Origin of the sequence: Marseilla massiliensis, assembly GCF_016899955.1 — a bacterium.
Classification (GTDB): domain Bacteria; phylum Bacteroidota; class Bacteroidia; order Bacteroidales; family Bacteroidaceae; genus Prevotella; species Prevotella intestinigallinarum.
This window is the reverse complement of sequence record NZ_JACJJL010000002.1, coordinates 230,687-274,905: the sequence shown is the minus strand read 5'-3', so window position 1 is coordinate 274,905 and position 44,219 is coordinate 230,687. Positions and strand designations below refer to the sequence as shown.

The 44,219-nt window shown below is 56.4% G+C and carries 31 protein-coding genes and 2 pseudogenes (1 of these 33 cut by a window edge); 21 read left to right on the top strand and 12 right to left on the bottom strand.

Annotated elements, in window-relative coordinates:
- Nucleotides 1-14 precede the first annotated feature (14 nt).
- Nucleotides 15-89 (bottom strand): annotated as a pseudogene (locus tag H6B30_RS16260) (transposase); the annotation flags it as partial.
- A gap of 144 nt (nucleotides 90-233) precedes the next feature.
- Between H6B30_RS16260 and H6B30_RS02270 the strand changes: the two are divergent.
- From H6B30_RS02270 to H6B30_RS02250, 5 genes are all read left to right on the top strand, one after another.
- The gene (locus H6B30_RS02270) at nucleotides 234-1,574 is read left to right on the top strand and encodes a radical SAM/SPASM domain-containing protein (protein ID WP_205107463.1); all 1,341 of its coding nucleotides are present in this window, start codon (nucleotides 234-236) and stop codon (nucleotides 1,572-1,574) included.
- Nucleotides 1,575-1,921: 347 nt separating this feature from the next.
- Nucleotides 1,922-4,231, top strand: coding sequence for a peptidase associated domain and porin domain-containing protein (locus H6B30_RS02265; RefSeq protein WP_205107461.1), 2,310 nt, complete (start codon nucleotides 1,922-1,924; stop codon nucleotides 4,229-4,231).
- Between the two features lies 1 nt (nucleotide 4,232).
- Nucleotides 4,233-5,444, top strand: coding sequence for a zinc metalloprotease (locus H6B30_RS02260; RefSeq protein WP_239483443.1), 1,212 nt, complete (start codon nucleotides 4,233-4,235; stop codon nucleotides 5,442-5,444).
- A gap of 287 nt (nucleotides 5,445-5,731) precedes the next feature.
- Nucleotides 5,732-7,345 (top strand): O-antigen ligase family protein, encoded by a 1,614-nt coding sequence (locus H6B30_RS02255; protein ID WP_205107459.1) that lies wholly within the window; start codon nucleotides 5,732-5,734, stop codon nucleotides 7,343-7,345.
- A gap of 38 nt (nucleotides 7,346-7,383) precedes the next feature.
- The gene (locus H6B30_RS02250) at nucleotides 7,384-9,324 is read left to right on the top strand and encodes a transglutaminase-like domain-containing protein (RefSeq protein WP_205107457.1); all 1,941 of its coding nucleotides are present in this window, start codon (nucleotides 7,384-7,386) and stop codon (nucleotides 9,322-9,324) included.
- A gap of 443 nt (nucleotides 9,325-9,767) precedes the next feature.
- Here H6B30_RS02250 and H6B30_RS02245 read toward each other — a convergent pair whose 3' ends face one another.
- The 4 genes from H6B30_RS02245 to H6B30_RS02230 form a co-directional block, all read right to left on the bottom strand.
- Nucleotides 9,768-10,859 (bottom strand): linear amide C-N hydrolase, encoded by a 1,092-nt coding sequence (locus tag H6B30_RS02245; protein ID WP_205107455.1) that lies wholly within the window; start codon nucleotides 10,857-10,859, stop codon nucleotides 9,768-9,770.
- A gap of 279 nt (nucleotides 10,860-11,138) precedes the next feature.
- Nucleotides 11,139-11,924 carry an ABC transporter ATP-binding protein gene (locus H6B30_RS02240; RefSeq protein WP_205107453.1) on the bottom strand — a complete coding sequence of 262 codons (786 nt, stop codon included), beginning with the start codon at nucleotides 11,922-11,924 and terminating at the stop codon, nucleotides 11,139-11,141.
- A gap of 287 nt (nucleotides 11,925-12,211) precedes the next feature.
- The gene (locus H6B30_RS02235) at nucleotides 12,212-12,589 is read right to left on the bottom strand and encodes a four helix bundle protein (protein ID WP_205107451.1); all 378 of its coding nucleotides are present in this window, start codon (nucleotides 12,587-12,589) and stop codon (nucleotides 12,212-12,214) included.
- A 170-nt stretch (nucleotides 12,590-12,759) separates the two neighbouring features.
- Nucleotides 12,760-13,506 carry an MlaE family ABC transporter permease gene (locus H6B30_RS02230; protein ID WP_205107449.1) on the bottom strand — a complete coding sequence of 249 codons (747 nt, stop codon included), beginning with the start codon at nucleotides 13,504-13,506 and terminating at the stop codon, nucleotides 12,760-12,762.
- 229 nt (nucleotides 13,507-13,735) lie between these two features.
- Here H6B30_RS02230 and lptB point away from each other — a divergent pair, with 229 nt between their 5' ends.
- Nucleotides 13,736-14,572, top strand: coding sequence for an LPS export ABC transporter ATP-binding protein (gene lptB / locus H6B30_RS02225; RefSeq protein WP_394802300.1), 837 nt, complete (start codon nucleotides 13,736-13,738; stop codon nucleotides 14,570-14,572).
- 58 nt (nucleotides 14,573-14,630) lie between these two features.
- Here the strand turns inward: lptB and H6B30_RS02220 are convergent, their stop codons facing one another.
- From H6B30_RS02220 to cysQ, 6 genes are all read right to left on the bottom strand, one after another.
- Complete coding sequence (locus tag H6B30_RS02220; protein ID WP_205107447.1) at nucleotides 14,631-15,737, bottom strand: cholesterol-responsive sulfotransferase; 1,107 nt, start codon at nucleotides 15,735-15,737, stop codon at nucleotides 14,631-14,633.
- A gap of 4 nt (nucleotides 15,738-15,741) precedes the next feature.
- Nucleotides 15,742-17,484: a sulfate adenylyltransferase subunit CysN gene (gene cysN, locus H6B30_RS02215; protein WP_262896793.1), complete on the bottom strand. Its 1,743-nt coding sequence runs from the start codon at nucleotides 17,482-17,484 to the stop codon at nucleotides 15,742-15,744.
- A 341-nt stretch (nucleotides 17,485-17,825) separates the two neighbouring features.
- Nucleotides 17,826-18,737, bottom strand: coding sequence for a sulfate adenylyltransferase subunit CysD (cysD, locus tag H6B30_RS02210; protein ID WP_205107445.1), 912 nt, complete (start codon nucleotides 18,735-18,737; stop codon nucleotides 17,826-17,828).
- Nucleotides 18,738-18,743: 6 nt separating this feature from the next.
- Entirely contained in the window at nucleotides 18,744-19,343 is a 600-nt protein-coding gene (cysC, locus tag H6B30_RS02205) for an adenylyl-sulfate kinase (protein ID WP_205107443.1), read from the bottom strand.
- A gap of 15 nt (nucleotides 19,344-19,358) precedes the next feature.
- Nucleotides 19,359-20,930, bottom strand: coding sequence for an SLC13 family permease (locus H6B30_RS02200; RefSeq protein ID WP_205107441.1), 1,572 nt, complete (start codon nucleotides 20,928-20,930; stop codon nucleotides 19,359-19,361).
- Nucleotides 20,920-21,774 (bottom strand): 3'(2'),5'-bisphosphate nucleotidase CysQ, encoded by an 855-nt coding sequence (gene cysQ / locus H6B30_RS02195; RefSeq protein WP_439116950.1) that lies wholly within the window; start codon nucleotides 21,772-21,774, stop codon nucleotides 20,920-20,922. Before cysQ ends, H6B30_RS02200 begins: the two co-directional genes overlap by 11 nt.
- Before the next feature lie 673 nt (nucleotides 21,775-22,447).
- Here cysQ and H6B30_RS02190 point away from each other — a divergent pair.
- From H6B30_RS02190 to recQ, 7 genes are all read left to right on the top strand, one after another.
- Entirely contained in the window at nucleotides 22,448-23,632 is a 1,185-nt protein-coding gene (locus tag H6B30_RS02190; protein WP_205107436.1) for a carboxypeptidase-like regulatory domain-containing protein, read from the top strand.
- Between the two features lie 609 nt (nucleotides 23,633-24,241).
- Entirely contained in the window at nucleotides 24,242-24,727 is a 486-nt protein-coding gene (locus H6B30_RS02185) for a hypothetical protein (protein ID WP_205107434.1), read from the top strand.
- A gap of 864 nt (nucleotides 24,728-25,591) precedes the next feature.
- Complete coding sequence (locus tag H6B30_RS02180) at nucleotides 25,592-25,942, top strand: hypothetical protein (protein WP_205107432.1); 351 nt, start codon at nucleotides 25,592-25,594, stop codon at nucleotides 25,940-25,942.
- Nucleotides 25,943-26,064: 122 nt separating this feature from the next.
- Nucleotides 26,065-27,432, top strand: a complete 1,368-nt coding sequence (gene tig / locus H6B30_RS02175) for a trigger factor (RefSeq protein WP_205107430.1) — start codon at nucleotides 26,065-26,067, stop codon at nucleotides 27,430-27,432.
- A 147-nt stretch (nucleotides 27,433-27,579) separates the two neighbouring features.
- Entirely contained in the window at nucleotides 27,580-28,245 is a 666-nt protein-coding gene (clpP, locus tag H6B30_RS02170) for an ATP-dependent Clp endopeptidase proteolytic subunit ClpP (protein ID WP_205107428.1), read from the top strand.
- A 9-nt stretch (nucleotides 28,246-28,254) separates the two neighbouring features.
- Complete coding sequence (gene clpX / locus H6B30_RS02165) at nucleotides 28,255-29,481, top strand: ATP-dependent Clp protease ATP-binding subunit ClpX (protein ID WP_205107426.1); 1,227 nt, start codon at nucleotides 28,255-28,257, stop codon at nucleotides 29,479-29,481.
- A gap of 87 nt (nucleotides 29,482-29,568) precedes the next feature.
- Complete coding sequence (gene recQ / locus H6B30_RS02160; RefSeq protein ID WP_205107424.1) at nucleotides 29,569-31,755, top strand: DNA helicase RecQ; 2,187 nt, start codon at nucleotides 29,569-29,571, stop codon at nucleotides 31,753-31,755.
- Between the two features lie 130 nt (nucleotides 31,756-31,885).
- Here recQ and H6B30_RS02155 read toward each other — a convergent pair whose 3' ends face one another.
- Complete coding sequence (locus tag H6B30_RS02155; protein ID WP_205107422.1) at nucleotides 31,886-32,500, bottom strand: sugar O-acetyltransferase; 615 nt, start codon at nucleotides 32,498-32,500, stop codon at nucleotides 31,886-31,888.
- A gap of 1,640 nt (nucleotides 32,501-34,140) precedes the next feature.
- On the opposite strand from H6B30_RS02155, the gene H6B30_RS02150 reads away from it, so the two are divergent.
- The 8 genes and pseudogenes from H6B30_RS02150 to H6B30_RS02115 form a co-directional block, all read left to right on the top strand.
- Entirely contained in the window at nucleotides 34,141-34,413 is a 273-nt protein-coding gene (locus H6B30_RS02150) for a transcriptional regulator (RefSeq protein ID WP_205107420.1), read from the top strand.
- A 291-nt stretch (nucleotides 34,414-34,704) separates the two neighbouring features.
- Nucleotides 34,705-36,192, top strand: a complete 1,488-nt coding sequence (guaB, locus tag H6B30_RS02145) for an IMP dehydrogenase (RefSeq protein WP_205107418.1) — start codon at nucleotides 34,705-34,707, stop codon at nucleotides 36,190-36,192.
- A gap of 8 nt (nucleotides 36,193-36,200) precedes the next feature.
- Entirely contained in the window at nucleotides 36,201-37,628 is a 1,428-nt protein-coding gene (locus tag H6B30_RS02140) for a peptidylprolyl isomerase (protein ID WP_205107416.1), read from the top strand.
- Nucleotides 37,629-37,631: 3 nt separating this feature from the next.
- Nucleotides 37,632-39,020, top strand: coding sequence for a peptidylprolyl isomerase (locus tag H6B30_RS02135; RefSeq protein WP_205107414.1), 1,389 nt, complete (start codon nucleotides 37,632-37,634; stop codon nucleotides 39,018-39,020).
- Nucleotides 39,017-40,657 (top strand): annotated as a pseudogene (locus H6B30_RS02130) (OstA-like protein); the annotation flags it as partial. The gene H6B30_RS02135 and the pseudogene H6B30_RS02130, both read left to right, overlap by 4 nt.
- A gap of 329 nt (nucleotides 40,658-40,986) precedes the next feature.
- On the top strand, nucleotides 40,987-41,274 hold the full coding sequence (locus H6B30_RS02125; RefSeq protein WP_205107411.1) for a hypothetical protein: 288 nt from the start codon (nucleotides 40,987-40,989) through the stop codon (nucleotides 41,272-41,274).
- Between the two features lie 163 nt (nucleotides 41,275-41,437).
- Complete coding sequence (gene mutL / locus H6B30_RS02120; RefSeq protein ID WP_205107409.1) at nucleotides 41,438-43,279, top strand: DNA mismatch repair endonuclease MutL; 1,842 nt, start codon at nucleotides 41,438-41,440, stop codon at nucleotides 43,277-43,279.
- A gap of 708 nt (nucleotides 43,280-43,987) precedes the next feature.
- Nucleotides 43,988-44,219, top strand: the 5' end (the start) of a protein-coding gene (locus H6B30_RS02115) for an OmpA family protein (RefSeq protein WP_205107407.1). The gene runs 923 nt beyond the window's last position; only the first 232 of its 1,155 coding nucleotides appear in the window; the start codon lies at nucleotides 43,988-43,990; the stop codon falls past the right edge of the window.

Below are 44,219 nucleotides of genomic sequence, written 5' to 3'. Positions count from 1 at the left end.
AGCGTATATTATTCCATCATTGCATCAAAAAACTTGCAGAAGTCGTCCGCCATACAAAATAATTCTGTAACTTTGTCCTCGGTGATTATAGCGATTATTGTTTGTAATACTTTGTAATTGAACACTATAAAGTTACAACAATTTTCGCTAATCACCAAATTTACAAATAGTTATAATTCATCGAACTCACGTTATTTTACTATAAAAATGACAAACTAAAACGCAAATATACAATGGGAAGAGATTACAGACTATCATCTTACTGCATCTTGACTGACCTTGATAACGAGTCAGAGAATATATGCATGATTCATGGATATACAGGGGCAATAGATATTATTGACAAGTCCATAGCGATTTTCTTAAAAGCCAACGCCACTTTCGACAAAGGCGCCATCCCATGCAGCGCAGCCACAAAAGAAGCCCTAGAACGACGTGGATACATAACAGTGAAAAGCCGCGAGGAAGAAACAGAATACGTCAAGCGGCTCGCTAATGCTCTTTTCAAGAAAAGCATGCTGTTGCGTTCAGGCTTTACTGTAGTAGTGAGCTACGACTGCAATTTCCGCTGCCCATACTGCTTCGAGAACAGCATAAAGAGGGAAACTGCGACATTCAGCCACGAGATGGTCGACAAACTTTACGAGACAATAGAAAAACTTTCATCAAACAATCAGCGCATACGGACTGACAATATAACCCTTTATGGCGGCGAACCTCTAATGAAGCAAAACAAGGATGCTGTAACTTACCTCGTAAAACAAGGAATGGAACGCGGCTTCACGTTCTCCGCCATAACCAACGGTTACGATCTGGACTGTTTCGAGGCCTTGCTTTCGCCAAATGCCATCAAATTCGTACAAATAACCATTGACGGAATTCCAGAACGTCACAACAAACGAAGAATCCACGCCCAAGGGGTACCCACGTTCGATAAAATTGTCAACAATATCGGCATGGCATTACGCCATGGCGTGAAAGTGTCGGTAAGAGTGAATACAGACAGCGACAACATTGAAGACCTGAAAGCGTTGAACGGTATTTTTTCTAAACTTCACTACACAGAAAACGACTTGTTCTCCATGTATTCTGCCTTGTTGCGCGATTACTCAACCAACGGCAAAGAGACATACCGATATCTAAACCAAGCAGAATACATAAAGAAGCTACAAGCCATGAAAATGGAATCCGCTTGCAAGGATTACGGTCTTTCACGCAAAATCCAAAACGCAGTGAAAAACAACAAGCCCATTGACCTTACATCCATATACTGTCCGGCACAGACAAAGGGATTCGTATTAGACCCCATAGGGAAGATATATCCGTGCTGGGAAGTCGTAAACCAAAAGCAGCATTGCCTTGGCGACTACAACTCTGACGAAATAAGATGGAACCAAAATGTCATTGACAGTTGGAGGAAATGTCGTATGCTGGAAGACGACTGCATAAAATGTAAATATGCGCTGCTCTGTAGTGGTGGATGCCCCGCAAGTCGGCAAAAAAGTAATAAATGTGTGAAAATGGATGACATAATACAATTCTCTGTGAATAAGGCCATTATGGCTTGTAATTAACAATTTAAACTTTAACAAAATGAAAGAAACCAAAGAAATGCGTTCTTTGAACACCGAATTACCAACTTTCTACATGGAAGAACTGGAACAAAGACTGGAAACAGACCCAATTGCTGTCAATGGGCTGCTTGCACAAGCGTCCAATATTGACATTGACTCTGCTAGCAGAATCTCATGTGACCACTACTGCGATATACACTGCGGAGACGATTGTTCTGACTATTGCGGAGAGTATTGCCAACATTATTGTCAGAAGAATAGATAGTTAACTTCAAATGAAGTTGTGCACGGGCAATTCTGCTTATGCGCAACTTCATTCTGATTTTCCATACACTAAGCGCAAAACAATGAGAATCATCCTTTTCGCCATAATGGCATTTGCAACACTCAGGGCCACAGCCCAAACAACAATCACCGGGCATTTGATAGACAACGAAAAGAACAACCTGCAGAAGGCAACAATACGCTGCTACATTGACGACAGCGTGTATGCCGGTGGCACCACAACCGACGGCAAAGGCGAGTTCAAGCTAAAAATAGCGCAAGAAAACAGGGCTTTGAAGCTCAAGGCCGAATACATAGGCTTCAAGCCAACCACGATGGCCATCAGCCCTACAAAGGAGCTTGCAATCCGCTTGGGCGACATTGCCATGGACAAGTCGACCGCGAAAATAGCCGAAGTGGTGGTGCTGGGCAGCAACACGGTGCGCACAGAAGACAGAACCATGATTTACCCCACCAAGGAGCAAATGCGCCACGCCTACGACGGATACAGTGCGATAGACGTGATGAGGATTCTCGGGCTTGACGCCGACCCATTGGAAAACACCATTAGATACCACAACCAAAGCGTGGCACTTTGCATCGACGGCAGGGAGGCTACAAACGAAGAAGTGCAAAACCTCAACCCCAAAGACATAAAACGCATAGACCTATACACGCAAGGCAAGCCGGAATACCCTGATGCATACGCCGTGCTCGACTATGTGCTGAAAGAACGCGACTACGCAGGGACTGTGGCCATAAGCGCATTGCACAAGCTGACCACACCCGAAGGCAACGCCCGGGCAACGGCACAATATTTTGAGGGGAAGTCGGAATATGCCATATCGGCACACGGCAGCTACAACAACTTCAGCGGACAACCGCAAGACTGTAGGGCTACGACATACAGATTCCCCGAAGCCACAGTGACGCGCCGCACCGAATCACTGTCTGCCCTCAACCGGCAAGATGCCATGGGAGCTTACTTCACCTATCTCTACTCTGACACCAGGCAAAGCCTCTACGCCTCGGCACGCTTCAACAGGAGCCACAGCAATGACGAAAGCGGCAGCACCCTTGCATACAGCAACGACGCAGAGGCGTACACACGGCGTGAAAACGCCACCTCGCAGTCCATCAGCCCCGCCCTGAAGTTGCGCTACAGCCGCACGTTGCCCAAGCGGCAAAGCCTGCGCATGGAAGCATATTACAGCTACGGTAACAACCATTACGACCGACACTACGAGAACATAGCCGGCAGCGCATGCGACCGCTATGCCAACGGAACGCGCGAGGACAGCCACTACCTGTCGGCCACGGCCAACTACACTAAGGCATTCGGCCGCAAGTCGTCGCTCAACATCAACGCTGCCATGGGATTAACTGACATAAACGACATCACCATGCGCCAGGCCACGCGTGGCGACTTAAGGCTGCGCAAGCATACGGAAAGGCTGCACGTAACATATCTTTATAAGATAAAGAGGACTTTCAGCATACAGGCAAGCCTGGCGGGCAAAGCGGCCACTGTAAAGTCAAGCGGCAACGAGCAGACAAACCTATTTTTCACCCCGGGCATACGTATGTCTTACCTCAAGGGCAAGCATGCGTTGAGCCTGTCGCTGACGGCCATGAGCACGGAAGCAAGCAACGCCAACCGCACGGGTGACGAGTACCGCATAAACGAATACGAAGTCTTTGTAGGCAACCCAAAGCTCAAGGATTACATGAGCTACAACTCCACCGTCGACCACACGTTCGACATATCGCCAAGGCTGCAGTGGTTCAACTACGCCGCGCTGAAAGTATGCCCCGACTTCACCTACATGCAAATAAACCACGACGCCGGGCGCGGCGCGTTTGTACGCCAAAACGTAAACAACGGTACATACTGGAACGCGCACCTGGAAACGGGAGCCAAGTACTACATCATACCGAAACTGCTCGACATCATGGGAATAGCCATATTCAACCACTCAAAGTCGAGTGCATGGACCGACATCTGTGAAAACAGGATTTACTTCTCCATAAGCTCGCAGCTGCTGTACAAAGGCTGGCGGGCCTTGGTTTCATACATGACGCCAAGCAAAGGCGTAAACCCCACACTGGGCAATTACATAAAAAGCCCCCACAGGCTCAGGCTCACCATTGCCTACAGCATAAACGACTGGAACATCGAGGCGGAATACACAAACCCCTTCAGGGCTGCCACGCGGACGGAGTTCGACAACGGCGAGTACGCCACATGCAGCACATCGCGCACACCCCTCGTAACCGACAACTACGGACACATAAGAGTCAGCTACCGCTTCAACTTCGGCAAGAAGAAGCACAAGTTCAGCAACCCTGACACGCAAGACATCAACCAGACCTCAATATCCAAGGAAAATTGAAATGGAAAGCAAAAGGGAAATGAACCTTAAAGACATAACAATACAACCTTTCCCCACGAGTTCTCGCCATGAGACTTACCTCATGGAGGCTTCGGGGCGTTTCTTCGAGATAAGCAAGGACACTGCCGTGTTGCTGACATATCTCAAAGAGAACGGACTGACAGACGAAAGCATCTCAAGCTACGTGGCAAGCCAAGGCGGCAAGCCCTCGCGCGACGAAGTGACGGCGTTCATAGACGGTATGGCGCAAAAGATAAGAAACCAGGCACTTGTGGGCGACAAGCGTAAATCGTTCCTGTACAGCAAGGACTTCATCACCGCTGAAGCGGCCGGGAAAGTGTCTGCTGCGTTGGCCTGGCTGTTCCGCCCATGGGTCGCGATACCTGCCGTGGCGGCATTCGCGCTGGCTGACATGGTTTACTTTGCCATGCCCAGTGGCACGGGTAACCATGTCACCATCAGCATTTACCTGCTGGCTGGCATGTATGCCTTGATGATACTATCCTCGCTTGTGCATGAGTTCGGGCACGCGGCGGCATGCCGCCATTTCGGCGCCCCTCACGGCAACATCGGCCTGGGGCTCTACCTTAACTTACCAGTATTCTACACCGACGTGTCCCACGTATGGAAATTACCTAGGTGTGAGCGGTGTGTTGTGAACTTCGGCGGGATATACTTCCAGATGCTGCTGATGTTGCCTTTACTCGGCGCTGCTATTATTACCCGCAACAACCTACTCCACTACTTGATTGTGTTGATGAACCTCAACTTCCTCATAACCATGAATCCGTTCTTCAAGTTCGACGGATACTGGATGGTTACAGATTTGCTCGGAGTCGCCAACTTGCGGCAGAAAGGCATGGAGTGGGCGGCATACTCGGCCAAGAGACTGTTGGGCAGGGCCGCCGGACCTCGCCCATACCTGCACTCGCTCCCGCTGTGGGCGCGTCTGTCACTCATCGGCTACACCGTGGTGGTCACAGCGTTCTTCGTATTCTACTTCTGCTACGCCATCCCAATGTTCTTCGCCCGATTTTACAAGACGTTCCCCGACCGCTTCATGCAGTTGCTGTCAGAACTGTCACGTCGGCAGATGCCAGAGTGGAGCAACACCCAGCAGATAGTGTTGCAACTGATATTCCTGTTTTTCTTTACTTATATGCTCTACCGTATGGCACTGGCACTTGCAAGACGACTGAGATGGATAAAATGATGTACAACGCGGGATGTCTGCTCATAGCAGCAACCTGCATTATGAGACTCTTCTACGTGCCCGATCCTCTACTCATTGCACCGCTTGCCATGGGAGCGTGGCTGGTAGCATGGTGGTGGCATAGGCCGTTTCTTAGGCTTACGCCACTTGACCTATGTCTAACTGCCATATGGGCTTACATGGCGTTGACCCCCGGCGTCAACCAGCAAAGCAGCACCGAGGCAGCAATGGTTTTTGGTTGCAACCTATTGGCCTATTTTTTGGTGCGCTGCTTAACTGACAGCGACATGTCCCCCATTATCAACAAGGCTGCCACGCTATGTCATGGAATTTTCATTGTGCTGGCAATCGCCATGGCGCAATACGCAATATTCGTATCCAAGGTACACCAAGCAGGGTTCACGTCGGTCTACAATTTCCGCTTTCTCTACACCCCACTTGGTGTGCCTGTCAACGAATGGAACTCTCTGCTGTGGCTTTGGGGAGGACTGGCAGCAAGCACATTCTGCGTCAAAATGGGGCGGTGGACGCGCTTGGCCGCAGGAGCCTCGCTATGCTTGTCATTGGCCATGGCGGTGCTGTCGTTCTCGCGCGGCAACTACATAGCCATCGCGGTCTTCGCTGTGGCCGCATTTTTCTACCTGCGTCGGCGCTGTTTAATGCGCAATAAGCGCGTCACCGTCGCCATAGCACTGGCCATAATAGCGGTGGCAGGCGCGTCGTTCAGTTCTGAGACGAGCCAGACCTTGCGCATGAACGCCACCGCTTCGCAGCGGCAAAGCACTGCGGGACGGGCCGACGCCATAGGCCTCACAGCCCAGATAATGGCAGAGCACCCATGGGGAGTGGGAGCAGGCAACTACACCATGGCCAAAGACTACTACCAGAGTGGTGACGCCCGAAGCGACAACTACACGTCGTTTGCACCAAGCATAGTGACGCAAGTGCTTGTCGAGGCCGGCTGGGGTGGAGTGCTGCTACTACTGGCGGCACTCGCTACGTTCGTATGGATAGTCATAATCGGCAACAGCCCGTGGCACAGACTCATGTCCATATTCTTGATGGGATTCTGGATCAAAGAGCTTACTTTCCCTACTTTTTTCACCTCGCCGACAGTGCAGCTGTTTGCTCTTGCTTTCATGGGATATATCTGCCCACGGGCAAGTGGACAATACACCGCAAGGAACAAGCTCGGTGCCGTCATCCCCTCCTTGTTCATGGCTTGGCTTGCATGGGCTGGCTTGTACTACAAAGACCACGTGGGTTCGCAATCGCTCACGAAATACAGCATACTCGATAGCGAACGCCACTATCGCGATGCCGTGACTTACAGGGATACTGTAGCCCTAAAGAGACTGGCCGACAGCTATCCGGACAAGCTGCGGTACAGATGGACGCTTTGTCAATGGCTGTCGTCAAGCGGTAAATACGGCTTGGCCTCTGTTGAGTTTGCCACTGCCATACTGCGCCAGCCGCGCATACTCGAAACGGACACGTGGAAACAGATAGAAATGTCCAACCCACAGTTGGCAGCGATGGTAAAAAACAAGTTGCGCCAGGCTCTAGCCACAAGACCCGCAAGCACAATAAACCAAGCCAAACTCGGTAGCGTAGCTTTACATATAGGTGATATCGCAAGGGCCGAAAAGTACCTGTCGGAAGCTGCACGCCAGATGCCCGGACTGTCGCGAGTATGGTCAAACCTCGCCAATATAAGCGAATCAAAGGGCGACGCGCAGGGAGCTGCCTTGTACAGAAAGAGATACAACCTCACAGAAAATGGCATACTTGGCGGGAGAGACGCTATCTTGCCGGAACGCCAAGCTGATATCACGCCCCTGCTAGATGGGAAAATTCAGATGCTGCACACTATATGGTATAGAACGCAACCATTACACTGAACTAAGCAAATAAAGAAAGACAAACAATGCAAAAAATCATGAGAAAAGGTCTCACACTGCTGCTGCTCACGGCGGCGATCGCACTGGTATGCTGGGCTGTGTTCAGGCCGCGCACAGACTTACAAAAAGTAAGGCAACACTATGCCAACGACTCGCTGAAGCTGGCAGCAGCCAACTTCTTGCTTGATAACATGGACGACAAGTTCGCTTATGCTGGCAAAGAGATAGAGCGGTTTGACACCATCTTCGGTTTGTTCAACCGCTGCATAGTGAAAGAAGGAGACCTACAGCCAGACCCGCAGCCGGTAGTTGAACTATGGGACAGCCTAACCGCTGCCGGCGGCAACTTCAACATCAGGCGGCTCGACAAACTTTACGACGAGCGCCACTTGACAGCAGCATTCATCGAAGACAACATAGATGCCGCTTTCGACGCATGGCAGAGTATACCGGACTCTGTAATTACCAAAGACTTTAGGATGTTCTGCGAATACGTTCTGCCTTACCGCATCGGCAGGGAAATTCCAGAACAATCACGCCGAAGGCTGTTCAGCCAATACCGAGGCATGCGTGACACGATGATGACCGACATATCAAAGGCATGGAAAGTGATGGACAACTTGCTACGTAGGAAACTCGGTTACAAGAACAGCCAGCTCCTCTGGCGCTATCCCGTGTCCATGTCCGTCAGCCAATTTGAAAAAGCGCGTAGAGGCGCCTGCCTTCACGTATGCGAATATTACGTACATGTTCTCCGGGCGATGGGTATACCGGCGACCATAGACTTTGTGGACAGTTGGGGCAACCGGGGAGGCGGGCACTGCTGGGTGGTTGCGATGAAAGACAGCACCCGGCAGTTCGCAATTGACGCGCTGTCGGGCCGCTCATTCCGCTTTACATACAAACCCGCAAAGATATGGCGGCGCACGTTCAGTAAGCAAAACGTAGAGGAAACTGCCTACGGACATGTCCCGCCAGGCCTCCTCGATCCATACCGTATCGACGTAACAGACAAGTACAAGGACACTCACAACTTCACAATAAGCTGCGACGCGTCTTTGGCTGGCAAACTCAGCAATAAACCATACGCTGTGCTATGTGTGTTCGACCGCGACAGGCTCGTAGCAGTAGATTACGGGAAGGTCGCCGGCGTCGGGAGGTTCTGCTTCCATGGTGTGGCTGGCGGAAACGTTTACATAGCCGCAAGCTATGACGACGGCAAGCTATCGCCAATCTCTGCCCCTTTCCTGCTCGATAATGACGGGACAATAACCATGATTACTGCCTCCGGCACAGAAAGGCAGACCATGAAACTGAAAAGGAAATACCCAAGGTTCAAGCGTATGGAGACGTTTGCGAGAAGCATGCAGAGGTCAAGGGTGGAAGCGGCAGACAACGCTGCATTCAAAGGGGCTGTAACCCTCATGACTGTCAAAGCCATTCCACACGATGTGAACGACTCAACGATTAGCTGCACCAAGAAATACAGGTACATTAGGTGGAAGATGCTCGATGACCACTCTGGTAACATCGCCGAGGTGATGTTTTTCGGCAAACACACATCAGGCGGAAATGAATTGCCCCTGAAAGGCGCGGTAATAGGAAGTCCCGCATCCAGTGGCGGACAAACAGCACCGTTCCGCAACGCCATGGACGGAGATTATGCCACATACTTCAGCAAGCGTGTCGGTGAGGTTTCATTCGTAGGTCTGGACCTTGGGGCGGGCAACGAAGCATACCTGACAAGAGTAAAGTTCTACCCACGCAGCGACACAAATTTCATACTGCCCGGCGACAACTATGAATTGCTGATATGGGCAAACGGTAAATGGACAAGTGTGGGGCGGCAAGTGGCAAAAGGACATGAACTGACGTTCATGAATGTGCCCAAAGGGGCGCTCTACCTGCTGCGTGACCTCACGAAAGGTAACGAGGAACGGATTTTCACATATGAGAAAGGCAAGCAGGTTTGGAGATGAGGCATGGCGACACTTTATTTTGGGGGCCTTTTCCCGGCACCGACGAAGCATTTAAGCGGAAATTTTATGGAGAACAACCGACGCATTAGCAAAATAATGTGAATCTTTGCAGTGCCTGCCGCCGCTTAGTGACGCGATGGTCCGGGCGGGGAGCTGCTTCACCATTCCGTCGGTGATAAAATCATTACAAGCCGGTTGTGGCCCTGTCGTGGCGGGCATGCCGGCATGCCAAACGTGCCGCCCCACAGTGTGGAACGGCACGTCTGGCTTTGTAGTCCGGCCCGTTATGCCGGGCGTTTCCCGGCGTTTGGCAACATGCAGTGGCCAGGGGTGTTTCCGTGGCATGGCTTGTCCGGAAAAAGTATTACACCGATGGGCTGCGGGCCGTGGCCGTGGCTTGTGTCCTGTTGCCGTACAGTTGCGCGCGCGGTGTATGCCGTCGGTCACTTGTTTTTCACCTTTACCATCACTATTGGCTGTTCGTCCACATCGTCGAGCGGTGCCGTCTGGTATTTCACCTTGCCAAAGTCTATGGCCTTGAGGTCTATGCAGCGTATGGCGCTGTTGCGCATGGTGCGGTAGTATATGCGGCCGTTCATGATGTCGGTGGCCGACGTCCACTGCGTGGCACTGGGCAGGTCGGCGTGCTGTTCGCCCCTGGCCGTCTCAATGCCTATGGGTATGTCGAAGTTGTTCAGTATCTGGAAGCACTGGCGCACGGCCTCCGTAGCCGTGGCTGCGCGCGGTGTCGACGCCTGGTAGAAGGCTGCGCGGACAAAGCGCGATGGCGGTGTGACGTCGCCCGGCAGCCCGAGGAAGCCGCTGCCGGCGCCAAACGACATGAGCGACAGTTCGCCGAGCCGGTTTTGCGGAGCCGTGCCGGGCAGCAGGTTGACGTAGTTGTTGAGGTTGGTCAGTTGCCACTCGTAGCCCGGCGAGTTGGTCAGCACGCCGAGCTTCGACTCGAAGAAGTGGGCCTTGCCGTCGGTTATCTCCAATATGGCCTGGCGTCCCGATGCGTCGGTAAACCGCCAGTGGGCCGTGGACGCGCGCGGGTCGACGGCCACCACGTGGACGCTGCCCACGGCTTGCTTCACGTCGTCCACCGTCTTGCAGCTGCCCAGCACCCATGCCACGAGCTGCAGGTCGGCTATCGACGTGGTGCGGACGGCCTCGTCGAAAGCCTCGTACTTGCCGTATTGCGGAAAGTAGAACAGTCCGGCCGACAGTCCGGCCTCGTTGAGGCCCTCGGCCACAAACTCCTCCTGCTCTACGGCCAGGCCCACATAGCCGTACTTGGCCGTAAACGCCATGGCGCTCTTCTGCCCGCCGGGGGCGTACGACGTTTGGGCGTAGCCCCTGGGCACCACCACATACCGGCTCTTGAGGTCGCTGCCGCCCCATTCGATGGTGCGTGCCGGTATGCATGCCCCGTCGGCAGCTTTCAGGGTGATGCCTGTGCAGGCCTTGGCCTTGGTTGGTATTATGGCCAGTAGCATGGCTGCTGCCATGGTTGCGATTTTTGCTTTTCTCATGATTGTTGTTGTTTTTGTTGTTGATTATACTTGTTTACCGTAGACATTGCCTTGCGGTAATATTGTTGTTGGACGGCCCTTGCGGCTTGCCTGCCCGTAGTGCAGGCTAAAGTTACTTCAAACTTTTGACATGGCAATGCCCGTTGCAGTTAATTTTGTGTTGTTGGTTGTCTTTTGGCTCTTCCACGTATGTTGCAGAACAATTTGGGCCGCCTTGCATGTTGTTGCATGGCGGCCCGGATTGTGTATGCAGGTGTCTGTCGGTCAGCCGTTTGCCGACTATATGGCTGTGTTGCCTATGTTTCGTTTCTCCAGCACTGCTTTGCGCATGTTTTTCAGCAGGTCGCTGGCGAATATGAAGTCGGTAAGGTTTTCGTTGGGCGACTCCATTATCTCGCTGCTGTGGCCTTGCCATTCTTTGCGGCCCTCGTGTATGAAGATGATGTTCTCGCCGATGCCCATCACCGAGTTCATGTCGTGGGTGTTGATGATGGTGGTGATGTTGAATTCCTGTGTGATGCCGTGCAGCAGGTCGTCGATCACGAGCGACGTCTTGGGGTCGAGGCCCGAGTTGGGTTCGTCGCAAAACAGGTACTTGGGGTTCAGGGCGATGGCCCTGGCTATGGCCACGCGCTTCTGCATGCCTCCCGAAATCTCGCCGGGGTATTTGTTTTCGGCGTCCACCAGGTTGACGCGGTCGAGGCATGTGCGTGCCCTTCGCACGCGGTCGCGCGCCGTCTTGTCTGAAAACATGTCGAGGGGGAACATCACGTTCTGCAGCACCGTCATCGAGTCGAACAGCGCGGCGCTCTGAAACAGCATGCCCATCTCCCTGCGCAGCATTATCTTCTCCTTCTTTGTCATCGACCCGAAGTCGCGGCCGTCGTACAGAATCTCACCGCTCGTAGGCGTAAGCAAGCCCACGAGGTTGCGTATGAGCACAGTCTTGCCGGAGCCGCTCCGGCCTATTATCAGGTTTGTCTTGCCGTTCTCGAACACTGTGCTGATGTCTTTCAGCACCTCTTTGTCGCCAAACGACTTGCATAGGTGTCTTATTTCGATCATATTCTTTAGTAATCAGGAGGCAGGAGACTGGAGTACAGACAAATGTGAAATGAGGAGGAAGGAGGAAGGAGAAGGGAGTACGGACAAATGTTCTGCAAGGAGGCAGGAGTGCAGAATCATGTTCTGCATAGTACATTTGCCGGAAGCCATGAGATGCTGATCTGTCTTTTATGATGAGGCAGTGGCATTGATTCTTCATCGGAAGGCATCTCCCCGTAGGCATTGCTCCGTCTTGTCGACTTTTCCTTATGTCATTTACTGTATTCGTGTCTTGTTCCTGATGTTTTTTAATCTTTTAAAAAGTTATTATTTATTATGCCGTTGCAATATCCGTAGAGCAGTTTTGCGGTTTGCTCACTGGCATTGCAGAGTTGTTCATATTCGTTTATTTCGATGTATCCGAGGTCTCTCGACAATATTATGTAGTCGCGGCATTCTTCAAGGCTGCCTTGGGCGATGTTCATGAAGCGCAGCTTGTCGGCCTTGCCCAGTTTCTTGTAGCCCTCGGCAATGTTTGCCTCGATGGAGATGGCCGCCCGTCGGAACTGCGACGTGAGGCCAAAGCGCTCTTCGTCGGGAAAATGTTTGGTGGCCTCATAAACGTTAAGCACAAACTTATGGGCTTTCTGCCATGCAACGATGTTCTCAAAATTGAATGTCACCATGTTTGTGTTATGCTTGTTTCGTTTGACTACCGGAATGCTTTGTGGCGTAGACAGTGCCGATGCCTGTTTCTGATGATAAAATCCTGCGAATGTGGTTTGGCTTGGCGCACACAAAAACATTTGTCTGAACTCCTGCAACTCCTGAACTCCTGCAACTCCTAAAGATACCCTCAGCTCAACAACTGCGTCAGGAACACGTCGGAGCAGAGAATCAGCACGCTGCTGCTGACCACGGCGTCGGTGCTGGCCTTGCCCACGTTGACCGAGCCGCCCTCGACAGTATAGCCGAAGTACGACGGCACGCTCGATATGATGAAGGCAAAGAAGAGGCTCTTGATGATGCTCATCCATACGAACCATGGGTTGAAGGCGTGCTGCAGGCCGGCGGTCAGGTCTTCGGGCGAGAGCACGTGGCCTATGTATGCCGTGCCGTATGCGCCGAGTATTCCCGTGGCCGAAGAGAAGATGACCAGGAAGGGCATGATGGTGATCAGGCCGAGCACTTTGGGCAGGATGAGGTAGCAGGCCGAGTTGACGCCCATGATGTCGAGGGCGTCAATCTGCTGGGTGACGCGCATCGTGCCTATTTCGGAGGCTATGTTCGAGCCAACCTTGCCCGCAAGTATGAGGCACATGATTGACGACGAGAACTCCAGCAGCATTATCTCGCGCGTCACGTAGCCCGTGGTCCACCGCGGCATCCACGGGCTTTGAATGTTGAGCTTCATCTGTATGCATATCACCGCCCCGATGAAAAACGATATCAGCAGCACGATGCCAATGGAGTTGACACCGAGCTGGGCCATTTCCTTCAGGTATTCCTTGAAGAACATGCGCATGCGCTCGGGCCGCTGGAACGTGCGCCCCATCAGCTCGAGGTAGCGGCCGAGGCTGTTCAGCCATTTGTATATTACCATCCTTTGAGTCATTTGTCACTGCAAAGGTAGCTATTATCCAATAGAAACCGAAATGTTGCAGTGGGTTTTTTGCTTCGCGTTCGTTAAAAATGGTGTATGTGGCAGGTGCTGCCGTGTCGGGCCGTGTGCCGTGTCGGGCCATGGCTTTGCATTTGTTTATGTGATTTTAAGGGGCATTCGCTTCGCATACTCGAATTTTTGCTGTACCTTTGCACAGGTTATAAGCATTATGGACGAAAACATCAGCATCTCGGCAGGGCCTGCCGTAGACGAGAGAAAGCAGGGAGGAATGACGCTTCGCACCGAAGGGCTGGTAAAGCGCTACGGCAAGCGCACCGTGGTCAACGACGTTTCCATCGACGTCAAGCAGGGGGAGATTGTGGGTTTGCTCGGGCCCAACGGGGCCGGCAAGACCACGTCGTTCTACATGACCACAGGCCTTATCGTGCCCAACTCAGGCCACATCTACCTCGACGACCTCGACATATCCAAGTTTCCGGTGTACAAGCGTGCGCGGGCGGGCATAGGCTATCTTGCCCAGGAGAACAGTGTGTTCCGCAAGATGAGCGTAGAAGACAACATACTCTCCGTGCTCGAGATGACGGGCAAGCCACGTGAGTACCAGATGGAGAAGCTCGAGAGCCTGATAAAGGAGTTCCGGCTGCAGAAGGTGCGCAAGAACAAGGGCGACCAGCTGTCGGGAGGCGAGCGCCGCCGCACGGAGATTGCGCGCTGCCTGGCCATCGACCCTAAGTTCATAATGCTCGACGAGCCTTTCGCCGGTGTCGACCCCATTGCCGTTGAAGACATACAGCAGATTGTCTGGAAGCTGAAATACCGCAACATCGGCATCCTTATCACCGACCACAACGTGCAGGAGACGCTGTCGATAACCGACCGTGCATACCTGCTTTTCGAGGGGCGCATCCTCTTCCAGGGCAGTCCCGAAGAGCTTGCGTCGAACAAGATTGTCAGGGAAAAGTATCTCAGCAACAGCTTTGTGCTGCGCAAGAAAGACTTCCAGTTGATGGAAGAAGAGCGCAAGGCGCGAGAAAACGAAGTCTAAGTTTAAGTGTTAAGTATTAGTGATTAGTGATACTTAACACTTAAACTTAACACTCATGTCACATCGAGTATCCCCAGTCCTTTAGGGCGTATCCCCAGTTTTCTTCCACGAGCCTTACCGTGCGGTCGTCATACTTGTATGCGTTTTTCTTGTAGCCCTTCTTCTTGTCGGTGTAGGCCCTTATGGCCTCTTCGGCCTCTTTGAATCCGGGCAGCCCCAGGTCGGCATATATCTGGCGCGTCATGCCGAAGGCGTCGGTCTCATAGTCCTCAAACTTCACCTCGACAAGGTTGCCCTTGGGTATGAGCGCCTTGTCGGCCTGGTAGCGCTTGTACAGCTTTGTGTATATGTCGAGGATGTTGCGTTCCATCTCCTCGGGGCTGATGTCTTCGAGCTTCAGCGGCTTTATGGTGTTGTTGAAGAAGCTGCGCGTGCTCTCAAACACCGTGTAGGGGTTGCGCACAAGGTAAATGAACTTGGCGTCGGGAAACATCTTCACCAGTTCGCGCACGCGCCCGGTGTGCGGCGGGTTCTTCGACAGGAACTGCGTGCCGTGGGTGTTCCACAGGCTGATCTTTATCAGCTTGGTGAACACCTCCTCAAACACCCGCAGCTCCTCGGGCGTTATTCGCTCGAACGTGAGGTAGCGATCGCAGTATTCGTGCATGTATTTCGGGAAGAACCAGAAGTTGTAATACGTGTACGGCATCATGTTGGCCAGTGCAAACTCCTCCTCCTGCGGAAGGTCCACCGACAGCTCCATGTTGTCGGTGGGTCGCTTGTCGGGCATCAGCCACGCCATGTTTTTCTTGAAGAACGCCTGCCCGAACATCATTAGATGCGGGAAGACGGTCTGGTATGTGGTGTTGTAGCCGAAGTGTCTGTCGCACGAGAACACGTTGTGCATGAACGTTGTGCCGCTCCGCCAGTGGCCCAGTATGAACACGGGCGGGTGCTCCAGCGGCTTGTCGGCCAGCCGGCGGCGGTAGCGTGCGTCCTGTATTGGCGTGAGCAGGCTCAGCAGCCTGCACACGGCCTTGGTGAGCATGTACTTCTGTCTGTATCCCCTGTCGATGTCGCGCCCGTCGCACACGGCCCTGAACGTGGCCCAGTCGGCTCCCACGAGCGTGTTGATGGGCAGTTTGTTGAATTCGAGTAATCCCATGGTGCTATGCTTCGTTGATTATGTCTTCCACTGCCTGCTGCATCTTGTCGGGCGCTATGGCCGTGGCTCCGGGCTGCGCCTTCCCGTCGGCCGCTATGGCCAGGCATACGTCGCCGGGCTTCACTGCCACGGCTGCCGGCCTTGTGCAGCACGCCACGGCCACGCCGCCGTCGGCCAGCTTGCGGGCCATGGCCTCGGCGTCGGCACCGAGGCACTCGCCCGGCGTCAATGCCACGGCATACCGGCCTATGTCGAACAGGCGCCGCTCGAGCGTCAGCGCCAGCAGGCTTTGCTGCGCGTCGGTGCCGCCCTCAATCCAGTATACCCGTCCTTGCTGCCCTATGCGCTCGGTGCGCTCGTCGTCGGCCACTATCGACCGGCCGCCCTCCATGCGCAGCCTGTCGTCGTCGGAGATGGGCGTAAACAGGTCGGCGGTGTCGGCCTTGGCTGTTATCATGCCCACGGCCGAGGTGTTGTTGGTCACGGGGTCGATGATGATGAACGACCCGCAGCTCTTGTTCTTCATGTAAGGGTCGAAGAACAGCTCCTTGTTTGTGGTGATTACCACCTTGCCAATCTCGTTGAGCTTGAGCGCGTCGGCGTTCGACTGCTCCATCGTGTTCACGTCTACTCGGTAGCGTATGCCGTCGATGCGTGCCCTTGTGGTGTTGGTTGTCTGCTTGAGGTAGAACTGCTTGCTGCGGTCCATGGGCTCCTCGTCCATCCATACGAGCATGGCCTCGAAGCACCGCGCCGTGACGGGCTGGTTGTCGGGGTGCACGAGCATCTCGCCCCGCGACACGTCGATCTCGTCGTCGAGCGTCAGCGTGACACACTGCGGCGGGAATGCGCAGTCGAGGTCGCCGTCCTGGGTCACGATGGCCTTCACCCGGCTCTTCTTGCCCGACGGCAGGGCCATCACCTCGTCGCCCTTGCGCACCACGCCCGAGGCCACCTTGCCGCAGAACCCGCGGAAGTCGAGGTTGGGGCGCAGCACATACTGCACGGGGAAACGGAAGTCGGCCATGTTCTGGTCGTTGCCCACGCTGACGGTCTCGAGGAATCCGAGCAGCGTCGGCCCGTCGTACCACGGCGTGCGCTCCGACTTCTCCACCACGTTGTCGCCGTCGAGTGCCGATAGCGGTATGCACTGTATGTCGGGTATGCCGAGGGGCTTGACGAAGTCCATGTATTCGGCCACGATGCCGTCGAACGTCTGCTTGGCAAAGCCCACCAGGTCCATCTTGTTGACGGCCAGCACCACATGCTTTATGCCCAGCAGCGACACGAGGAACGTGTGGCGCCGCGTCTGCGTGATTACCCCGTTGCGCGCGTCTACCAGTATGACGGCCAGCGATGCCGTTGAGCCGCCTGTTATCATGTTGCGCGTATACTGCTCGTGCCCCGGGGTGTCGGCGATGATAAACTTGCGCTTGTTGGTCGAGAAGTAGCGGTAGGCCACGTCGATGGTGATGCCCTGCTCGCGCTCGGCCTTGAGCCCGTCGAGCAGCAGGGCGTAGTCAATGTGGTCGCCGGCGTTGCCCATGCGCTTGCTGTCGCGCTCGAGGGCGTCGAGCTGGTCTTCGTATATCTTCTTGCTGTCGAAAAGCAGCCGCCCTATCAGTGTCGACTTGCCGTCGTCCACCGAGCCGGCTGTGAGGAAGCGCAGCAAGTCCTTGCGCTCGTCGTTGTCGAGGAATTCCTCTATCGACATCCTCTTGCCGTTCTGGTTGTCTATGTCGTTCATAATCTTGTATGCTTTTTTGTTTGGGGGGATGATATTGCTGGTGAAGGGGGGGGGAGGCTGTTGTGGCTGTCTTCGCCCCGAGATTGCCTGCCGCAAGCCCTGGCCTATTGCCGCCCGGAGGAGTTCAGGAGTTTCAGGAGTTCAGGAATTTCAGGAGTACAGGAATTTCAGGAGTACAGGAGTACAGGAGTTGCAGGAGTTGCAGGAGTTCAGGAGTACAGACATTTGCATTTGACTATCACCTCGCAGCCCATCTTCAATCCTTCATCCTTAATCCTTCATCCTTAATTCTTCACCCTTCATCCTTCATCCTTAATTCATCACCCTTAATTCTCATTCCCTCAGAAATATCCCTCTCGTTTCTTTTGCTCCATGCTCGAGTCCTGGTCGAAGTCAATCACCCTGGTGGTGCGTTCCGACTTGGTGGTGGTCATCATCTCCTCCACAATCTTCTCTATCGTGTCGGCTTCCGACTCCACTGCACCCGTCAGCGGCCAGCATCCAAGGGTGCGGAACCTTATCTTCTTCGTCTCTATCTTGTCGCGGTACTTCTCGGGCAGCCTGTCGTCGTCGGGCATGATGAGGTTGCCGTCAATCTCCACGCAGGGCCGTTCCTTGGCGAAATAGAGCGGCACTATTGGTATCTTCTCTATCCTGATGTACTGCCAGATGTCGAGCTCCGTCCAGTTTGACAGCGGGAACACGCGTATGTTCTCGCCCTTGCGCACCCTCGTGTTGTATATGTCCCACAGCTCCGGCCTCTGGTTCTTGGGGTCCCACTGGTGGAACTTGTTGCGGAACGAGAAGATGCGCTCCTTGGCCCTCGACTTCTCCTCGTCGCGCCGTGCGCCCCCGAAGGCCGCGTCAAACCTGTATTTATCGAGCGCGTTGAGCAGCGCCTGCGTCTTCATCAGGTCTGTGTGCACCTTGCTGCCGTGGGTGAACGGGCCCACGCCCTCGCGGAAAGCCTTCATGTTTGACTCCACGATGAGCTTCCAGCCGTGGGTTCGGGCATACTCGTCGCGGAACTCAATCATCTCCTTGAACTTCCATTTCGAGTCGATGTGCATCAGCGGGAAGGGCGGCTTGCCCGGATAGAAGGCCTTCTCGGCCAGGTGGGCCATTACCGACGAGTCCTTGCCTATGCTGTACAGCATGACAGGGTTTTCAAACTCGGCAGCCACCTCGCGTATGATGTATATCGATTCGGCCTCGAGCTGCTTCAGATGGCTCAAATTGTAATCTTCTGCCATATATGTTCAGTTTTGTTTGTTTATCCTTGGTAAAATGCTGTTTAGTATCTCATTCACGCTGTCGGCGAGCGGCATGGCCGACGTGTCTACCGTCATGGCCGGCGCCGCGGGCGCCTCGAAGGGTGCCGATATGCCGGTGAACTCGCTAATCTCGCCGCGGCGCGCCTTGGCGTACAGGCCCTTCACGTCGCGCTGCTCGCACACGCTGAGCGGCGTGTTGACGTATATTTCAAAGAAGTCGGCCTCGCCCACAATGCCGGCGGCCATGCGTCGCAGCTCCTCGCTGGGGCTTATGAATGCCGCTATGGTCACTATGCCTGTGTCTACGAACAGGCGCGCCACCTCGGCTATGCGCCTGATGTTCTCGCGCCTGTCGGCGGGCGAGAAGCCAAGGTTGTTGTTGATGCCCGAGCGGATGTTGTCGCCGTCGAGTATGCGGCACAGTATGCCGCGCCGTTGCAGTTCGCGCTCCAGGGCTATGGCCAGCGTACTCTTGCCCGAGCCGCTAAGCCCCGTCATCCATATCATGATGCCGCGTTGGCCCAGCAGGGCCTCCTTGTCGGCCCGGGTGAGCATCTTGTCGAATATGGGGTATATATGTTCCATGTAGCTATGGTTTTGTCAGGCTGCCGGCACAAACGGCCATATCATCGGGATGAGGCTTACAGACACCACCATCACTATGAGGTCCATGGGCAGGCCTATCTTTATGAAGTCGGTGAAACGGTAGTTGCCCGCTCCCTGCACTATCAGGTTGGTCTGGTAGCCTATGGGGGTGGCGAAGCCGGCCGAGGCCGCTATGCAGATGGCTATGAAGAAAGGCATGGGGTCGACGCCAAACTTGGCGGCCGTCTCCAGTGCCAGCGGGAACGCCAGGGCGGCCGCGGCGTTGTTGGTTATCAGCTCCGTGATCACGAGCGTGACGAAGTAGAGCATGGCCAGGGCGCCCCAGGCGCCCATCTGTCCGGCCACGCTCTTTATCGAGTTGGCTATCAGCGCGGCCAGGCCCGACTCTTCCATGGCCGCGCTTATGGCAAAGGCGCAGGCTATGGTTATCAGTATGTCCCAGCTGATGTACTTGGTGTATTTCTTCGGTGGGAACAGCTTGAGCCACGCCATCACCACGGCTGTCACCGAGGCAAAGAAGAACATGTCCATCTTCACCCCCGGGAAGCGCTCCTTGACGGCAGGCAGCTCGCCTATGGTGGCGCCGGCTATCATTATGATGAGCAGCGCAAGGGCCGTCCACTTCTTCCACACGGGCATGGGCCGCGTGGGTATCTCGCGCCCGTTGGTCATCATCAGGAACACCGAAGAGTCGCCCCAGGTGCGCGTAAACGCGTCGTCGGCCAGCAGCACGAGCGTGTCGCCCTGCTGCAGGCGCACCTCGCCCAGGTTGTCGGTTATCACCTGGCCGCCCTGCCTTATCTCTTTCACCTCGGCACCGTAGCGCCGCTTGAAGTCGAAGTTCTTAAGCTTGCGCTTCAGCCCGGGGAAGCGCGAGGCCAGCACCACCTCTACCACGTGCATGCCGGCGGCCTCCTGCGTGTCGGCCTCTTCGTCCTCAAACGTGTCGGGGCGCTCTTCGGGCAGCAGCCTCCCCGAGGTGAGCACGATGAAGGCCAGGCCCACCAGCGTGATGGGTATGCCTATGTATGCCAGGTCGAACATCTTGAGCCCCTCCATGCCGCGGTCTATCATCATGCCGTGTATCACAAGGTTGGTCGAGGTGCCTATGAGCGTGCACAGCCCGCCGAGTATAGTGGCATACGACAGCGGTATGAGGAACTTGGTGCAGGGCAGGCCAACGCGCTTGGCCCAGTTTTTCAGTATCGGGGCGAATATCACCACCACCGGCGTGTTGTTGAGGAAGGCCGAGAAACCGCTCACTATCGGAAGTATGCGCAGCTGCGCCCGCGTCACCGTGGCCCCCTGTCCGGGCAGCAGTTTCTTTACCACCGTGGTCAGGGCGCCGCTCTGCCTGATGCCCTCGCTCACGAGGAAGAGCAGCCCCACGGTTATCATGCCCCTGTTGCTGAAGCCGGCCACCATCTGCTTGGGCGTTATTATGCCCGTGGCCATGAACACCACCACCACGCTGAGCAGCACTATGCCCGGGCGCATCTTGTCGCGGATGAGGGCCATCAGCATGGCCGCCAGGCACAGGATTACGAAGATTATCTCAAAGTTCATGGGCGTAGGGTGTTGTTGCGTGGCCGTCTTTGCGGCGCACTATGAACCAAGGGTTGTGCAGGTCGGGCTTGTTGTAGGCCAGCGGTGTGCCGTCGTCGGCCCTCACCACCTCGCATCCGGCGGCTGTGGCTATGGCGTGGCCGGCGGCCGTGTCCCATTCCATGGTGGGCGCAAAGCGCGGGTAGACGTCGGCAAGGCCCTCGGCCACCATGCACATCTTCAGCGAGCTGCCCCTCGACATCATGGCCATGGCCGGGTGGAATGTGCGCAAGGCGTCGATGAAGGCGCGCGTCTCGTCGCTCAGGTGGGAGCGCGATGCCACCACGGTGAACGGCCGTTGCTGCCCTGCCACGGGCAGCGGTGCCGACGCCGCGGCCAGTTCGCCGATGTCGGCAAAGCGCCTGTCGGAGCCCACTTTCGATGCCTTGCCGGCCCCGCGCCCGCGCAGTCCCCAATACAGTTCGCGCGTGGCGGGCACGTAGATGACCCCGGCCACGGGCGTGCCCCCTTCGGCCAGTGCTATGTTCACGGTGAAGTCGCCGTTTTTCTTGATGAATTCCTTGGTGCCGTCGAGCGGGTCGACAATCCACATGCGCTCCCAGTGGCGCCGCTCGCCGTAGGGCGCGTGGGCGCTTTCCTCGCTCAGTATGCTTATGCCTGTGGGCAGCAAGGCGGCCGCTATGGCGGCGTCGGCCCTTCGGTCGGCCTTGGTCAGCGGCGAGTTGTCGGCCTTCAGCTCTATGCCGAAGTCCTGGGCCGGGTCGTCGTATACGTTCATTATCTCGCCGCCGGCGCCGATGGCGGCGTTGACGGCTGTCGTAAGCAGTGTTTCAATCGTATCCATAATCATGGTCATTCGGGGGATTCCCCACGGGTATCCCTATGGTTAGGCTTGCAAAGGTAACATCTATTTCTCGCCTTACGCCATTTGCGGGCCGTCTTTTATTTGTAATTAACATATTATAAAGCGATGGCGGAATATTTTAACCCCGGCAGCCTGCCGGGCCGCCGCCGCCACGGTGGCCTGTCGGGGGTGGGCGCAAGCAGGACGTTTTTGTGTGTGGCCTTGAGTGCGGCATGGCCGTGTAAGCCCCTTCGGCTGCGCTTTTCAGCCACAGTGCTGCCACTCGGTAAGGTATGGTCGGTGAAGCAGGCCGTTTGGTGAAAGAGAAATGCAGGTGTGAAGGAAATCCGGCCATGGTGGGCATCGGCCGTATTTGCCCTGCGAATGGCCTGTGTCGCAATGCCAAACGGTATGTTTCGCATGGCTGTTCGCCCCGTTTCCCGCGGGCGCCCCTCGGGCGCGTGGCCGCCGTTGGCGCGTGGCTGCCCGGCGCCGTGAAAAAATGTTTGCCACAGCAGTTGCCCGTCCGGATTAATTTTGCTACCTTTGCATGGTAGCGCCGTGCCCGGCCGCCGCAGTTGAAGGCGGGTGCCGGTTGGCGGCTTGGGGCTCCGCGCCCCGGGTTAGGGCCGTGGGGGCAGGCCGGCGCAGGCTCAACATACATATTCAGACTATGGCAATCTTCACAAGGCATTTGGCGGCAAGGGCCGTGGCCGTGGTGTTTGCGGCATGGCAGGCCCTTGCGAGCAGCGGCGCGGCGTGGGAGGCGCGCGTGGTCGACGCCGCCACCGGCAAGCCGTTGCCGTCGGCCAGCGTCAAGACGTCGGCCGGCCGCAAGACCATAACCAACTCCGAGGGGTGGTTTGAGGTGGAGTGCGCCCCGTCCGAGAGCGTCACCGTGTCGTTCGTTGGCTACAGGCCGGTGACGGTGGCTGCCTCGCATGCCGCCTCGCGGGTGGCCTTGCAGCCCATGGCCGTGAGCCTGGAGGAGGTGGTGGTGATGCCCGTCGACAAGGTGGTGAAGGGCGTCATCGCCGAGGCCCGGCGCCAGATGAAGAAGCAGAGGCGGCGCAAGACCACGTTTTTCTACCGCCAGATATCGTTTGCCGACGGCGAGTGCATCGAGGTGCTCGAGGCTTTCTTCAAGGCCAAGCCGGTGGTGACCGTCAGCGACATGGCGCTGATGTACGGGCGCTACGCGGCGGTCGGGGCCGACAGCACGGAGGCCCCGTCGTTTTTCGGCAATTTCTTCACATACTCGCAGATGGAGCTCGTGGGCGGCGAGCGGCCCCTGGACACGCAAGACGTGATGCCGCTCGTAGACAATTACGCCACCTATTACGATGTGGGCCTGCGCGTGATAACCGACGGCAGGCGCCGGCTCATGGTGCTGCGGTTCAGGCCCAAGGCCGGGGTGGGGCGCCCCATACTCGATTGCGAGCTCTACGTAGACATGCGCAGCATGCACATACTGCGCTGCGTGGGCAAAGGTGTCAACATGCGCGTGCTCAACATGTTCAACAAGGTGAATGTGGTGTCAGAGGTAGACGACATGTCTTTCGACATCAACATGGCCGACGAGGGCGGCTATTCCGAGGTGGAGTCGATGGCAGTGAGCGTTTCTTTCGCCTGCGGGGGCACGCGCAGCCACATCCGCTCGCTCATGTTCAACGTGGGCAAGGGCAAGAGGCTGAGGCAGGGGCGCTATATGCTGTTCTTCGACAACCTGCAGCGCAAGATAGACCGACAGGGGTATGACGCCGGCTTTTGGCGCGACAACGAGGTGGTGAAGCGCACGCCGCTGGAAGAAAAGGCCGTGCGGATGTTTGAGCGCCGCAATCTTTTCGGGCAGTTCTGACGCCACGCCACATGTGCTGTGGGCGGCAGGTATAGATGCTTTTCTTTGAGCAGCTGCGGCGTGCTCCCCAGAATCTGGCTGTGCCGTGCTTGCATTCAATATAAGTAGCTGTTCAAAATTAACCGATACAATATACTTTGCAGGTGTCCTCTATATCTTTGCCACCATCTTGTGTGCTCTTTCGGGCCGCATATCAAAGTCTCATCGGTAGCGTAGCCCGCTACGCTCTCTCTTCGGACTTAGGCATGTGTCTCCGAAATAGCGCACAATTTGCTGGCAATTAATTTTGAACACCTACTTAATAAATTACGTTAAAACAAAACAAATAATCAGCTAAAATGAGTCGGTTAGTATAGAAAAGTGTTATATTAGCAGCTAAATCATGTAAAATGTCAAAAGTCTGCTTATGAAACACATAGTGCATTTGTTGCTATTGTTTTTTGTTTCCATTCCATTGCTTCCCCCTTAAGCAGAGGAACAAGATTATGGGAAATGCTACATATATACTTTAGGCGGCACCAAGGTTGGCAGAGTAGAGTCGTGTCACGGCACTTTGTCGGCTGGCATGTATGTGTTAAAGAACGGACATAATCATAGTGTTGGTAAAAAATGTGTCGTGCGATAGTCTTGTTTGCCACTCTCTGGGCATTGGCATATAATGTCATTGGCGCAGAAATTACTGATGACAGTATTGGAAACCTTCATTTGGTTGCTGTTATAGACGGTTGTTCTGTCCATGGCTCGGCAATTGCCGAGGACAATGACAGTTGCCTGTTCTTTCTTTCAGATGAAAAAGGAGAACCGGTTGATATTGGCAATTTGCATGTTTCATGGTTTGCGCAGTGCCACAGGGCTGGCCAGCCAGAGTTGAAGCATGAATACGGTCTTGGCAATGATGTTTCGTTTGCAGCGTTTAAGGTGAAACCGCGTATTTGGGGTGTGACGTTTGGCAAAGGGAGCTATTTGACGGCTTATGGTGTTCCGATGGCCGTTAGCGACACTGTTTCGATTGTCTGCCGGTTTTCGTCGGGTAGTGAAAGTGTGGACTATAGTGTCATGTTGAAATTGGATGTGTTGCCACCAACACCGACTTGAAGATAGTTTCGATGGTTTACGATGAGACTTGCGTTTGGGGAGACGACCCGTTTGACTGTTCATTGGTGACCATAGAGTATGGTGGGAGTGCATTTGATTTTGCGCTGTCGACCATTCGTGACAATGGGGCCACACCGCCAACATTTGTGAATTATGACATTTTTGATTCGCCAGACCAATTGCCTGATACTGTGAGCTATTATGTGTATTATGGTAGCAGCTTTCTCTTCGGTGTGTCAAATGGATATGGATGGAGCGGTACGGAATGGATAACGCCAGACTGGGAGGCGTCTGGCATATCAGAGGCCAAGGTTGAGGCTGGTGGTGTAGGCATGTCGATAGGCAACGGCTTTTGCAACATTTCGTCAGATTCACCATTGGGTAATGTCTCCGTCACAGGCTTAGGGGGGCAAGTCTTTCTTTTCGGGTGTTGTCCATGCGAACAGTGTCTGCATATCGCTTCCCAAAGGTTTCTACATATTGAGAATACTTCGAGAGAGAGAGGGAAAAGAATTTGTACGTAGGATATTGATTAAGTAATTATGAAACAGGTTGTTCCATTGGCATTGATGTGCTGCCTGTCAACTGCAATGTGCGCACAAGGAACAACAGCAGGTGTTTATTAAGTAGTTGTTCAAAATTAATTGCCATCAAATTGTGCGCTATTTCTGAGATGCATGCCAAAGTCCGAAGAGAGAGCGTAGCGGGCTACGCGACCGATGAGACTTTGGTATGCGGCCCGAAAGAGCACACAAGATGGTGGCAAAGATATAGAGGACACCTGCAAGGTCTATTGTATCGGTTAATTTTGAACAGCTACTTATGCCTTTCTGCCTACCCAAATGAGGGGCCATTGTCGCGTCAATGAACAGTCGGTATCCATCAACGTTCAGGCTTACATACTACAACGACAATGGTGAGGTAGTGGGAGAGCCGCTGACGATTGACTTGACCGATGAGGCCACATTGGCCTTCAGTTCATCGATACGCCTGTGGCTGGATGGGAAGCGTCTCCGTTTCAAGATAAACTCTTCGTCGCCTGACAGTATGCAAAGGCCTTTCTTGATACGGAACATGGCAAATGCTTTGTACGGTAAAAATGGTATGATAGGCGGCAGTGAAGGAAGCGTCGACGTGGCAGAATTGCCGTCGGGCGTCTATACATTTTCAACAACAATAGACGGCAAGCATTGCTCTGTCAAGTGGACGAAATGACAAGGGGCAACATGGCCGTGCGGCATTAGTTAAAAATCCGAAATTGTTAGGCTGTTACACCATTTATCTGTAATTTTGCAACTCATATTCAGAACATCAAAAAATTAATAAATAGCAGACAGATGAATATTTCATTCGAGAACCCCGACAAAATCAACGGCCAGCTCACGCTGACCATTGAGAAGGAGGATTATGAGAAAGATGTAGAGAAGCAGCTTAAGGATTACCGCAAGAAAGCCAACATGCCGGGCTTCCGTCCGGGCATGGTGCCCATGGGGCTCATCAAGCGCCAGTATGGCGAGGCCGTTAAGGTGGACGTCATCAACAAGCTCATAGGCGAGAAGCTCTATGGCTACGTCCGCGACAACAAGATACAGATGCTCGGCGAGCCGCTGCCCAACGAGGAGAAGCAGAAGCCCGTTGACTTCAAGGCCGACGGCCCGTTTGAGTTTGTGTTCGACATCGCCGTGGCCCCGGAGTTCAAGGCCGAGCTTGGCGAGGGAGACACTGTTGACTACTACGACATCGAGGTGGACGACGAGCTCGTGAACCGCCAGGTGGACATGTTCGCATCGCGCGCAGGCCACTACGACAAGGTGGAAGACTACGACCCCGCGAAGAACGACATGCTGAAGGGCGACCTGCGCGAGCTCGGCCCCGACGGCAACGCCAAGGAAGACGGCGTAGTGGTTGAGGGAGCCGTGCTCATGCCCGAATATATTAAGGTGGAAGAGCAGAAAAACCTGTTCGACGGCGCCAAGCTGGGCAGCGTCATCACGTTCAACCCGAAGAAGGCTTACCCGGAGAACGACGCCGAGATAACGTCGCTGCTCAAGATAGACAAGGAGAAGGCAGCCACGATGGAGTCTGACTTCACCTACCTCGTGACGGAAATATCGCGCTTCGTCAAGGCCGAGGTCAACCAGGAGCTGTTTGACAACGTGTTCGGCAAGGACGAGGTGAAGAGCGAGGAGGAGTTCCGCCAGAAGATAAGCGAGGGCATCAAGGCCCAGCTGGCCACCGACTCCGACTATAAGTTCCTGCTCGACGTGCGCAAGTACATGGAAGACAAGGTGGGCGAGCTCCAGTTCCCCGACGCCATGCTCAAGCGCGTGATGCTCAAGAACAACGAAGACCGCGGCCAGAAGTTCGTCGACGACAACTACGCCGCAAGCATCGTCGAGCTGAAGTGGCACCTGATAAAGGAGCAGCTGGTTGCCGACAACGGCATCAAGGTAGACGACAACGACGTGAAGAACGTTGCAAAGGAAACCGCGCGCATACAGTTTGCACAGTATGGCATGGCCAACGTGCCCGACGAATACATCGAGAAGTATGCCAGCGACATGCTCAAGGAGCGCAAGAACGTGGACAGCCTTGTAGACCGCGCCGTAGACGTGAAGCTCATCGAGGCACTCAAGGGCAAGGTGAAACTGAATAAGAAATCCATCTCGCTCGACGACTTCAACAAGATGATGCAGGAAAAATAAGGGGTTTTAAGAAAAAAAAGCCCCACAGAAAGAAGGTTATCGACTTTTTTTATTAACTTTGTTCCACGGAACAAGTAAATAAGGTCGGCAGCCTTCTTTTTTAGTGCCTTATTCCGATAACATTAAAAACAACATTTAAAGATAAATATGAACGACTTCAGAAAATATGCCACACGGCATTTGGGAATCAACGGGCAGGTGCTCGACGGCGTGATAAGCGCCCAGTCGCAGTATCTCAACCCCTACATTCTCGAGGAGCGCCAGCTTAACGTGACGCAGATGGACGTGTTCTCGCGCCTGATGATGGACCGCATCATCTTCCTCGGCACGCCCATCGACGACTATACGGCCAACACCCTGCAGGCCCAGCTGCTCTACCTCGACTCCGTTGACCCGGGCAAAGACATATCGATATACATCAACTCGCCCGGCGGCAGCGTCACCGCAGGGCTCGGCATCTACGACACCATGCAGTTCATCTCGAGCGACGTGGCCACAATATGCACCGGCATGGCCGCCTCGATGGCCGCCGTGCTGCTCGTGGCCGGCGCCGAAGGCAAGCGCTCGGCCCTCACCCACAGCCGCGTGATGATTCACCAGCCGCTGGGCGGAGTGCAGGGCCAGGCCTCAGACATCGAGATAGAGGCAAAGGAGATAATGAAGTTCAAGAAAGAGCTTTACACCATCATATCCGAGCATTCGCACACCCCGTACGACAAAGTGTGGAACGACTCCGACCGCAACTACTGGATGACGGCCGACGAGGCCCGCGAGTATGGGATGATAGACACGGTGCTGACAAAAAAGAAGTAAGCGGTGGCAATGAAGAAAGTGTGCAGCTTCTGCGGAAGGAGCGACAAGGACGTGAGGCTCCTGATAACGGGGCTTACAGGTTACATCTGTGAGGATTGCGCCACGCAGGCATACCATATAGTGCAGTCGGCGGGCCTCGGCGAGCCGGAAGCCAAGAAGAGCGACAGGTTCCAGATAAAGAAAGTGCCGAAGCCAACCGAAATCAAGGCATACCTCGACGAATACATCATAGGGCAGGACGAGGCCAAGCGCAACCTCTCGGTGGCCGTCTACAACCACTACAAGCGCTTGCAGCAGCCCGACGACCCCTCGGGCGTGGAGATAGAGAAGAGCAACATCATCATGGTGGGCAGCACCGGCACGGGCAAGACGCTGCTGGCGCGCACCATAGCCAAGCTGCTCGACGTGCCGTTCACCATCGTCGACGCCACGGTGTTCACCGAGGCGGGATACGTGGGCGAAGACGTGGAGAGCATACTCTCGCGGCTGCTCCAGGTGGCCGACTACGATGTGCCCGCCGCCGAGCGCGGCATAGTCTTCATTGACGAGATAGACAAGATAGCCCGCAAGAGCGACAACCCGTCGATAACGCGCGACGTCAGCGGCGAGGGCGTGCAGCAGAGCCTCTTGAAGCTGCTCGAGGGAACCGTCGTCAACGTGCCACCCAAGGGCGGGCGCAAGCACCCCGACCAAGACTACACCCAGGTGGACACGCGCAACATACTGTTCATCTGCGGCGGGGCCTTCGACGGCATAGAGCGCAAGATAGCCCAAAGGCTCAACACCCACACCGTGGGCTACAACTCGGTGCAGAACGTGAGGAAAATAGACAAGGAAGACCTCATGCAGTACATCCTGCCGCAAGACCTCAAGGCCTTTGGCCTCATACCCGAGATAATAGGCCGCCTGCCGGTGCTCACCTACCTCAAGCCGCTCGACCGCGACGCCCTTGCCCGCATCCTTACCGAGCCCAAGAACTCGATAGTGAAGCAATACGCCAAGCTGTTTGCCATGGACGGCATAGAGCTGACGTTCAGCGACGAGGCCCTGAACCTCATCGTCGACAAGGCCGTAGAGTACAAGCTCGGCGCCCGCGGGCTCCGCTCCATCGTCGAAAGCATAATGATGGACGCCATGTTCGAGGTGCCGTCCACCGATGCAAAGACCTTTGAGGTCACTCTCGATTATGCCCGGCAGCAGCTGGATAAGTCACATTTGCAGAAGCTCGCTTCCTGAGATGTGCCCCGGCCGGCCTTTAGGCCTGCAACATACGAATAACCCTGGCGGCCGGGATGACGCGGCTGCCCCCAACCAAACCACGATATGACAGACAAGGTTAATCTTACAGAAGCGCTTAAGAAATATTTCGGTTTCGACAAGTTCAAGGGCGACCAGGAAGCCATCATACGCAACGTGCTCGACGGGCACGACACTTTCGTGCTCATGCCCACGGGCGGTGGCAAGTCGCTGTGCTACCAACTGCCGTCGCTGCTCATGGATGGCACGGCCATAGTCATCTCCCCCCTCATAGCGCTGATGAAGAACCAGGTTGACGTGATCAGCAACCTCAGCGAGGTGCAGGGGGTGGCCCACTACCTCAACTCGTCGCAGAACAAGGCCGCCATCGACCAGGTGAAGGCCGACATCCGCGCCGGGCGCACCAAGCTACTGTATGTCGCCCCGGAGTCGCTGACCAAAGAAGACAACGTGGAGTTCCTCAAGACGGTCAAAATATCGTTCTATGCCATCGACGAGGCGCATTGCATATCGGAGTGGGGTCATGATTTCAGGCCGGAGTATCGCCGCATACGCCCGATAATCAACGAGATCGGACAGGCGCCGGTGATCGCGTTGACGGCCACGGCCACCGACAAGGTGCGGACGGACATAAAGAAGAGCCTCGGCATCGTCGACGCCAAAGAGTTCAAGAGCTCTTTCAACAGGCCCAACCTGTATTACGAGGTGCGCCCCAAGACGAAAGACGTAGACAAGGACATCATAAAGTTCATAAAGCAGCACCCGGGCAAGAGCGGCATCATATACTGCCTCTCACGCAAGAAGGTGGAAGAGCTGGCCGCCATACTGCGCGCCAACGACATAAAGGCTGCCGCATACCACGCCGGGCTCGACTCCGCCACGCGCTCAAAGACGCAAGACGGCTTCCTCATGGAGAAGATCGACGTCATCGTGGCCACAATAGCCTTCGGCATGGGCATAGACAAGCCCGACGTGCGCTTCGTGATACACTACGACATACCCAAGAGCCTCGAGGGATATTACCAGGAGACGGGCCGGGCCGGGCGCGACGGGGGCGAGGGCCTCTGCGTGGCATTCTACTCGCACAAGGACCTGCAGAAACTCGACAAGTTCATGGAAGGCAAGCCCGTGGCAGAGCAGGACATTGGCCGGCAACTGCTGCAGGAGACGGCGGCATACGCCGAGACTTCCGTATGCAGGCGCAAGATGCTGCTGCATTATTTCGGCGAGAATTACACTCGCGACAATTGCGGCAATTGCGACAATTGCCTGCATCCCAAGCGCAAGATTGAGGCCGGGGCGCAATTGCTCACAGCCCTCAAGGCCATTGCGGCAATAAAAGAGAACTTCCGCTCAGACTATGTGATAGACTTCATCATGGGGCGCGAGACCGACGAAATAGTGGCGCACAAGCACCACGAGCTCGAGGCCTTCGGCTCGGGTGAGGACGACAACGAGAAGATATGGAACCCGCTCATACGCCAGGCGCTCATAGCGGGATACCTGAAGAAAGACGTTGAGAACTACGGGCTGCTGAAGATAACGCCCGAAGGAAAGAAATTCATAAAAAAACCTGAATCATTCATGATTGTAGAAGACAACGAATTCAACGAGGACGACGAAGCATCACTGGACGGCGCGGCCGGCGGCACGAGCGCGTTGGACCCGACATTGAGCGCAATGCTCAAAGACTTGCGCAAGAAGGTGTCAAAGAAAATGGGCCGCCCGCCGTACGTCATATTCCAAGACGTGTCGATAGACCAGATGGCCACCGACTACCCTGTCACCCTCGAGGAGCTCAAGAACATACAGGGAGTGGGCGAGGGCAAGGTGAAGCAGCCCTACGCCAAGGAGTTTGTCGACCTCATCAAGCGCTATTGCGAAGAGAACGACATCGTGCGCCAGGCCGACCTGCGCGTGCGCACGGTGGCCAAGAAGTCGATGCTCAAGGTGAGCATCATCCAGAGCATCGACCGCCAGATAGCGCTTGACGACATCGCCAACGCCAAGGGCATCGACTTCGACGAGATGCTCGACGAGGTTGAGGCCATCGTTTACTCGGGAACGAAGATAAACATCGACTATTTCCTCGAAGAGGTGATGGACGAAGACCATGTGGACGACATCTACGAGTACTTCAAGGAGTCGGAGACCGACGACCTGGAGACGGCCATACGCGAGCTGGGCGAAGACTACTCGGAAGACGAGATACGCCTGGTGCGCATAAAGTTCATATCCGACATGGCCAACTGACGCGCCCCCGGGCCTCCCGGACGCAACACGCCGGGGCAGGGCATACCCACCGTATGCCTTGCCCCGGCGCTTTTTGTCTGTTGCCCCGGGCCTGCTCCCGGCGTCCGGCGCGCCCGGGTCGTGCCCCGGCTCACCCCTCGCCGTGCGGCAGCCTTGGCGGTTGCGTATACCGCTCCTTGTCGGCCTCGGTAATCGCCCTGATCACCCGGCAGGGGTTGCCGGCTGCCAGCACATTGGCCGGGATGCTCCTCGTTACCACGCTGCCCGCGCCAATCACCGTGTTGTCGCCTATGGTCACGCCGGGCAGCACGCACACCTGCGCCCCTATCCACACGTTGTTGCCCACGGTTATGGGGAAGGCATACTCCAGTCCGCTGTTGCGCCGCTGGCTGTCGAGCGGGTGGCCGGCGGTGTAGAACCCGCATCCGGGGGCAACAAACACGTTGTCGCCGAATGTCACCTTGGCCCCGTCGAGTATCACGCAGTTCATGTTCATGAAGAAATTGTCGCCAATGCTTATGTTGTAGCCATAGTTGCAGAAGAATGGCGAGAGAATGGTCAGCGCCTTGCCCGCCCTGCCCAGCAGCCGGCGCAGCAGGGCCTCGCGTTCGGCCGCCATCGACGGGCGCATCTGGTTCAGCTCGTGGGTCATGTCGGCACACTCGGCCCTTTCGCGCAGCAGCTGCCCGTCGTAGTTAGCGTCGTATAGCAGTCCTTCGCTTGCTTTTTCCTTTTCGCTTTTCATGTTGTCTGGTTTTGTCGTTACAATTGCTTGTGCCTGCACTGCCCTTGACGGCAACGCCGGGCCTCTGTGGTGGGTTGATGCCCGGTAGCGGCCGCCGTTGCTGTGGGGCGAAGCCCGGGGGCACGGCCATGCAGTCGCGGCCCGCTGGCGCGATGGCAGCGGGATAGGCCGCCAGGCATCTGCAAAGATAGCTTTTTTATTTCATTCGGCCAATCGCAGTTGGCTGTTTTCATTTTTTTGTAACTTTTAGGAGTTCAGGAGTTGGTTCTTTAGGAGTTCAGGAGTACAGGAGTACAGGAGTTCAGACAATAGTTTTTGTGGATAAGGGGGGTAGAGGGAGGTAGAGGGAGTTAGAAGGAGTTAGAGGACAATGGCATTGACTATCTTCATGCACCACTTTCACAATGCTCCCATAGATTCCATGTTTCCATAACTATTGTCTGTACTCCCGTCTCCCGTCTCCAGCCTCCCGCCTCCAGCCTCCCGCCTCCAAAATCCCCCCCCCTTGGCAGCACAGCTCCGCAAACCGCAGACATTCGCACGGCAGCCAAATCGTTGCCTCTGTTTCTCAAATACCCCGCTAAAGGTTTATTCCTCAATCGGGTGTGCCAGACTGATGAAAAACTAAAATAATTTCATGCCGCGGCAGGGCCTCGGCAGGCAAGTCGTCATTGCCGTATGATGGCTTGCCAGCCATGCCGGCCGTAGCGTGCCGTGCCGACGGCAGGCCCGCTATGCCCGCCCACCGGCGCCGGGCGGCCGTGGTGGCAATGCGCCGGTGGGGGCGGTGCCATGGGCGGCTCGACATCAGGCCATGCTGCCGTCCTTTGTGGCTCGTCCACAGGCAGTTGCGCCGCCGCATGGCGACTGTGCGCCCCGCTCACCCTCCGTGTGCCCGCTTGCCGTGAAACCCGCCGGCAGGCTCAATGTGTGGTGATGCTGAACAGTGTTTTGCCGTGGCTCCTGCATCCGATTTTGCCGTGCGTGCTGCTAAACAGATGCCGGCGGCAGTAGCAATGGCAGTTGTTGCATCCATGGGCAAAACTACTGGTGTTTGTCAAAAAAAACTCCGACAGGTAGGGCGATGGCCTCCGGCCGGAATGCCGTCGGGTGGACTGACGCCTTGACGCAGCTCGCCACCGCCCAGGCTCCTGCTGGCGGGCATGCCCATTCGCCGGCGGCCGGTGGCGCGGCGTGGCAGGGCATGACACTGCAGTGCGCTTTATGCCATTTGCAATCTATCACTACTCGGGGGTTAGTGCCAACTGCAATGTATATATAAAAATATACATTGCAGTTGGCACTATACACCCACATGTCGTCGTGCTTTTTTCCCTTTGCAGTTGGCACTAAGCCCGGCAAGCGCCATCCGCAGTGCCAATTGCAGTACCGTGGGCCCCCTCATGGGCGGGGCTTCTGGCCGTGGGCCGCCGTCGGCGCCGCCCGTTGGCCGTGGCCCTCGGTGGGCCAGGCTCTGTCCTGTCTTGGGCCATTGTTGGCGTAAGGGCGAAGAAACCATCCCGCGTGCTTGTTTTTTCCTTCCCCCTGTTGTACCTTTGTGGCCGTTGGGTGGCGTGCCGCATGCGGCCGGCAGTGGCCGGGCGGCTCGCCGCAAATGATAATCATCAAAGCGTGGATATATGGCAAGCAGCATTGATTTTGTGGATTTTGTGTGCAGGCAGATATCGCCTGCCGGCGACGTCAGTTGGCGGAAGATGTTCGGCGACACCTGTTACGCCAAAGACCTCCCGGCCGTGGCCCGGCTCCTGCCCGACGCCGAGCGCGGCTGCCCCTACGACGGGGCCCGCGGGCACATCATCGTCGACGTGGGCCACGGCGAGCTTGCCGTGCGGGTGGCCAGGGCGCTGTGGGAGGCGCTGCCCTTCCCGAAGAAGCGCAGCCGCAAGGGCTGAGCCGGGCGCCCCGCCATGCGGCCGCCGGGGCCGTATCGGCAGGCCAGACGGCCCGTATGGCATGGCCAGACGGCCCATCAGGGCCTAAGCCTTGGCGCGGCGTGGCAGAGGGGCGCGGGGCGGTCGGCATGGCCGGTGGCAGCCCGGCCGCGTGGTTTTGCCCCCGTCGCGTCGGCCGAAGCGAGATTTGGGCTAAATCGTGTTAACGGCCGAAGAAAATGGCGCGGCCATAACGGCTAACTGAAAAAAAAGTGCTAAATTTGCACGCAATAATTTTATACAGTATCAAATATGTCATCATTTATTGCAGATAAAATCGTGATGGACGGCTTGACTTTTGACGACGTCCTCTTAATCCCGGCTTATTCAGACGTGCTGCCCAAGACAGTGGAGTTGAAAACAAGGTTCTCGCGCAACATCGAGCTTAACGTGCCATTCGTGACCGCGGCCATGGACACCGTCACCGAGTCGCAGATGGCCATAGCCATAGCTCGTGAGGGCGGCATCGGCGTCATCCACAAGAACATGACCATCGAGGAGCAGGCCCGCCAGGTGGCAATCGTGAAGCGTGCAGAGAACGGAATGATATACGACCCCGTGACCATACGCCGCGGCTCCACCGTCAAGGACGCTCTCGACATGATGGCAGAATACCATATCGGCGGCATACCCGTGGTAGACGAAGACAACCACCTGGTGGGCATCGTCACCAACCGCGACCTGCGCTTTGAGCGCCACCTGGACAAGAAGGTGGACGACGTGATGTCGAAAGACAACCTCGTGACCACGCACATGCAGACCGACCTGGCCGCCGCAGCCCAGATACTGCAGGAGAACAAGATCGAGAAGCTGCCGGTGGTAGACAAAGACAACCACCTTGTGGGCCTGATAACCTACAAGGACATAACCAAGGCCAAGGACAAGCCCATGGCATGCAAAGACGAGAAGGGCCGCCTGCGCGTGGCCGCCGGCGTGGGCGTCACCGTCGACACGCTCGACCGCATGCAGGCCCTTGTCGACGCCGGTGCCGACGCCATAGTGATAGACACGGCCCACGGCCATTCAAAATATGTGGTCGAGAAGCTTGTCGAGGCCAAGAAGTCGTTCCCGCAGGTAGACATCGTGGTGGGCAACGTGGCCACGGGCGAGGCCGCACGGCTGCTCGTGGACAATGGTGCCGACGCCGTGAAGGTGGGCATCGGGCCGGGCTCTATATGCACCACGCGCGTGGTGGCAGGCGTGGGCGTGCCGCAGCTGTCGGCAGTCTACGATGTGTTCAGCGCCCTTAAGGGCACGGGCGTGCCCCTCATAGCCGACGGCGGCCTGCGCTATTCGGGCGACATCGTCAAGGCCCTGGCCGCCGGCGGAAGCTCGGTGATGATAGGGTCGCTCGTGGCCGGCACCGAAGAGAGCCCCGGCGAGACCATCATCTTCAACGGGCGCAAGTTCAAGAGCTACCGCGGCATGGGCTCGCTCGAGGCCATGGAGCAGAAGAACGGCTCGAAGGACCGCTACTTCCAGAGCGACACGAAAGACGTGAAGAAGCTCGTGCCCGAGGGCATCGCCGGCCGCGTGCCTTACAAGGGCACCGTGCAGGAGGTGATCTACCAGCTCGTGGGCGGGCTGCGCTCGGGCATGGGCTATTGCGGGGCTGCCGACATAGAGCGCCTGCACCAGGCCAAGTTCACCCGGATAACCAACGCCGGCGTGCTCGAGAGCCATCCCCACGACATCGCCATCACGAGCGAGGCGCCAAACTATTCGAGACCTAACGATTGACCAAAGCGATGAAGATAGGAGCAATGATTGCCGCCCTGCTCATGGCAGCCGGGGCGGCAACCGCCCAGGACGACCCCACGGTGATGACCATCAACGGCCAGCCCGTGGCCCGTTCGGAGTTTGAGTATTCATACAACAAGAACAACGCCGAGGGCGTGATTGACAAGAAGACGGTGGACGAGTATGTCGACCTGTTCATAAACTACAAGCTCAAGGTGGCTGCGGCGCTCGACGCCAGGCTCGACACCATGGCCTCGTTCAAGACCGAGTTCGCGCAGTACCGCGACCAGCAGATAAGGCCAACGTTTGTGGGCGACGCCGACATCGAGGCCGAGGCGCGCAGGGTGTACGACAACACCAAGAGGGCCATAGGCCCGCGGGGGCTGGTGCGCCCGGCGCACATATTCCTATACGTGGGCCAGAAGGCCACCGACGCCGAGCGGCAGAAGGTGAAGGAGCGCATCGACTCCATATACGCGGCCCTCAAGGGCGGCGCCGACTTCGCCGAGACGGCCAAGAGCCTGTCGCAAGACCCGGGCTCGGCCGCCAACGGCGGACTGCTGCCGTGGATTGGGCCGAGCCAGACGCTGAAGGAGTTTGAAGACAGGGCCTACGCCCTGAAGGACGGCGAGATGAGCGAGCCGTTCCTCTCGCCCGCCGGCTACCACATCATACTCATGAAGGGCCACAAGCAGCTCGAGCCCTACGACTCGCTGCGCGGCAACATAATGAAGTTCATAGAGCAGCGCAACATACGCGAGCACCTGGCACTGGCGCGCATAGACACCATCGTGGCACGCTCCGCAGGCACGCTGACACGCGAGCAGGTGATAGAGCGCAGGGCCGACTCGCTGATGGCCGCCGACCCGGCCCTGAAGAACCTGATACGCGAATACCACGACGGACTGCTGCTCTACGAGATCAGCAACCGCATGGTGTGGAACAAGGCCGCCACCGACACGCTCGGGCTGGAGGCATTCTTCAAGAAAAACAAGAAGAAGTATGCATGGAGCCAACCGCGATACAAGGGCATGGCATACCACGTGAAAGACAAGGCCGACGTAGAGGCCGTGAAGGACTGCGTGAGGAAACTGCCGTTTGGCGAGTGGGCCGAGGCCCTGCGCACAACGTTCAACAACGACTCGGTGCTGCGCATCCGCGTGGAGAAGGGCGTGTTCAAGGAAGGAGACAACGCGCTCATCGACCGCGAGGTGTTCAAGAAAGACGTAAAGGTGGCGCCCACCAAAGACTTCCCCATCGACGCCGTCTACGGCAAGCTGCTTAAGAAAGGGCCTGAGGAATATACCGACGTGCGCGGCCTGGTGACCGCCGACTACCAAGACTTGCTTGAGAAGAACTGGGTGGACGAGCTGCGCAAGAAGTACAAGGTGGAGGTAAACAAAGACGTATTGAAAACAGTAAACAATCATAAATAGCAGATGAAACTAAAAGGCAATCTCTGTTTCGCCACGCTGCTGGCCTGTGCCTCGATGGCCGGCGTCGACTCTGCAGCCCAGACCGCCGCCGACTCTTCCGCACACAATGTGGTGGACGAGGTGATATGGGTGGTGGGCGACGAGCCCATACTGAAGTCGGAAGTGGAGGCGATGCGCATGCAGGCCGCACAGGAAGGTACCAGGTGGAACGGCGACCCCGACTGCGTGATACCCGAGCAACTGGCCGTGCAGAAGCTGTTTCTGCACCAGGCTGCCATCGACAGCGTCGAGGTGACCGAGGCCGACGTGCAGGGGCAGGTGGACAACTATGTGGAATACTGGATTCAGCAGGCCGGCTCGAGAGAGAAGCTTGAGGAATACAAGAAGCAGAGCATCAGCCAGATACGCAACGAGCTGCACGACATCGTACACGACCAGATGACCACGCAGAAGATGCGCGAGAAGCTGGTGGAGAACATCAAGGTGACACCCGGCGAGGTGAGGCGCTATTTCAAGGACATGCCCCAAGACAGCATACCCTTTGTGCCTACCGAGGTGGAGGTGCAAATAATCACACAGACGCCACGCATCGAGCAGGAAGAGATAAACAGGGTGAAAGACGAGCTGCGCTCGTTTACCGACAGGATAAACAAGGGCGAGACGTCGTTCTCTACCCTGGCGCGGCTCTACTCGGAAGACCCGGGGTCGGCACGCTCGGGCGGAGAGATAGACTACGCGGGCCGCACCACCTTCGACCCGGCCTTCGCCAACGTGGCCTTCAACCTGACCGACCCCAAGAAGGTGTCGAAGATCGTTGAGTCGGAGTTTGGCTTCCACATCATACAGCTCATCGACAAGCGCGGCGACAAGATCAAGGTGCGCCACATACTGCTCAAGCCGCGCATCTCGGACAAGGCCGTCAGCAGCTCGCTGGCACGCCTCGACTCTATACGCACGGACATAACCAAGGGCTTGTTCACCTTCGAAGAGGGCGCCACCGTCATCTCCGACGACAAGGACACGCGCAACAACCACGGATTGATGTCTAACATAATGGGCTCGGCGCGCACCTCGAAATTCAGGATGCAAGACCTGCCGCCCGAGGTGGCAAGGGTTGTAGACACCATGAAGGTGGGCGAGATATCGGCACCTTTCAGCATGATAAACGACAGGGGAAAGACGGTTTGCGCCATCGTGAAGCTGAAAAACCGCGTCGACGGCCACAAGGCCACCATCACCGAAGACTTCCAGGTGATGAAGGACCTTGTGCTTGGCAAGCGCCGCGAGGAGAAGCTGCACGAGTGGGTGGCAGACAAGATAAAGACAACCTACGTGCGCATCAACGACCGGTACAAGGACTGCAAGTTTGAATATCAAGGCTGGATAAAATGACCAGGAAACCATTCCCTGCCAAACTTTTCAGCGGGCATAGAACCACCATTGCCTTGGTTCTATGCCTGTTTGGGCTATGTGTGGCCCGGTCGATGCTGCCCGTGAAGCAGCGCGCGGCCAGGGGCGCCGCCGACGACAACCGCGTTTACCTCATACATGCCGACGTGCTGCACTACGACCGCTACAAAAACCCCGACGCCCAGATACTGAACGGCCATGTGGCCTTCCGCCACCAGGGCGCCACGCTATATTGCGACAGCGCGCATTTCTATGAGATGTCCAACTCGTTCGAGGCTTTCGGCCACGTGAAGATGTACCAGGGCGACACCTTGTCGCTGTTCAGCGACTACGCCTTCTACGACGGCAACGAGCAGATGGCCATGGCGCGATACAACGTCGTGCTCAAGCACCGCAAGTCGACGCTGTACACCGACAGCCTGAACTTCGACCGGCTGTACAATGTGGGCTACTTCTTCGAGGGCGGAAAGCTCGTTGACAAGGACAGCGAGCTGACCTCCGACTGGGGCGAATACTACACCGAGACAAAGCAGGCGGTGTTCAACTACGACGTGCAGCTGCGCAACAAGAAGTTTTTCCTGACCAGCGACACGCTTTACTACGACACGGGCACGTCGGTGGCGCATGCCGTTGGCCCGTCGAACATCACATCGGGCGCAAGCCACATATATACCGAAGACGGATATTACAACACCAACCTCGACAGGGCCAGGCTCTTCGGACGCTCGGTGATGAGCGACAAGGGCAAGTGGATGACCGGCGACAGCGTATACTACGACAGCAAGCAGGGCACGAGCGAGGCTTTCGACAATGTGGTCTACGTTGACTCGCTGAACAAGAACATGATGACCTGCGACTATTATTGGTATAACGAGAACACCGGCTACGGCATGGCCACCAAGCGCGCCGTGGCCATAGACTACTCGCAGAAAGACTCGCTATACATGCATGCCGACACGTTCAAGATATATACGTACAACATCGACACCGACTCGGCATACCGCAAGATACACGCATACAACAAGGTGAGGGCCTACCGCATAGACGTGCAGGCCGTGTGCGACTCGCTGGTGTACAACAGCAAGGACTCGTGCCTTACGATGTACCGCGACCCCATAGTGTGGAACCAGAGCCAGCAGCTGCTTGGCGAGGTGATAAAGGTCTACATGAAAGACTCTACCATCAACCGCGCCCATGTCATCGGCCAGGCGCTCTCGGTTGAGCAGCTGCCCGACTCGACCAACTACAACCAGGTGTCGTCCGACGAGATGTTCGCCTTCTTCCGCAACGGAGAGATATATGAGGCCGACGCCAACGACAATGTGCTCATCGTCTATTACCCCGTCGACGACAGCGACAGCTCGCTCATAGGGCTGAACTATACCGAGACCACCCAGCTGAAGGTGTTTCTCGAAAACCGCAAGATGAAGAAGGTGTGGATGCCGAAGGCCGAAGGCACCCTTTACCCCATGTCGCAGATACCCCCGGCCAAGCGTTTCCTGCCGAGCTACGCATGGTTTGACTACGTGCGCCCGCTCAACAAGGACGACATATTCAACTGGCGGGGCAAGAAGGCGGGCACCGAGCTCAAGGTGGTGGCCCGCAAGGAGGCCCCGCTGCAGCACCTGTCGGGCAAGCCGTCGGCGTCAGACTCGATACCTGTCGACAGGCCTAAGTCGCCCCTGGCGGCGCCGCCGGTGCCGCGCCGCTCCGGTGCCGACACGCTGAAGGCGCCTGCCTTGCCGGCCGACTCCGCAGGCTTGGCAGCCCCGGCCGACTCTGCGGCCGCCGCCGTGGCACCCGCGGCCGTGACGCAACCGGCCCAGGCCGAGGCCGCAGGGGCCGATGGCGGAGAGGGCAACCGCGAGGGCGACAAGGCCGGCGGGACTGCCGCCGGGGCGGCAGCCACCCGCCCGGAAGACGGCGCCGGGGCCGGGGAGGGCGGGGCATGAGCCTGTTTTCCAGGCGCAAGCCCCGCGGCTTCAACCACAGGTACATATATTATGATGAGCGCCGCGAGCGGTTGAGGGCCATCGAGGAGCGTGCCCGGCGCGAGCTTGGCATCGAGGCGCCCGAGGAGTTCAGGCCGGAGCATTTGAGAGGGGTGTTCTCGGGCAGCACGCGCCACCTGCGCAGGGCCCGCGAGCGCGAGGCCTCCGGCCGCCCCAGGATGCATGTGGCAGTGCTTGTGTTCCTGCTCATCGTGCTGCTGGCCTTGGTGCGCTACATACTCTGACGGGCGGCCGTGGCGGGCGGAGCGGCCCGTGTGCCGCCGCCGCGATGCGGCAGCCCCATGCCCCCGGAGGCATGCTTTGATTATTGCCCGTGGCCCCGTTTGCGGCCACCCCGAGGCCGGGGCCGCGCGGGCGGGCGTTTGCTAACTGAAATACCAACGATCAATGAGTGACATCATACAATTGCTGCCCGACTCCGTGGCAAACCAGATAGCCGCCGGCGAGGTGATACAGCGCCCGGCGTCGGTGATAAAAGAATTGGTTGAGAACGCCGTCGATGCCGGCGCCACCGCCATCAACGTGCTTGTGGTCGACGCCGGGCGCACGTCGATACAGGTAATCGACAACGGCACGGGCATGTCGGAGACCGACGCGCGCCTGGCGTTCGAGCGCCACGCCACGTCGAAGATACGCAAGGCCGACGACTTGTTCGCCCTGCACACCATGGGGTTCAGGGGCGAGGCGCTCGCGTCGATAGCCGCCGTGGCGCAGGTGGAGCTCAAGACTCGGCTCGAGGGGCGCGACATAGGCACCCACCTGTCTATCTCCGGCTCGCGCGTGGTGGGCCAGGAGCCGGTGGCTTGCCCCGTAGGGTGCAACTTCATGGTCGAGAACCTGTTCTTCAACGTGCCGGCGCGGCGCAAGTTCCTCAAGACCAATGCCACCGAGCTAAACAACATCGTGGCGGCTTATGAGCGCATAGTGCTCGTCTATCCCGCCATCAGCTTCACGCTGCACAGCAATGGGGCGGAAATGATGAACCTGCGCGCGGGCAGCCTCAGGCAGCGCATAACCGACGTGTTCGGCCGCCGGATAAGCCAAGACCTGCTGCCGGTGGAGGTAGACACGGCCCTGTGCCGCATACGCGGCTATGTGGGCAAGCCGGAGTCGGCGCGAAAGAAGGGCGTGCATGAGTATTTCTTCGTCAACGGACGGTATATGAAGCACCCATACTTCCACAAGGCTGTGATGAACGCTTTCGACCGTCTGGTGCCCGTGGGCATGCAGGTGCCTTATTTCATCTACATCGAAGTGGACCCGGCAAACATCGATGTGAACATACACCCGACAAAGACCGAGATTAAGTTTGAGAACGAACAGGCTGTGTGGCAGATCATCACGGCTGCGGTGAAAGACTCCATAGGGCGCTTCTGCGAGGTGCCTACAATAGATTTCGACACCGAGGGCTGCCCCGACATACCTGTGTTCGACCCGGGCAACGGGGCCGCGCAGCCGTCGGTCGACTTCAACCCGGCGTACAACCCCTTCAAGACCGAGCACCAGGCAAGGCCGAAGATGCCCGGCAGTTGGGAGGAGATGTACTCGGGGGTGAAGGCCGACGTGCCTTCCGAGCCCGACAGCCTGTTTGGCGACGGGGAGATGGCCGAAGAGCCGGCTGATGCCGCGGGCGCCCCTGCCGTAGAGGCTCCGGCCGCCGACGACAAGTCGCCGGTGCATTACCAATACAAGGGCAGGTATATCATGACCGCCGTGAAGTCGGGGCTGATGATAATAGACCAGCACCGGGCCGACCTGCGCATACGCTACGAGCGCTACCTGGCTCAGTTTGGCGGGCGGGCGGCCGGCACACAGCGCGTGCTCTTCCCCGAGGTGGTGCAGTTTGCGCCGTCAGACGCCGTGGTGCTCGACAAGGTGATGCCCGAGCTCGAGGCCATCGGCTTCGAACTGACCGCCCTCGGCCAGAACAGCTATGCCGTCAACGGGGTGCCTGCCGGCTTTGACGGCATCGACTGCGTGGCGCTGCTCCGCACCATGGTGGCCGATGCACTGGAGTGCAGCTCGGGCTCTGTCGACGAGCTGAACAAGTCGCTCGCCATGAGCATGGCGCGGGCTGCGGCCATACCCGAGGGCCAGGTGCTCGACAACATGGCCATGGAGAGCCTTGTCAACGAGCTGTTTGCCTGTTCCAACGTGAACTACACACCCGACGGTAAGGCCATCATCTGCATACTGCCGCAGCGAGAGATCGAGCAGCTGCTCGGCTGACGGCGCCGCAGGCGCAAGGGGCTTGGCGGGATAGACGGCAGAGACGGTGTGGGGCCTCAGTCAGTGGACCCACGCCGTCTGTGGTTTGCTCGTGCGCTGTTTGCGCATCAAGCATGGCCGGATTGGGCGTGGGGCCGGCCGTGGGCAGAGGGCCGGGCCACCTGTGGCGCCCGCGGGGGCACATGCCGCATGCCGTTTTGGCGCATGCGCTTTTCCCTTTTAAGTAGGTGTTCAAAATTAATTGCCATCAAATTGTGCGCTATTTCGGCGATGCATGCAAAAGTCCGAAGAGGGAGCGTAGCGGGCTACGCGACCGATGAGAATTTGGTATGCGGCCCGAAAGAGCACACAAGATGGTGGCAAAGATATAGAGGACACCTGCAAGGTCTATTGTATCGGTTGATTTTGAACAGCTACTTATTATTAATAATGTGCTAGGGGTTGCGGCTTTAGCTGCCGGGACGTGGTTTTGTATGATTTGTTTCTTGTTGGCGGGCGGTGCCGGCCGCCCGCGGTTATTAATTGTAGCCGTAGACTGATTAAACGTGATTTTACGATGATTATTGCGCAATAATATTGGACATTTAGTAATATTTCACCCAAAAATTGTTTTTTAAGGCATGTTTTGTTTGGCTGAATGAAAAGAAATGTTTACTTTTGCACATACTACTAAGTGTGATATATTGTTTAAGTATAATTAGTATAGGTATGAAAAAGTTATTAATTATGCTGGCTTTTGCCAGCGTCTCTGTAGCCGGAATGGCTCAGGACAACGAATCAGCTGTACCTGAAATGAAGTACAGCGTTGCCACGAACTCCTTCTGGAGCAACTGGTTTGTACAGGCAAACCTTGCCGGAAGCGTTTTCTATAGCAACGAAGAGATGGGCTACGGCTTGTCAAAGAGCCCGTTCAAGGGATTCCGCAACAATCTCGGATTCT

Excerpts from the sequence above, each read along its gene's own strand:
- H6B30_RS02270 (WP_205107463.1), top strand. The coding sequence starts at position 234 with ATGGGAAGAGATTACAGACTATCATCTTACTGCATCTTGACTGACCTT.
- H6B30_RS02265 (WP_205107461.1), top strand. The coding sequence starts at position 1,922 with ATGAGAATCATCCTTTTCGCCATAATGGCATTTGCAACACTCAGGGCC.
- H6B30_RS02260 (WP_239483443.1), top strand. The coding sequence starts at position 4,233 with ATGGAAAGCAAAAGGGAAATGAACCTTAAAGACATAACAATACAACCT.
- H6B30_RS02255 (WP_205107459.1), top strand. The coding sequence starts at position 5,732 with ATGTCCCCCATTATCAACAAGGCTGCCACGCTATGTCATGGAATTTTC.
- H6B30_RS02250 (WP_205107457.1), top strand. The coding sequence starts at position 7,384 with ATGAGAAAAGGTCTCACACTGCTGCTGCTCACGGCGGCGATCGCACTG.
- H6B30_RS02245 (WP_205107455.1), bottom strand. The coding sequence starts at position 10,859 with ATGAGAAAAGCAAAAATCGCAACCATGGCAGCAGCCATGCTACTGGCC.
- H6B30_RS02240 (WP_205107453.1), bottom strand. The coding sequence starts at position 11,924 with ATGATCGAAATAAGACACCTATGCAAGTCGTTTGGCGACAAAGAGGTG.
- H6B30_RS02235 (WP_205107451.1), bottom strand. The coding sequence starts at position 12,589 with ATGGTGACATTCAATTTTGAGAACATCGTTGCATGGCAGAAAGCCCAT.
- H6B30_RS02230 (WP_205107449.1), bottom strand. The coding sequence starts at position 13,506 with ATGGTAATATACAAATGGCTGAACAGCCTCGGCCGCTACCTCGAGCTG.
- lptB (WP_394802300.1), top strand. The coding sequence starts at position 13,736 with ATGGACGAAAACATCAGCATCTCGGCAGGGCCTGCCGTAGACGAGAGA.
- H6B30_RS02220 (WP_205107447.1), bottom strand. The coding sequence starts at position 15,737 with ATGGGATTACTCGAATTCAACAAACTGCCCATCAACACGCTCGTGGGA.
- cysN (WP_262896793.1), bottom strand. The coding sequence starts at position 17,484 with ATGAACGACATAGACAACCAGAACGGCAAGAGGATGTCGATAGAGGAA.
- cysD (WP_205107445.1), bottom strand. The coding sequence starts at position 18,737 with ATGGCAGAAGATTACAATTTGAGCCATCTGAAGCAGCTCGAGGCCGAA.
- cysC (WP_205107443.1), bottom strand. The coding sequence starts at position 19,343 with ATGGAACATATATACCCCATATTCGACAAGATGCTCACCCGGGCCGAC.
- H6B30_RS02200 (WP_205107441.1), bottom strand. The coding sequence starts at position 20,930 with ATGAACTTTGAGATAATCTTCGTAATCCTGTGCCTGGCGGCCATGCTG.
- cysQ (WP_439116950.1), bottom strand. The coding sequence starts at position 21,774 with ATGGATACGATTGAAACACTGCTTACGACAGCCGTCAACGCCGCCATC.
- H6B30_RS02190 (WP_205107436.1), top strand. The coding sequence starts at position 22,448 with ATGGCAATCTTCACAAGGCATTTGGCGGCAAGGGCCGTGGCCGTGGTG.
- H6B30_RS02185 (WP_205107434.1), top strand. The coding sequence starts at position 24,242 with ATGTGTCGTGCGATAGTCTTGTTTGCCACTCTCTGGGCATTGGCATAT.
- H6B30_RS02180 (WP_205107432.1), top strand. The coding sequence starts at position 25,592 with ATGAACAGTCGGTATCCATCAACGTTCAGGCTTACATACTACAACGAC.
- tig (WP_205107430.1), top strand. The coding sequence starts at position 26,065 with ATGAATATTTCATTCGAGAACCCCGACAAAATCAACGGCCAGCTCACG.
- clpP (WP_205107428.1), top strand. The coding sequence starts at position 27,580 with ATGAACGACTTCAGAAAATATGCCACACGGCATTTGGGAATCAACGGG.
- clpX (WP_205107426.1), top strand. The coding sequence starts at position 28,255 with ATGAAGAAAGTGTGCAGCTTCTGCGGAAGGAGCGACAAGGACGTGAGG.
- recQ (WP_205107424.1), top strand. The coding sequence starts at position 29,569 with ATGACAGACAAGGTTAATCTTACAGAAGCGCTTAAGAAATATTTCGGT.
- H6B30_RS02155 (WP_205107422.1), bottom strand. The coding sequence starts at position 32,500 with ATGAAAAGCGAAAAGGAAAAAGCAAGCGAAGGACTGCTATACGACGCT.
- H6B30_RS02150 (WP_205107420.1), top strand. The coding sequence starts at position 34,141 with ATGGCAAGCAGCATTGATTTTGTGGATTTTGTGTGCAGGCAGATATCG.
- guaB (WP_205107418.1), top strand. The coding sequence starts at position 34,705 with ATGTCATCATTTATTGCAGATAAAATCGTGATGGACGGCTTGACTTTT.
- H6B30_RS02140 (WP_205107416.1), top strand. The coding sequence starts at position 36,201 with ATGAAGATAGGAGCAATGATTGCCGCCCTGCTCATGGCAGCCGGGGCG.
- H6B30_RS02135 (WP_205107414.1), top strand. The coding sequence starts at position 37,632 with ATGAAACTAAAAGGCAATCTCTGTTTCGCCACGCTGCTGGCCTGTGCC.
- H6B30_RS02125 (WP_205107411.1), top strand. The coding sequence starts at position 40,987 with ATGAGCCTGTTTTCCAGGCGCAAGCCCCGCGGCTTCAACCACAGGTAC.
- mutL (WP_205107409.1), top strand. The coding sequence starts at position 41,438 with ATGAGTGACATCATACAATTGCTGCCCGACTCCGTGGCAAACCAGATA.